The organism is Pseudomonas kielensis, assembly GCF_030505375.1.
Classification (GTDB): Bacteria; Pseudomonadota; Gammaproteobacteria; order Pseudomonadales; family Pseudomonadaceae; genus Aquipseudomonas; species Aquipseudomonas kielensis.
In genome coordinates this window covers 4,549,816-4,605,002 of sequence record NZ_CP130043.1, presented here as the reverse complement: position 1 = coordinate 4,605,002, position 55,187 = coordinate 4,549,816, and the positions used below count along the sequence as shown (strand labels likewise).

Sequence of the window (55,187 nt, the reverse complement as noted above, 5' to 3'; positions counted from 1 at the left end):
ACCGGGTTCACAGCATCATCATGTGCACCACTGCACCCCATGTGGGAGCTGGCCTGCCAGCGATGGCGGCCTGAGCCATGGCGCATAATCCAAAGGCCTCATCGCGCCCACAGGGGGATTGGTTGCAGATTGCGCGTGCCGTCGTCAGAAGGCGGGTTTTACGCTGGTTCCGAAGTAGTGTTGCGACAGGTCGTCATAGTCCTTGCTCGCCAGCAGGGTCTGGATCGCCTGGTCCAGGCGTGCCTTGAGTGCGGCGTCGTCCTTGCGCAGGCCGGCGCCGACGCCTTTGCCGAAGATCGGGTCGTACGGCACGGTACTCAGGTAGGCGAGGTCCTTGGCATCGGCCGTCTTGACGAACTCAGTCATGGCGGTGCCGTCGGCCATCATCAGGTCAAGACGCCCGGCGATCAGGTCGGCGTTGGCCGAGTCCTGGGTGTCGTAGTACTTCACGTCGGCGATTTTTTCGTATTTGGCCTTCAGGTAGCTGGCGCTGACGGTGGAGTTCTGCACGCCGATGATCTTGCCCTTGAGGTCATCCGGGTACTTGCTCACCGTGCTGCCCTTGGGCCCGACCACGGCGATCGCCGAGTCGTAGTAGGCCTTGCTGAAGGCGATCTGTTTCTCGCGTTCGCTGGTGACTGACATCGAGGAAAAAATCACGTCGATCTTCTTCGCCAGCAGCGAGGGGATGATGCCGTCCCACGCCACTTCCTTGATCTCGCACTCGGCCTTCATTTCGCTGCACAGCTTGTGGATCAGGTCGACCTCAAAACCTTTCCACTCACCGTTGGCCTGCTTCTCGGTGTACGGCGGATAGGGTTCGGCCGCCACCGCGAACCTGATCGGCTGTGCCTGCGCGGCGTTCATGCCGGCCAGCATCACGCAGGCCACGCCCGTCAACCAGTTTGCCAAACGTCGATTTACCATGATGTTTCCCGTCTTGTTATTGTGCTTTAGCGAGTCTGATGAGCGTTGACGAACTGCCGGCAACGCTCGCTGCGTGGGTGTACAAACACTTGGTCCGGCGTACCGCTTTCCTCGATCAGCCCCTGGTGCAGAAAAGCGACGTTGGATGAGACATCGCGGGCGAAGGCCATTTCATGGGTCACCAGGATCATGGTCCGGCCTTCTTCGGCGAGTGAGCGGATCACCCGCAGCACCTCGCCCACCAGTTCCGGGTCGAGGGCCGAGGTGGGTTCATCGAACAGCATGACTTTGGGACGCATGGCCAGGGCCCGGGCGATAGCCACCCGCTGCTGTTGGCCGCCGGAAAGAAATGCCGGGTATTCATTGCGCTTGGCGGCCAGCCCCACTCGTTCGAGCAAGGCTTCAGCGCGTTCGGTGGCCTCGGCCCGGCTCTCGCGCAGGACCTGGGTCGGCGCCTCGATCAGGTTCTCCAGCACCGTGCGATGGGGCCAGAGGTTGAAGTTCTGGAACACCATGCCCAGGCTCGAACGAATCCGCACCAGTTGCCTGGCGTCGGACACCAGCGGCGCGCCGGGACGGGAATGGTTGAGGCGGATGCTTTCGCCGTCCACCAGGACGCGCCCCTGGTCCGGCACTTCGAGCATGTTGATGCAGCGCAGCAAGGTGCTTTTGCCCGAGCCACTGGCGCCGATCAGCGAAACCACTTCGCCTTCGCGGGCCGTCAGCGAGACGCCCTTGAGCACCTCGATATTGCCGAAACGTTTATGCAGGCGATCGACTTCGATCATCGTCCGGGCTGCCTGAGGAATCTCCCCGACGTCAGCATCCAGGCCTGGGATTCGCTCTACCAAGGGTGAAAACCGCATGCCAGTGCCTCGTTCGAAAAGAAGAAAGCCAAGCCCGCAACCAGCCGGGGAAAGAAGGTGCGCTCAACATAGTTCAAGCTGAACAGTCGTTCAACAGAAAACTCGGCGGGGTTCGCGTTCGATGCCAACAGGTCGTTTTCACGACAGTGCCGATGGCAGCGGCCGAGGATTGGGGGGGCACTGAATGCCACAGCCGATTCGGCTGTGGGGCTGGGGTTTTCGACCGCAACCGCTGCGCCATGGCCACGGATTGGCCGAGATTGTCCGACGATTGCTCCGACAATGGCGCTATGGCCAACCCCCTGCATCTCCCCCTCAAACACTAATAAAAAGGTACGCCCATGACCCGTTACGTTGACGTCAATGACCTGAGCCGCCTCGTCCAGGCCAAAGGCCTGACCTGCTGCCTGACTGAGATGGCCGAGTACATCCGCCAGGACTACCTGCGCTGGGAAGACTTCGAGAAATGCGCCCGCCTGGCCAATCATTCGCCCGAGGGCGTGATCGAGTTGATGCCGGTGTCGGATGCTGCGCTGTACGCCTTCAAGTACGTCAACGGCCACCCGAAGAACACCCACAACGGCCTGCTGACGGTCATGGCCTTTGGTGCGCTGGGGGATGTCGATACGGGCAAGCCAGTCCTGCTCAGCGAGATGACCCTGACCACCGCCATTCGCACCGCCGCCACTTCCGCCCTGGCCGCGCGCTACCTGGCCCGCCCGGACAGCCGACGCATGGCGCTGATCGGCAACGGCTCGCAAAGTGAATTCCAGGCCCTGGCGTTCCACACCCTGCTGGGCATCGACGAACTGAGCCTGTACGACATCGACCCGGCCGCCAGCGCCAAACTGCAGGCCAACCTGAGTGCCTACCCGGCCCTCAAGATCACGATTGCCGCCAGCGTCGCCGATGCGGTGCGCGGGGCCGATATCGTCACCACCGTGACCGCCGACAAGGCCTACGCGACCATTCTCACCCCGCACATGATCGAACCCGGCATGCACCTCAATGCCGTGGGTGGCGACTGCCCTGGCAAGACCGAGTTGCACCGCGAGATCGTCGAGCGGGCTCGGGTGATCGTCGAGTACGAACCGCAAAGCCGCATCGAGGGCGAGATCCAGCAGATGCCCGCGGATTCGCCGGTGGTCGAGTTCTGGAAAGTGGTCAACGGCCAGGAACAGGCCCGACGAACCCCCGAGGAAGTCACCCTGTTCGACTCCGTGGGTTTCGCCCTCGAGGACTACTCGGCCCTGCGCTACGTGCTGGACGTGGCCAAGGCCCTGGACATCGGCAGCGAGATTGAACTGGTGCCGACGCTACAGGACCCGAAAAACCTGTTCGCCCTGCTGCAGCCGCCCGTGGCCGCCGCGCACTTGCGCCGCGCCTGAGTAACCGCCCTCGGCTCAGGGATCGACCTGGCCCATCAGTTCGGCCACCGTCTCCGGGCGTTTGGCATACCGCTGGGCCAGTACCGCACAGACCATCAGTTGAATCTGGTGGAACAGCATCAGCGGCAGGATCAACAGGCCGATGGTGCTGCCGGCGAACAGCACCTGGGCCATCGGTACGCCGGTGGCCAGGCTTTTCTTCGAGCCGCAGAACAAGATGGTGATGCGGTCTTCCTGATTGAAGCCAAAGGCTTTGCCCAGCAGCGTCGCCGCGATCAGCACCAGCGCCAGGACGATGCAGCAGGCCAGCACCAGGCCCGCCAGTTCCCACAGCGGAATCTGCTGCCACAGCCCCTCGCTCACCGCCTCGCTGAAGGCGCCGTAGACCACCAGCAGAATCGAGCCCTGATCGACGAACTTCAGCCAATGCTTGTTGCGCCCCACCCAGGCGCCGATCCAGCGGCGCGCGATCTGCCCGGCCACAAACGGCAGCAGCAACTGCAGGCTGATCTTGAGGATGGCATCGAGGGTCGAGCCGCCATCGCCGTGCACATTCAGGAGCAAGGCCACCAGCAAGGGCGTGAGGAAGATCCCGAACAGGCTGGACGCCGCCGCACTGCAGATGGCCGCCGGAATGTTGCCGCGCGCCAGGGAGGTAAAGGCAATCGCCGACTGCACCGTTGCCGGTAACGCGCAGAGGTAGAGCATACCCATGTACAGCTCGTTGCCGACCATGGGTGAGAGCAGCGGCTTGAGCGCCAGACCCACCAGCGGGAACAGTACAAAAGTCAGGCCGAACACCAGCAGGTGCAGGCGCCAGTGGCCGGCGCCGGCAATGATCGACTCACGGGACAGTTTGGCCCCATGCAGGAAAAACAGCAGGGCAATCGCGGCATTGGTCAGCCAGCCAAAGCCGACCGCGACTTGGCCGCTGACGGGCAGCAGGCTGGCCAGGAGCACCACGCCGATCAGGGTCAGGGTGAAGTTGTCGGGCAGGAAACGGGGGCGGGTCATCGGGATCATCCGGGGGTTGCCAAGAACGTAGCGGCGACTCTAACGTGACTGCGTATTACCGACTAACGCCAAAGAGCCAGCAGATGCCGCCTAAAGGACATGACCAGAGCTACCGGCGCAGTGTGCCCGGGCTGCCCAGCCTGCCACGACCGGTCTACGGGCGCACCGAATCGCTGCCCAATCGCGCCCTGACCCGCCGCCACAGCCATCCCTGGGTGCAGTTGTCCTACGCCATTCAAGGGGTGCTTGAGGTGCAGACCAGCGCCGGACGCTTCGTCGCGCCGCCGCAACGGGGCGTGTGGATCCCCGCCGGCGTGCCACACCGGGTGTTCAGCTCGCCGCGCACGGAAATGCGCAGCCTGTACCTCGATTGCAGCGTCACCGCCTGGGCGCAGCCGCGATGCCACGTGCTGGGGGTCAGCGATCTGTTGCGCGAGCTGATCCGCCGCTTCAGCCAGATGCCGGTGGAGTACCAGGAGGACGGCGCCCAGGGGCGACTGGTGCAGGTCCTGCTCGACCAGTTGGCCGAGGCGCCGCAGATCGACCTGATGCTGCCGCTGCCCCAGGACAGTCGCCTGCAGAAAATCTACCAGAGCCTGCAACTGCACCCGGAGCAGGCCACCACCCTGGGCCACTGGAGCGAAAAGTTCGCGGTCACCGAGAAGACCCTCAGCCGGCTGTTCCTGCGCGATACCGGCCTGACCTTTCGTGCCTGGCGCCAGCGCTTGCGCCTGCTCGGCGCGCTGACCCCGCTGGAACAGGGCGAGCGCGTCACCGACGTGGCGCTGGCCTGCGGCTACGACTCGACCTCGGCTTTCATCGCCGCCTTCCGCCAGCAATTCGGCGCCACACCCGGGGAGTTCTTTCCCTGAGCGCACGACGAGCGTGCTGCGACCAATTGTCCCGAAGCCGGCACCCTACGCCGCGATTTTGATAGGATGCTGCCCTTTCACGGTGACCCCCCTGCCAGGTCAACTCGACTGCCAGGTGGCCAAAGGGCGTTGACGCATGAGTGTTTTGATGAATCGCCGCAAGGTGATTGCAGGTATGGGGCTGTTGGGCCTGGGGCTGCTGACCGGCTGCGACACTCGCGGCGAGCTGTCGTACAAATACGGCAAGGACCTGAGTGACAAGATCCTGGGGCGCACCTTCAAGTTGAAAGACACCAACGGTGATGTGCAAACCCTGTCGAGCTTTCGCGGCATGATGCCGATGGTGTTCTTCGGGTTTACCCAATGCCCGGCGATCTGCCCCACCACGCTTGCGCGTGCGGCGAAAATCAAGAAGCTGATGGGCAAGGATGGCGACCGCCTGCAGGTGATCTTCATCACCCTGGACCCGGAACGCGACACCCCGCAAGTGCTCGACGCCTACGTCAAAGCCTTCGACCCGTCGTTTGTCGCGCTGTACGGCAGCCTCGAAGAAACCGCCGCCACGGCCAAAGAGTTCGACGTGTTCTTCGAGAAGGTCCCCAGCGGCTCGACCTACACCCTGTCCCACACCGCCACCAGTTATGTTTATGACTCCCGGGGCACCCTGCGCCTTGGATTGTCCCAGTCACTTTCGGCACAAGAGTGTACGGAAGACCTGCTCACTGTCATGGAGGTCTGCTAATGACCGCAACGTTCAGCAAAAGCCGTATCAAACAGTTGGTCCTGGGTGTTTCCCTGCTGGGCCTGGCCTTGCAGGCCTCGGCCCAGACCCAAGTCGATGACGCCTGGGTTCGCGCCACCGTTGCCGGACAGCAGGCCACCGGGGCGTTCATGACCCTCACCGCCAGCACCGACAGCAAGCTGTTGGGCGTGCAATCGCCAGCGGCGAAAATCGTCCAGGTGCATCAGTCGACCATGAAGAACGACGTGATGAGCATGCAAGCGGTGGAGTCCGTCGTCCTGCCGGCCGGCAAGGCGGTGTCGTTCGACCCCCACGGCTACCACGTGATGCTGATCGACCTGGTGGCCCAGGTGAAGGAAGGCGACACCGTGCCGCTGACCTTGATCGTTGAAAACGCCAAGGGCGAAAAAGAGTCGATCGAGGTCAAGGCCCCGGTGCGGGCGCTGAACATGGCCGACCACAAGATGTAAACCAGTGTCGCGGCGCACCGGTTGGCGATTGCAGTGTTGATCCTCTCGAAGGTAGTATTGAGAACGATTCACACTAACATCTGGAAAGCCGACCGGTGCAACCCCCTTCGACCCGCAAGCTGGGCTTCTTCTTCAGCGACCATCACCGCTGGCTGTTGCAGCATATCCAGCGTCGCCTGCGCAATCACGCGGACGCCGAGGACACTGCCGCCGATACCTTCTGCCAGATGCTGGTGGCCCGGGTCGACCCCGACAGCATCGAACAACCGCGCGCCTTCCTGGCGACCATCGCCCGCCGCCTGATCTTTGACCGCCATCGTCGGCGCAAGCTGGAGCTGGCGTACCTGGAGCGCCTGTCGGCACTTCCCGAATTGCTCGCGCCCTCCCCCGAAGAACAATTGCAGCTGATTGAAGCCCTGGTGGCGATTGACCGGGCCCTCGACGGCTTGCCCCTGGTCGTCAAGGCCACCTTCCTCTACAGCCAACTGGACGGCCTGACGTACGTCGAGATCGCCCGCCGGCTGGACTTGTCCGAGCGCACCGTCAGCCGCTACATGAAACAGGCCCTGCGCCAGTGCTGCCTGAGCGAGATGAGCTCATGAGTGCGCCGCGCCTGGACCCTCTCAGCGAGCAGGCCATCGACTGGATGGTCAAGCTGCGCGCCGGCCAGCCCGACGCAGGACTGCAAGAACGCTTCGATGCCTGGCAGGCCATGGACACTGCCCACGCACAGGCCTGGGCCACGTTGCAGGAACGCCTCGGCGGCTCGTTTAATACCCTGCGCGCCCTTGATCGACGGGTTCCCGGCCAGGCCGCGCAAGCTCGACAGTTGCTCCTGCAACCCCAGGAATCGCGCCGCGATGCACTGCGGCTGATCGCCGGCCTCGGCCTGCTCGGTGGTGGTCTGTGGCTGGGGGCGCGCAGTCCACTGGGCGACAACCTGTTCGCCGACCTGCACACCGGGCGTGGGCAGCGCCGGGACTTCAACCTGGCCGATGGCAGCCGCCTGAGCCTGAACGCCGAGAGCGCGGTCGACTTGCAGTTCGATGGACAACAACGACTGGTGATCCTGCGCCACGGCGAACTGCTGATCCAGGTGGCCGCCGATCCCCGGCGTCCGTTGCGCGTACGCACCGCCCAAGGCGAAGTGCGCGCGCTGGGCACGCGTTTCCTGGTGGCCCAGGAGCGTGATGCCAGCCGGGTTCTGGTGCTTGAGCATGCGGTCCAGGCGAGCCTGTTCGACGGCAGCCAGGCGGTCCTGCAGGAAGGCCAGTCGGCTCTGCTCTACCGGCAACGGATAGTCCGTCTCGCCGGTGATCAACGGCATCGCGCCGACTGGCTGGACGGGCGCCTGAACGTGCTCGACGAACCTCTGGAACAGGTGGTGGATGCCCTGCGCCCCTACAGCCGTGGTTTTGTCCGGGTGGCCCCCGCGATTCGCGATCTGCGGGTGCAAGGGGTATTCCCCCTCAACGACCCGGACAAAACCCTGGCCGCCCTGGCGGAAACCCTGCCGATCCGGGTCCAGCGCTACAGCCCCTGGCTGACCCTGATTCAAGCGAAATGACAGCGGCCAGGATTATTTTTTGAAAATCGATCTTATTTGTGTCTGGTTTTCATTTCTTATCCCACCTATCTCCTGACACATCCACACGATCAGGAGAACGCTGTGTTTAACCCGTGGCCCAATGCCCTTTCCTTCGCCGTTGCCCTGGCAACCCTGGCCAGCCCTGCCCTGGTACAGGCGCAGAGCCTGTCCTTCAACCTCCCGGCCGGTCCGCTGGCCCGCACCCTGAATGCCATTGCCAGCCAGAGCGGGCAGATCATTTCCCTGGACCCTGCCCTGGTACGGGACAAGCTGGCACCCGCCGTGATCGGCCAGATGCCCACCGAGCAGGCCCTGCACACGGCCCTGGCCGGCAGCGGCCTGCAACTGCGCGTGACCGGGCAAGGCAACTACAGCGTCGAACCGACCACGGACAACCAGGACGCCCTGCAACTGGGGCTCACCAGCATTGTTGAACAAAGCACCGACGCCACCACCGAGGACTCGGGCTCCTACGCTGCCCGCGCGGTGACCATCGGCAAGGGCAACCACAGCCTCAAGGAAATTCCCCAGTCGGTCAGCGTGCTGACCCGCAAGCAAATGGATGACCAGGGCCTCACCGACCTCAAGGATGCGGCCAACCAGACCACCGGCCTGGTGGGCGTCCAGGGCGTCGGCAAAGGCATGATCCTGACTTCCCGCGGGTTCCAGATCGATGACTGGCAGTACGACGGCGTGCCCATCCCGCGCAATACCTACGCGCTCGGCAACTGGGCGACCCAGGACCTGATCTTCTTCGACCGCATGGAAGTACTGCGCGGTGCGTCCGGCCTGCTCCAGGGCGCGGGCAGCCCGGGCGGTGCGATCAACCTGGTACGCAAGCGCGGCCAGAACGCGCCGACCGTGGCCCTCACGGCCAAGGCCGGGACCTGGGATCACTACGGCCTGCAACTGGACGCCGGAGGTCCGCTGAACAGCAGCGCCACCGTGCGCGGCCGGGTGGTGGCAGACGAGGACCAGAGCCAGTCGTTCATCGACTATGAATGGAGCAAGACCCATTCGTTGTACGCGGCACTGGACTTCGACCTGCAGGACGACACCACCCTGGGCCTGGCCGTGAGCAATTCCGACGCCTCCGCCCGGCCCATGCTGCGGGGCCTGCCGCGCTACGCCAACGGCGATCCGGTGGACGTTCCGCGCTCGACCTACACCGGCTCCGGTTGGAACCGCTCGCACATCGACGTCACCACCGTCTATGCCGACCTCGAGCACCGTTTCAACGACGACTGGAGCGCCAAGGTCGGCGCGGTACGCATGAACGAAAACAACGACTCGACCCAACAGCGGGTGCAAAGCAGCGGGGATGGCCTCAACCTCGATGGCAGCGGTGTGCAATATGCCGACTGGGTGACCGACTTCGACTCCACCAAGGTCGGCCTGGACGCCAACCTGGTCGGCCGTTTCGAAGCCCTGTCGATGGCCCAGGAAATCATCGTCGGTGGCAACTACTCCAAGTTCACCTCCGATGACCGTATCGCCCGGACCTTCAACGACAGCAGCGACAGCATTTTTGCGATCAACCACCAGCGCCCCGCCATCAGCTACGACAGCCTGCTCAACACCCCGGGTGGGCGTGGTACCAGCAGCCGCTACGACATTCGGCAAAAAGGCCTGTACGGCACCTGGCGGGTCAAGCCGATCGAGCCCATGACCCTGATCTTTGGCAGCCGGGTCAGTTGGTACGACTACCGCTACAGCGCCTCCAACGAGGCTGCCATCAGCCACGTCGTTACGGTCAATGAGCCCAGTAGCATGAGTGAAACCGGCGAAGTCACGCCCTTCCTCGGCGCCATCTACGCGCTCAACCCGCAATGGTCGGTCTACACCAGCTACACCGACGTGTTCCAGCCGCAAAGCGAGCGCGACGCCAGCGGCTCGGTGCTCAAGCCGGTGATCGGCAGCAACTACGAAATCGGCCTCAAGGGGGAGTTGCTGGACGGGCGGGTCAACACCTCGCTGGCGCTGTTCCGCTATGACCAGGAAAACCGCGCGGTAAATGACGTCGCGGCGGGCTATGCGTGCGATGGCTGGTACTGCTCGACGGCCTCGGGCAAGGTCCGCAGCCAGGGGCTCGACGCCGAGATCAGCGGCGAACTACTGGACGGCCTGCAACTGTTTGCCGGCTACACCTACAACACCACCAAGTACCTCGACGACCCGGTCAACGAAGGGCGAGTCTTCAGCCAGTGGACGCCCAAGCACATGTTACGGGTGTGGAGCGACTACCAGTTCAGCGGCGACTGGCGCCAGGTCAGCACCGGCCTGGGCTTCACCAGCCAAAGCCACACCCTGGGTTACGAGCGCACCTATGACGTCCCGGGCTACACCCTCTGGAACGCGCGCCTGGGCTATCAACTGAGCCCGGAAATCGGCCTGGCGCTCAACGCCAACAACCTGTTCGACAAACACTACTACGCGGCGGGCTACAACCAGCTCGATGGCAACAACAACCTCGGCGACCCGCGCAACCTGATGTTCAGCGTCAAATACACGCCGAGCTTCTAAATCCGTACTGTCAGGCGAGCGTGCTCGCGATGGACCTTAACAATGACGCGCAATGCCTGAGTCAATGCGTTGTGGTTGAGTTCATCGCGAGCAAACGTAGCCCCATCCGGCTCTTTCCGACCTCTGCTGGCTCAGGGAATCGCCTGGGCGATGGCCCTGGCAATGCGCGGGTCACTGAGGTAGCCGAGGATCGAATGGGGGTCGTCATGGCCGTTGTCGATGTCGGGATAGTTCTCGATCCCCGGACCAAAATTGTCGTTGGTGAGCTCGGCCCGCAACGCGACAAAGTCTTCCGGGTCGGCACCGTTGACCCAACGCTGCACGTTGTCCGGCCGGGTCCGTGGCTTGGCGAATCCCTTGCGCACGCTGTCGATGCCCAGCGGCGAGCCGAGGGTCAGCAACAGCGAAGACTGGCGTGGCCGATCGTTTCTGGCGAATTCGCGCAGCAGGGAGTACGCCACAATCGTGCCCAGGGAATGGGACACCACGATGGCGGGTTCATCGTCCTCGAACAGCGGGCGCACCAGCTTGTTGACCTCATCGTGCACGTGCTGGTTGCGGATGTACGCGTGTGCCTGCCCCAGCACGCGCAGGGCCAGAGTGCCACGCAGCGGGGAAACGGTTTCGATGGCCCGGGCAATCGCCTTGACCCATTTCTTGTTTAAGCCGGCGCCTTGCGGCACCACGGTGAGCTGGTCCTGAGCCTGGATCTGCGCTTGGGTGACCCCCAGGCGCAGGGCGATTTCTTCCAGCGCCTCGACCGCGAAGTCATCGAAGTCATCGACCGTGGCCTCGACCCCGAGGGCAATGGCCTGGTCCGGCACCTTGACTGAGCTGAGCGCCTCCAGCGTATCGCCGTAGTACGCGGCCTCGATACGCGACAGCCGGGCCAACGGATCGGGCCCATGGACCGCATAGGTTTTGTGCAGTTGGCCAAGCCAGGCATCGAGGATCTTCTGCGAACTTTTACCTTGCTGGTTGATACCGTGGACCAGAATCATGCGCATGGTCGTGACCTCCGCGTCAGTGGCTCAAGAGAGTGGGACAGGTTCGAGTGGCTCCTGCGTAACCTGGATGTCAGCCAGTTGCGCCAGGGCCGCCTGGCCGGACGGCTGGATAACGCTGAACAGGCCCGGGCCCAGGTGCTCCACCACCTCCAGCGCCTGCTGGCGCCAGGTCGCCGCACTGACATCGCAGCGGGCGGTGGCGAGCGCGCTCCAGGCCTGGCGCATCCAGGGGATACGACCGGCAACCGGATGGTGGGCAAAGCCCGGCGTCGACTCGTAGGTGAAGCGTTGCTCGCGCTCTTGCGCGGTACGCGGTTCACGCGCCGCGACTGCGGGGATGTCGGCGTACAGCCGCCCCTCGACGGCGCTAAGCGTGCCGCCGCCGTAGAGAATGATATCCAGCGGCACCGGCTGCTGGTGCAGCCCATAGAACGCGGCCATCGAGCGCAGGCTGTCGACGTCACGCAGGCCGTCATAGAACTGCGCGGCGATGCAACCGAGGGTAATGATCCGGTGCTTGCCGTCGCGCAACAAGGCGGCGCTATCGATGATAGCCTGGCGGCTGAGCAGGCCGGCCTGGGCCTGGGCCAGCAACTCGATGGCTTCCCGGCCTTCGTATTCGCTGGCACCCAGCGGGCGGTGGAACAGGCTCAGCGAGTCGGCGTCGATGATGTGCAGCGCCGCGACAAAGCCGTTGAGCACACAGACCGGGACGATGCGCCCGTCGGCCAGGGTCACCAAGACGTCACTCCAACCCAGGCTATCGCCACTGCCGGAGGGCAACTCGATGCGCCACCAGTCTCGGTTGCCCGTCGATGGCGCTGACCTCCGCGCTCGACGCCTGGACACTGATGACCTCGGCACCACTGACGCAGAGCCCGCACCCGGTCTCGAAATGGTCACGCACCGGGGCGCTGTCGACCTCGCTGACGAAGGCTTTGCGCCGGGCCTCACGGCCTGCCTGCAAGGCCCGGGTCTGGCTGGCCAAGGCAGCCTTGGCCGATCGAGGGGCTTTCAACCTGGCCTTGTCCACTGCCCGCACGCGGGCCTGGAGCATTGGCGGTTCGAGTTCAATCCAGGGGGCGGCCCCCGCGGTGGGCAGATTGATCTCGGCATTGAAGTGGATGGAGGGTGGTTCAGGTAATACGGGCGGGCCCGGAATCTTCAGGTAGGTACGGTCGGTATAAAACCCCGGCCGGGGTCGCGCAACCATCCGCACCCCGTACTTGCCCGCCTGCTGGGCGAGCGTGCTGTCGAGGTAGCGCGCCAGGGACTGGCTGGTGACCAGTCTGTCCGCACCCTCGGCATCGAAGAAGTCACCCTGAGCATCGCCCTCCAGTGCATCCAGCAAGACTTCGGTGAACAGACAGAAATCCTTTTGCTCGCCCTGGGCCTTGATCATGAACGCCTGCTTGCCGACATCGACCGCAAAGAACTGGTCCAGCTCATAGGGTCGTTGCTCCTCATCAGGCTGGAAGAGCACCGCACTGCCGACCAGATTGATGAATTGCGCGGAAAATTCCTGGCAGGCGTCACCGATCACTGAAACCTGCCGCGGGCCGTAGTACTCGAGCATGCGCTGCAGTGCGGAGACCTTGATCGCCTGACTGGAGTCTTTCTTCCAGTGGGTCAGGATCCAGTACTGGTCACCGACCGCCAATGCCGCACCGTGGCCGGCGAAAAAGATCACCAGCCGTTTGAGCAGGGCGTGGTCCGTGACCTGGTTGATGGCCTGGCTGATCGCCTCGCGCAGCAGCTCAACGGTGATTTCCGGCAGGTTGCCATCGTGTAGCAGCACGGTGATGTAGCCCTGCCCCCGGGCCCAGGCCGCCATCCGCTCCGCCGCCGTGATGGCGCCCGGCAGCGGGTCGAGCCCGCCGCCGGGCCTGGAAACCGCAATGGCAACGAATATCCGCTCACTGGCACTTGGCATGACCGCGCTCCGTTCCGGTACTGGCAAGCCCGTTGGCCGGCGTACCGGGTAGCAACCCCACCTGCAATCCTAGCAGTCACTGCGAAGGTGCGACGTGTCACGCCGGCATCAATCGACCACGAACAGCTTTGCCCCCTGGGCAGTGGAGGAACGGTGCCCTTCAGCGTCGTTGCCCACCTGATAGCTCATGCCCGGCGTCAGGGTGAACTGGCGCCCGTCTTCAAGTTCGGTGAGCAACTCCCCTTCCAGGCACAACAGGATATGCCCGCGCCAGCACCAGTGATCGGCCAGGTAGCCCGGGCTGTACTCCACCATCCGCACCCGCGTCGACGCAAACTGGCAGGTCCGCCAATACGCCGTACCCGTTTGCCCCTCGTGCCGGGTGGGTTCGATGGTTGACCAATCGGTGGTGGCGAAGGGAATGTTTGTCAGATCCATGGGTGCCTCCTTGAGCACAGTTGATCGGCGCAAACTACCCATCCATCAGGACGGCCGATAGACACAGATGAGCTGCATTTGCGGGATACAGGCGCGCCGGGGCGATCGCGTTGCGGGCTCATGCCGACCTGGCCAGTACCTGTGCGGGTGATGAAATTGCTCATTGACGCAGGACCACCCGCCGCTTATTGATAGGCCCCGCCGATCACCTCACTATAAGGACGACTCAGTGACCAGCCTCAGACAGCGTGCCGCCCAGGGCCTGAAGGTGGGCGACAGCTTTACCCTCAGCCGCCTTTTCAGCGACGCCGACATCCAGGACTTCGCGAAGATTTCCCGTGACTACAACCCGGTGCATTGTGATGCCCGCTTTGCCGAGGCTCGGGGCTTTCGGGCGCCGGTGTCCCACGGCCTGCTGACGGCCAGCCTGCTCACTGAAATCGGTGGGCAGATTGGCTGGTTGGCGGCTGGCATGACGTTCGACTTCAAGAAACCGGTGTACGCAGGCGATCGCATCACCTGCCACTGGCTCATCACCGAAATCACCCACAACACCCGGGCCGCGGCGACGGTGACCATGACCAACGAGGACGGCGTTGTGGTGTTGCAGGCCCATACCCGCGGCATCCTGCCGAGGGCAGAAGAACGGGAAATCCTCAGCCGGATGCTGGCCGAAGGCGACCCCAGCAACGGCGCCCGTGAAGTCTGCGCCCTGGCGACGCCTGCTATGCTGCCCTGACACCGCAACAGCCCGCCCCTCCTGCGACCGGGGTCCGCCAACGATTTTCACGGGAGCGCCCAGATGAACCGTCTCACTGCGAAAGACTTTGCCCCTGAATTGCTGGAGCTCTACGACTACTACGCCCATGGGCGGATCAACCGCCGCCAGTTCCTCGATCGTGCGGCGTTGTTCACCTTCGCGGGCATGAACGCCAGTGCCCTGCTCGCCGCCCTGAGCCCCAACTATGCGCTGGCCGAACAGGTGGCCTTTACCGATCCAGAGATTCTCGCCGAGTACGTCACCTACCCCTCGCCCAAGGGCCATGGCGACGTTCGCGGGTACCTGGTGCGTCCGGCCAAGGCCAGCGGCAAGCTGCCGAGCGTGGTGGTGGTGCATGAGAATCGCGGGCTCAACCCCTATATCGAGGATGTCGCCCGGCGCCTGGGCAAAGCCGGCTTCCTTGCCCTGGCGCCCGATGGCCTGAGTTCGGTGGGCGGCTATCCGGGCAACGATGACAAGGGGCGCGAGCTGCAGGCGAAGGTCGATCCGGCGAAGCTGATGAACGATTTTTTCGCCGCGATCGAGTGGCTGATGAAACACGACGCCAGCAACGGCAAAGTCGGGATGACCGGCTTCTGTTATGGCGGCGGGGTGTCCAATGCTGCGGCGGTGGCCTACCCGGAACTGGCGGCGGCCGTGCCCTTTTATGGCCGCCAGCCGGACGCCAAGGATGTACCACGGATCAAGGCGCCGCTGCTGTTGCACTACGGCGAACTGGACAAGGCGATCAACGAAGGCTGGCCAGCCTATGAACAGGCCCTGAAGGCCAATGGCAAGACCTATGAAGCCTACATCTACCCCGGCGCCAACCACGGCTTCCACAACGACTCGACCCCGCGCTACGACAAGGAAGCCGCCGAACTGGCCTGGAGCAGGACCCTGGCGTGGTTCAAGCGATACCTGGTCTAGCGGCTGCCCTGACAAGGGACCAAGTTGTTCGCAGATTTTGCATGTACCCACTCAACCTGTAGGAGCGAGCCCTGCTCGCGAAAAACCCGAGGGCGCTGCTGGGTGTCAGACTGTACGCGTCATCGTTGACGACCATCGCGGGCAAGCCCGCTCCCACCGTTATTTGCGGTGCTTGCAGATCCTGCATGCGCCCACTGAACCTGTAGGAGCGAGCCCTGCTCGCGAAAAACCCGAGGGCGCTGCTGGGTGTCAGACTGTACGCGTCATCGTTGACGACCATCGCGAGCAAGCCCGCTCCCACCGTTATTTGCGGTGCTTGCAGATCCTGCATGCGCCCACTGAACCTGTAGGAGCGAGCCCTGCTCGCGAAAAACCCGAGGGCGCTGCTGGGTGTCAGACTGTACGCGTCATCGTTGACGACCATCGCGGGCAAGCCCGCTCCCACCGTTATTTGCGGTGCTTGCAGATCCTGCATGCGCCCACTGAACCTGTAGGAGCGAGCCCTGCTCGCGAAAAACCCGAGGGCGCTGCTGGGTGTCAGACTGTACGCGTCATCGTTGACGACCATCGCGGGCAAGCCCGCTCCCACCGTTATTTGCGGTGCTTGCAGATCCTGCATGCGCCCACTGAACCTGTAGGAGCGAGCCCTGCTCGCGAAAAGCCTGAGGGCGCTGCTGGGTGTCAGACTGTACGCGTCATCGTTGACGACCATCGCGAGCAGACGGAGCGCCGCCAGACTCGCTCCCACCAAAAAGAGAGGGTAGTCCGTTCAGCTGGATTTTTTCAGTTTCTTCAAACGTAGCGTTGCCCGTTGCACCGCCGCCATCTTTTCCGGGCGCTTCATGCGTTTCCATTGGCGGATGTCGTCCTTGGTCCGGCCACAGCTGACACACAGCTCGCCGCTCAACTGGCAGACGGCGATGCACGGATTCTCGATGTCCTTGGCCATGGCTCAGCCCCGCAGCGCTTCGCAGGCGAACTGCACGTGAGTCGCGATCTGCTGGAACGCCACCTCGGCCTCTCGCAAGGCCACTGCCGTCAGCTCGAGCATGCGCTCGCCCTCACCGCTGGCCAGTGCCCGATCCAGTTGGGCCTGGTCCTGGAACACCCAGGTCACCCGCAGGCTGGCGGGGAACCGTTGATAATCAACCTCGTGGGTCAACCAGCAGAAGCCGACGATCTCGGCCTTGGCTGTTTCGCAGGCCTCGGTCAGGGTAGCGATCAGGCGGCGCTCGATGTGCGCCTGTTCGCGTTTACTCAGTGCCATGGGGGTTCCTTGAATGACGGGCAGCTAAAGCGCCCATCATACGTGAGCGGCGCCACACCACAAAAAAGCCCAGCACTAGGCTGGGCTTCTTCACATCGATTCAAAACCTGCGCGCCCCTCAAACCTGTTGAGGGGCGCTCAAGGTCTTACAGCGCCATGTCGGCCGCCGGGTTGCTCGGCAGCGGCTTGGCCGGGGCTGCCGGGGTTGCAGTCGGCACCAGGGCCGGGTTGATCGCCGGCGGCGGGGTCAGTTGCAGGACCTCGCTGGTGTAAGCCCATTCCTGGGCTACACGGGCTGGATCATCGTTGAGCTTGGTGCCGTAGCTTGGCACGATCTGGTGCAGTTTTTCCTGCCAGGCCGGGGTCGCGACCTTGTCCTTGAAGACCTTCTCCAGCACGCTGAGCATGATCGGTGCCGCAGTCGATGCGCCTGGCGATGCGCCCAGCAAACCGGCGATGCTGCCGTCTTGCGAAGCCACGATCTCGGTACCCAACTTCAGCACGCCGCCCTTCTCTTCGTCGCGCTTGATGATCTGCACGCGCTGACCGGCCTGCCACAGACGCCAGTCTTCAGCCTTGGCGTTCGGGAAGTATTCCTTCAGGGCGTCCATGCGGTCGGCGTCCGACAGCATCAACTGACCGGCCAGGTATTCAACCAGTGGGTACTGCTCGATGCCCACCTTGGTCATTGGCCAGAAGTTGTGAGTGGTGGTGCTGGTCAGCAGGTCGAAGTACGAGCCTTCCTTGAGGAACTTGGTGGAGAAGGTCGCGAATGGGCCAAACAGGATCACGCGCTTGCCGTCCAGCACGCGGGTGTCCAGGTGCGGGACCGACATCGGCGGTGCGCCAACCGACGCCTTGCCGTAGGCCTTGGCCAGGTGTTGTTGGGCAATGGTCGGGTTCTCGGTGACCAGGAACGAACCACCCACCGGGAAACCGGCATATTCCTTGGCTTCCGGGATACCGGACTTCTGCAGCAGGTGCAGGGCACCGCCGCCAGCGCCAATGAACACGAACTTGGCGTCGGTCTGGGTTTCGCTACCGTCTTTGAGGTTCTTGTAGGACACACGCCAGGTGCCGTCCTCGTTGCGCGCGATGTCTTCGACTTCGCTCGACACTTTCAGCGAGAAGTTCGGCTTGGTCTGCAGGTAACCGGCGAACTGGCGGGTGATCTCGCCGAAGTTCACGTCGGTGCCCAGGGGCGACCAGGTGGCGGCGATCTTCTGGTTCGGATCACGGCCTTCCATCATCAGCGGCACCCATTGCTTGATCTGGGCCGGGTCTTCGGAGTACTGCATGCCAGCGAACAGCGGGCTGGCCTGCAGGGCTTCGTAGCGCTTCTTGAGGAACTTGATGTTGTCCTCACCCCACACAAAGCTCATGTGCGGCGTGGAGTTGATGAACGAACGCGGGTCCTTCAGGACACCGTTCTTGACCTGCCAGGCCCAGAACTGACGGGAAATCTGGAAGGCTTCATTGATTTCAATGGCCTTGGGGATTTCAACCTTGCCGTTCTTGTCTTCCGGCGTGTAGTTCAGCTCAGCCAGGGCGGAGTGGCCGGTACCGGCGTTGTTCCAGCCGTTGGAGCTTTCCAGGGCGACGCCGTCGAGACGCTCGACCATCTCCATCGACAGGCCTGGCTCGAGTTCATTGAGCCAGACACCCAGGGTGGAACTCATGATGCCGCCACCGATCAGCAGCACATCGACTTTTTTGGTTTCAGCTGCATGCACAGGCATCAGGGCCATCGACATGGCCAGGCCAAGTAGCCCCTTGTTCATTTTTTTTAACATTCGGTAATACCTAGGATAGAACGCCATTCACCCCCACTCATGATCATGAGGCGCCCTGGCTGGCAACATGCGCTGGCGCATGCCATCGAACCCCGCACTCAGGAAGACCGGTGGGTGAACATATAAGGCCGACAAACACTGTCGACTTCACGTTTAGGCCCCTCCCGCGCTGACTTTTTTGTAAGTCATTGGCTTCAGCTACATGGGTGACACTAATTTCGGATACAACATCAAGCGCAATGATTAAACAGAGTAGACCCGCTCGCTCAACTACGCCCGTCAACCGCTTCGCGGCACTCACACCCAACGCCTGAAGACGCCGGATGCCCATGATCCCCGAGGCCGCGAGCCTCCGTGCCGCGGCATTCTACCTCAGGTGCGCCGTTCAACGAACCCGCAAAGCCGGTTGATTGCAGCCTGCCACGGGCATGGGGGAAAACCGTTTACATTGCCCCCTTACTGCGCCGTGCCATTACGCGGTTTATAGAACAGAAACTGACTGGTCTCGGCCGTCTTGATGTAGGTGCGCGACCAGTCGGGTTTCACATTGCGATCATGGAAATACAAGGCGCCCAGGGTACGGTCCTTGAGTTGCTGGTTGAGTGCCTTGCGCGCGATCTCCTTGGCTTCGGTGTATTCGCCCTCCTCCCGGACCTGATCCGAGCGCCCGTCACACCACCAGGAAAACTGACAGGCACGGGTCTCGACGCCCTGCTTGACCACGCCACACACGGTATCGGAAAAACCTGCATGGCCCAGGCGGTTCATCACCACGCTGGCCACCGCTTCCATGTCCGCCGTGGAGATACCTTTCGCCTCCCAGTAGATCGTGCGGGACAGGCAGGTGATGGCATCGTCCAGCGGCGCCTTGCCCGCCGGATCGACCACCTGCACCTCGCCGGGGGTGATGGCCTGGGCCTTGGGTACCGGGGCCTTGTCGGCGCCTTTCTGTTCGAGGACCTCGGCCTTGTCCTCCACCACCGCCGCCGGCTTTTCCGCCGTTTCGGCCACGATCGCCTGGCTGCCCAGGAGCGCGAGTACAAGACCACTGAACATCCAGATGCAACGCATGAGCGCACCCTGCTGATAGATTGGCGACAGGCCCAAACAGTCGACACTGCGGCCGATTGACAGGCTTAAGCGTAGCTGCCAAGTAAAAACCCGTTGCGCGACCCGGGGCAAGATCGCGCATCATGTGCCCAGTCAGTTCAAGGGAGACCTCCATGCGCGTCCTGTCATCCGTTTTGCGTCTTGCCACGTTGTCGCTGGCCTTAGGCTTTGCCAGCAGCGCGACGGCCACCGAGGAAAGCCAACTGGTGGAGTCGATCAACGCCTATCGCAGTCAGATCCAGCGCTGCGCGGGCCAGCCGGCCGGCGAACTGCCGCCACTGGCTGCCGACCCGCGCCTGGTGCTGTCGCCCGACAGCAACATCGGCGACCTGCAACAGGCCATGGCCCGCGCGGCCTACCCGATGGTCAACGTCCAGGCGATCACCCTCAAGGGCCCAGTCAATGCCCAGGCGGCGATGAAAGCGGTGCAGGAAAGCTTTTGCCAGGTGGTGCTCGATCCGCAGTTCGTCGATATCGGGGTCAGCCGCGCAGGCCCGGCATGGCGCATCGTCCTGGCGCGACCGCTATTGAGCGGGCGCCTGGGGGATTGGCAGGCCGAAGGCCAGAAGCTCCTGGAATTGATCAACAGCGCCCGTGCCCAACCGCGCCAGTGTGGCACCCAGGCGTTCAGCGCCACCACGCCTCTGGCCTGGAACGCCACGCTCGCCAGCGCCGCCCTGGACCACACCCGGTCCATGGCCAACAACAACTTCTTCGATCACAAGGACCGCGACGGCCGCACACCCGGCGACCGCGCGGAATTGGCCGGCTACAGCGGCCAACTGGTGGGCGAGAACATCGCCGCCGGCCAGGACACGCCGCGTAAAGTGCTCGACGGCTGGCTGACCAGCCCCGGGCACTGCGCCAACCTGATGAACCCGCAATTCAGCGAACTGGGCGCGGCCTATGCGGTCGACCCGAAAAGTGACGCAGGCATCTACTGGACCAGCCTGTTCGGCGCGCCATAACCCCGCGCCCTGCCCCGTGCCTAGCGCCGGTCATCCGACAACGGCGATGGCTCGTTAGGCCTGGGTACCTGGGGAATGGCGCCGGGCGCCTCCGGGTCCATCGGGCGCTCGACATCAGTGCCCTTATCCTGGCGATCGGCATCGCCATTGACGTTGGGGTCGGTTACCGGGTCGTGTTGCCGGGCGGGATCCGGTGGATCGCTGGGGCTGGGTTGGTTAGGGCTAAACATGGCCATCGTCGTACACCTCATTAAAGACGCCTGAGGGGGCATCCGGCCCCGCCAGGCGCGCCATTCAAATGGCAATCAGTCATTGGGCAGCGGCATATCCTTGTCACTGGGAATGCCATCGCCCTCGCTGGGTTCGTTCCAGTCCTCAGAGCGTTTGCGGGGCGCCACATCCGGACGCGCCAGCGGATCGGACACCCGTGGGTCGTCCTCCGGTGCCGGGTCGACAGTGGATGGATCATCTTCCAGGGGCTCGTCCTGGAAACTCGAGTCAGTAGACATAGTCACCTCACCGATTGAGGTCCAGAAAGCCTGGGCCGTAATGGTTGGAAGGCGGCCGCGCGCCTCGGTGCGGGCGAGATGACGAACGGTTTGCCGGTGCCAGGCCAGGCGGCAAATCCCGACTAGGCTGAGTCAGGCTGCACCTCACCCCACGACACAAGGAGACTCCCATGGCATTGCGCATCAACGACCTCGTCCCCGATTTCAGCGCCGACACGGACCAAGGCCCGATCCAGTTCCATGACTGGATCGGCTCGGGCTGGGCGATTCTGTTTTCTCATCCCAAGGACTTCACCCCGGTCTGCACCACCGAATTCGGTGCAGTGGCGCAACTGGCCGCCGAGTGGGCCAAGCGTGGCACCCAGGTGATCGGCGTGTCCGTGGACAGCGCCGAGTCGCACACGAAATGGAAGACCGACATCGAAGGTTTCTGCCGCGCCAAGGCCGACTTCCCGATCATTGCCGACGAAGGCCTGGCCGTGTCCAAGGCCTTCGACATGCTGCCGGCTGAGGCCTATCTGCCCGATGGCCGGACGGCTGCCGACACCGCCACGGTGCGCTCGGTGTTCATCATCGGCCCAGACAAGAAGCTCAAGTTGTCGATGACTTACCCGATGTCCGTCGGGCGCAACTTTGCCGAGGTGCTGCGCGCCCTGGATGCCTTGCAGCTGACTTACAACGTCCCGCTGGCGACGCCGGCCAACTGGCAGGCGGGCCAGGACGTGATCGTCGCCCTGGCACTCAACGATGAACAGGCCCGGGACCAGTACGGCAGCCTGGACATCCACCTGCCGTATCTGCGCACCACGCCAGCGCCGAGGTAAGCGCAACCGACAAACGCCCGGGCCGTGGCAACGGCACGGGCAGTTGCCCTACACCAGGCGTTCGATCTTCTGATGGCGCCACACCAGCCGGTAGTAGGCCGTCTGCAGGGCCAGCATGCTCAGGTAAGCCACTGGAAAAGCCATCCACACCCCGGGCAGACCGAAATGTGCATTGAGCAGGTAGGCCACCGGCAACTCGACACCGAGGATGCAAAACAGCGAGATCGCCACCGGCACCAGCACCGTACCGCTGGCCCGCATGATCCCGCCAATCACCGACTGGAAGCCGAACACCAGCATGCTCCAGAGCATGATGTGCAACAGGTGCTGGGCCTGTGTCTGAGTCGCCGGCTCCGTGATGAACAACCCCAGCAGCCAGTGCGACAACAGGTAGCCCAGCAGCACCAGGCCGCCAGTCAACCAGACGTTGATCAACAGACCCGTGCGCAGGATCGGGCCAATGCGCTCGACGCGTCCGGCGCCAATGGCCTGGGCCCCGAGAATCGAGGCGGTGATGGCGATCGACAGCGCGGGAAACTGCACGTAGTTGACGATCTGCGTGACCGCGCCGTACGCCGCCGTGGCCTGGGAACCGTGCTGGTTGACCAGCGCCAGGATCACCAGTTCGGACAGCGAAATCACCACCATCTGCAGCCCCGTGGGCAAGCCGATCCGCAGCACCTTGGCCAGGATCGCCCGGTCCAGGCGCATCGCCGCCAGCAGCGCGCGATCCGGCGCCAGCACATGGGCCTTGCGGTTCAGGCGCCAGACCAACAACAGCATCGCCGCCAGGTTACCCGCCAGGCCCGCCCACGCCGCACTCTGGATGCCCATCTGGGGCAAGCCGAACCAGCCGCGAATCAACGCCGGCGTCAGCAACAGGCCAATGCAGGTCGACACCACCAGCGCCAACAAAGGCGACAGCGTATCGCTGACCCCGCGCAACAACTGGGTGAACAGCACAAACACCAACAGCAGCGGCATGGTCCACATCATCACCCGGGCATAGGCGACCGCATCCTCCAGCACGTCCGCCGGGGTGCCCAAGCCCTGCAATGCCTGCCGGGCGAACACACTGCCCAGCAACGCCGCCACCAGGCCGATCAGCGCTCCCAGCAGCAGCGTGGTGCCGGCGATGGCCTTGACCACCGCCGGCTCCCGCGCGCCCCAGGCCTGCCCAATCAATACCCCGGCGCCAGCGCCCAGGCCGATCACCAGGGCAATGAAGAAAAACACGATGGGGAACATCCCGGACACCGCCGCCAACGCCTGGGTGCCGAGCATCTGACCGATGTAGATACTGTTGACCGTCCCCGACATCGACTGCAGGAAATTCGACAGCACCATCGGGGCGAGGAACAGCAGGTAGATTTTCCAGAGGGGATGTTGCGGAGCCGGGTTGTGCATGGAGGATCCATCTCGGACGAGCAAGAGAATGTGCTCGCCGCAGTCTACGGCAAATCACTCCGCACCTTATAGGCACTGGCGTGCCCGCCAAGATCCGCCGGGTGCCGCATGCCTCCAGGCAGTACCCGTCATCGTTGACGTCCATCGCGAGCAAGCTCGCTCCTACACGGGCGTCGACCCAGGTTATTTCAGGTCCAGGCAATAGGTGTAGTAGCCGGGGTCGCGGACGTAGCCCAGTGACTCATACAGGCGTTGCGCGGTGTGGTTGTCCGTGGCGGTTTCCAGGACCAAGCCCTTGGCCCCGGTGGCCAGGGCAAAGTCCCGGGCGGCGTTCATCAACAAGGTCCCTACCCCGCGTCCGCGGGCCTGGGAGGCGGTGAACAGGTCGCTGAGCAGCCAGGTGCGATGGGCATCGATCGAGGAAAAACTGGGGTACAACTGCACGAAACCCAGCGCCTGGCCGGACTCATCCTGCGCATAGAAGATCACCGATTCGTCGCGGGCCAGGCGCTCGGCCAGGAACTGCCGTGACTGAGGCAGGTTCGCCGGCTGGCCATAGAAACCTCGGTAGGCGTCGAACAGACCGGCGACTTGATCAAGGCTGGAGGCATCGGCACGTAGCAGTTTGAGGGTCATAGGCAACTCGGCTCAGGTCAGGGCTCGACCCTGGAGTCTAGCCAAGCCCGCCAATCGAGCACGGGCTTTTCTGAGTGCAAGACTTGGCGATCAAACAATCGGCGCAAACCCGGCCGGGGTGTCCGGCCAGGGGCTCAGCACCTCGAAGCCATCGGCGGTCACCGCCACCATGTGCTCCCACTGCGCCGAGAGCGAGTGATCCTTGGTCACCACCGTCCAGCGGTCACCCAGGGTCCGGGTGTGGGGCTTACCGGCGTTGAGCATCGGTTCGATGGTGAAGATCATCCCCGGCTTGAGGATCAGGCCCTGGCCAGGATGGCCGTAGTGCAGCACCTGCGGCTCGTCGTGATAGACCTTGCCGATGCCGTGACCGCAGTACTCGCGCACCACGCTGTAGCCCTCGCGGTGGGCCACGGTCTGGATCGCATGGCCGATATCGCCCAGGGTCGAGCCCGGGCGCACGGTGCGGATCCCGGCACACATTGCTTCATAGGTGGTCTCGACCAGGCGCCGGGCGTCTGCGCTTGGTTCGCCGACGTAGTACATGCGGCTGGTGTCGCCGTACCAGCCATCCTTGACCACCGCGATATCGATGTTGAGGATATCGCCGTCGCGCAGGGCCTTGCCCGAAGGGATGCCATGGCAGACCACCTGATTGACCGAGGCGCACACGGTTTTCGGGAAGCCGTGATAACCGACGTTGCCGGGAATGGCTTTCTGCACGTTGACGATGTAGTCGTGGCAGATTTTATCCAACTGGTCGGTGGTGACCCCCGCCTTGACGTGCGGGGTGATCATCGCCAGCACTTCAGCGGCGAGCATTCCGGCTGTACGGGACTGGGCGATCTGTGCCGGGGTATTGAGCGGGACTTTCGCACTCATCGCGTGCCCCCCCGACCGCCCGCACTGCCGGACTCAAGGCCTGGTCCGCTGGCGCGCACAGCTGGTTCAAGTCCAGGCCACCCGCCTGTTCGGCACGAATCAGCAAGCGGCAGATATCGCTGTGGTCGAGGTTGGGATGCAACTCGCTCAACATGCCAATGCGCATCCAGTGCTCGGCCTGGGCGTTGATCGAGCGGCTGAGCGCATCGCTGGCGACACGCAGGTTCTCATGCATGCCTTCGGAAATTTTTACGATACCCATGGGGTCACTCAATATGAAATATATACGTTTCGTATATTACGCCAGTCCCGGGCGCAATCGCAATTGGCGGTTTACCGGGGTCGGTGAAGGCGTCCTTCCCCTGGGGTGATGGCCCGCGAAAATCCCCTGGGCTGATTCTTTTAACCGCGCCTTGGTGTTAAATAGCCCGCTCAGGGCGCAAGCCCGGACCCTGGCGGGTAATACAGTGCAACGAGAGCCGATATGAAACAGCAGTTTGAGGTCACCGAGGTATCCATTGCGCAGCTGCGGGCTGCGCTCGAATCCGGTCAGACAACTTCGGTTGAGCTGGTCCAGGCCTACCTTGCGCGAATCGCCGCCTACGATGGCGCCGACACCCCCACCGCGCTGAATGCCGTGGTGGTGGCCAACCCGGATGCGCTGCAGGAAGCCCAGGCCAGCGATGACCGGCGTGCCAAGGGCCAGGTCCTCGGGCCGCTGGATGGCATCCCCTACACCGCCAAGGACAGCTATCTGGTCAAGGGCCTCACCGCCGCCTCCGGCAGCCCGGCCTTCGTCAACCTGATCGCCTACCGCGATGCGTTCACCATCGAACGGCTGCGTGGCGCCGGGGCGATCTGCCTGGGCAAGACCAACATGCCCCCGATGGCCAACGGCGGCATGCAGCGTGGGGTCTACGGCCGTGCCGAAAGCCCCTACAACGCCGCCTACCTCACCGCGCCCTTCGCCTCCGGCTCCTCCAATGGGGCCGGCACGGCAACCGCAGCCAGTTTTGCCGCCTTCGGCCTGGCCGAGGAAACCTGGTCGAGCGGTCGTGGGCCAGCGTCGAACAATGGCCTGTGCGCCTACACGCCGTCGCGCGGGGTGATCTCGGTGCGCGGCAACTGGCCGTTGACCCCGACCATGGACGTGGTGGTGCCCTTTGCCCGCACCATGGCCGACCTGCTGGAAGTCCTCGACATCGTGGTCGCCGAGGATCCCGATACCCGTGGCGACCTGTGGCGCCTGCAACCCTGGGTGCCCATCCCCAGCGTGACCTCGGTGCGTCCGGCGTCCTACCCGGCGCTGGCCGCCAACGCCCAGGCCCTCGCCGGCAAACGCTTCGGCGTGCCCCGCATGTTCATCAACGCCGACCCGGATGCCGGTGCCAGCGCCGCGCCAGGAATCGGTGGCCCGACCGGGCAACGCATCCACACCCGAGCGTCGGTGATCGGCCTCTGGCAAGACGCGCGCAAGGCCCTGGAAGCGGCTGGAGCCGAAGTCCTCGAAGTTGACTTCCCGCTGGTCTCCAACTGCGAAGGCGATCGCCCCGGTGCGCCGACCGTGTTTACCCGTGGCCTGGTCTCCAAGGAGTTCCTCCATCACGAACTGTGGGACCTGACGGCCTGGGCCTTCGACGATTTCCTGCAGGCCAACGGCGATCCACAGTTGCACCGCCTGGTGGACGTCGACGGCGCGCTGATTTTCCCCCACGACCCTGGCACCCTGCCCAACCGCGAAGGCGACCTGGTCGCCGGCATGGACGAATACGTGCGCATGGCCGAACGCGGCATCACCCCCTGGGACCAGATCAGCACGGTGCCTGACGGCCTGCGTGGCCTGGAACAGACCCGGCGCATCGACCTCGAAGAGTGGATGGACCGCCTGGGGCTCGACGCCGTGCTGTTCCCGACCGTCGCCGACGTGGCGCCGGCCAATGCCGATGTCGACCCGGCGGCCGCGGATATCGCCTGGAGCAACGGCGTGTGGGTGGCCAACGGCAACCTCGCGATCCGCCACCTGGGCGTGCCAACCGTCACCGTGCCCATGGGCATCATGCCGGACATCGGCATGCCCGTAGGGCTGACCTTCGCCGGTCGTGCCTATGACGATTCGGCCCTGCTGCGGTTTGCCTCGGCGTTCGAGTCCACCGGTTCCAAGCGCCTGATCCCGCCACGCACCCCGCCACTGTGACCCACAGGGGATTGGCGCCTCCCTGGCGCCAATCCCCTGCCCCCCACCTCACTTGATCCGATAATGGAAGGTATTGCGCACCGCCGGCACGGCCACCGCGCGGCCGCCCACCAGCCGTGGCTGGTAGCGAAAGGTGTTGGCCGCCGCCAGTGACGGACGCATGAACAACGGATGGCAGCCGTCGAGCACCCTCGGGTTTTCCACCTTGCCCTGGGGGTTGACGGTGTACTCCACCGAGCAGTCGCCCTCGATGTTCTTGTCCAGGGCCCGCTGCGGATAATCCGGCGCCTCCTTGCTCAACGGCAGGTACTGACGACTGTCGGCCGCCGCCTGCTGGCGCGCGCGTTCGGCTGCCTGGCGCGCCTGCTCGGCACGCTGCGCCTGGTCTGCCTGCTGCTGGGCCAGGCGTTGCTGCTCGGCCTCGCGTGTGCGCTGTTGATCCTGGGCCACGCGCTGACGTTGTTGCTCGGCCTCCCGCGTGCGCTGCTCTTCGACCCGCTTGCGAGCGAGGGTCGCCTGTTCCAGTTTACGGGCCTGGATCTGCGGGTCGACCGTCGGCTTGACCGGAGCCGGGAGCACCGGCGTGGCCACTGTCGGCGCAGGCGGTGCTGGCTCGACCACCGCTGGCAGCGGTTCCGCGGCGGGAGCTGGCGGTGCCGGGGGCAACATCACCAACTGGGTCCGCAACACGGCTTGCGGCGCAGGCGCTGGCATCTGCACCGACCAGGTATGCACCAGCAAGGCCAGGACCAGCACATGCAGCGCCACCGCCAGACCCGCCGCCAGGCCATTGCGCCAGAAGCCCGAGTGATCGGCGCGTGGCCCCCCCAGCTCTGGATGGGCCATGCTCATGCTGGTCATTGCGGCGCCTCGGTAACCAGTCCGAGGTTGCTCACCCCGCCCTGCTGCAACGCCGCCATGGCCGCCACCACCGTGCCGTAGCCGGCGTCTTTGTCGGCGCGGATGTAGACCTGGGTCTGGCTGTTGGCCGCAACGATGTCCGTGACCTTGGCACGCATTTCGTCCAGGGTCAGTGCGCTGTCGGTCTGCCGCCGAGTGTCGAGTTCACCCCCCAGGTTCCAGTAATAACCGCCCTCGGCCTTCACCGACAGCGTCAGGATCTGTTGGCGACTGTCGGTGGCCAAGGCTTCACTGGCGACCTTGGGCAGCTCGATCTTCACCCCCTGGGTGAGCATCGGCGCGGTGACCATGAAAATCACCAACAGCACCAGCATCACGTCGATATAGGGCACGACGTTCATTTCGGCCTTGGGCCCGTGTTTGCGTTGCGGCCTGACTAACATCGGCTCTCTCCTGCTCAGGCGGCTACGGCCAGGTTGATGGAGCCGCCGTGCAACGTGCGGTGCAGGCGTACCTGCAGCTCATTGCCGAAGGCGTAGTAACGGGTCAGCAGGGTCTGGCTGCGGGCGGAAAAACGGTTGTAGGCAATCACCGCCGGAATCGCCGCGAACAGGCCGATGGCCGTGGCGATCAGCGCTTCGGCGATGCCCGGTGCCACCGTGGACAAGCTTGCCTGTTGCACTTGGGACAGGCCGAGGAAGGCGTTCATGATCCCCCATACGGTGCCGAACAGGCCGATGTAAGGGCTGACCGAACCGACCGTGGCGAGAAACTGCAGACCCTTTTCCAGCTTGATCTCCTGCTCGCTGAGGGCCACGAACATCGCGCGCTCCACACCTTCGAGCACCACCTCGGGGGTGTTGCCGGGGTGCTGGCGCAATTGGCTGAAGGCCTGCAAGCCGCTATGGAAAACCGGTTCGATGCCAGCCTCGGGATCGCTGCCCTGCGCGGTCTCGCGGTACAGCGGCTGCAAGTCCGGGGCGCTGCGAAAGCGCTGGATGAATGCGTTGGCCTGGCGCTCGCGCTGACGCAGCACACGGCTGCGGGCAATAATCAGGTACCAGCTGAGCACGGATGCCAGTAACAGCGTGAGCATGACGGCTTTGACCAACAGACTGGCGTCGCTGATCAGCCCCCAGACGGTCATGTGTTCCAGTGTGGCCTGCATGGTGAAGCTCCTTGGTTGGCGCCCGGTGGCGGTTGCCGTGCAACGGCCGCCAGGCTATTCGATGAAAAACCGATGACAGGTTGATGACGGCGCGCTCAGGGCAACTGCAGCGCCTGGGTGACTTCGGCCCAGGGCACGAACTTGAAGTTCTGGGTCTGTTCGGGCATGCGCTTGCGCCCGTCCTGCACCACCAGCATGCCCTTGCTCCAGGCACCGCCGAGGTTGACCGCGGTGACTTCCAGGCCGTCGGTTTCCGAAGCACCGTCGATGCCGGCCGCCGCATTCAAGCCGACCCGGAAGGCGCCACGGGAGGCAAATGGCGGCTCGGCGTCCAGCACCAGATAGCTGTCATTGCCTTGGCTGGAGATCACCAGGTAGTCACGGCTCGGGCTTTGATACAGCGCCAGGCCCTCGACATCGGCGTGCAGTTGCGGGCCGACCTTGATCACGCTGGTCAACTGCGCCGGCTGATCGGCGCGGGCATCCACCGCCCAGACCCCAACGTCCTCCTCGCCCAGGAACAAGCGCTGGCGCTGATCGTCGGCCACACAGCCTTCAGGCTGGCTGTCGACCTTGAACTGACGCACCAGCTCACCCTGCACCACACCACTGGGGGCACTCAGGCGGTATTGCAGGAAGGTGCCATCCTTGCCGTTGGCAATCGCATACAGCTCGCCACTGGCAGGCTGGAACAGGCAGATGCCATAGATCTCCTTGAGCGGCGTGGCGATCTCGCCGGCCTCGCGCAACTCACCGCTGCTGCGGTCGATGCTGAACAGGCTGAGGCTGTTGTGATCGCGGTTGCTCGCCACCGCAAGGTCGACCGTCTGCTGGCCCAGCTTGAAGTTGGGCCGCACGTCGACATTGTTCAGGCGCCCCACCGACAGCTCCTGAAGCAGCTTGCCTTGCAGGTCATAAGCCAGCAGCCCCTGCTTTTTGTTGGTGCCCAGGACCCGGCTCAAGGCCGGTTGTTGCGGGTGAATCCAGATCGCCGGATCGTCCGCCGCATCACCCTGGCGCCCGACCGGCTCGCTCTGGGCCAACGCGCCGACGCTGGGCAACACTGGCGCCAGGGGCACAGGCTTGGCCTGCCAGTCCAGCTCGCCCTGGTACAAGCGCCCGTCATCGTCGTCACGCAGCAACAGTTGCAGGCCCTTGGCGGTGGCCCGCAGGGCGAGGTTTTCCGGTTCTTTCAAGCCACTCACTGCCAGCGTTGCCGCGCCAGTCCAGGCGGCGCCCTGCTGCTGGTACAGATGCAGCTGTGCCGCCTTGGGGTCGAGTGCGACCACGCCGCCCGGCACCAGCGCCATGGCCCCGGCCACCTGGCTGACATCGCCAAAGGGCGCGCGCAGGGCCACCGGCACCCGCACCACCTCGGCCTCAGGGTGGGCCGGATAGGCCCACCAGCCGACGTTCTCCTCGTTGACCAGTAACTGATTGGCGCCATCGTCGACCTGGCAGAACTGGGCCGAAGGCGGCAGCGGCACACCTCGAACTCGCTGCGGTTGCGGGTTCAACTGTGCACCGTGGCCCACCAGCCACTGCTCACCCTTGCCCTCCTCGCCCACCAGGAACAGGAACAGGTTGCTGGCGTCGTCGCGGTACAGGCACAGCCCGCTGACCGGGAAGTCCCGCGTTGGCAGATACACCGGTTGGCCAAAACGCCGCTGGCGCGGGTCGAGGCTGACCAGCAGTGCCTGTTGCCGACGGTTGTCGAGACTGGCCAGCAACACCTGCTGGCCGGCCGCCCGGCGGTCCAGGCCACTGAAGGTGCCAGGCAGGCTGGCCAGTGGCGCACCTTGTTCGTCGAGCAACAGCAAGCCATCACGCTCACTGGCCGCCAGGCGCTGCGGGCCGAGGTCGGCTGGCAGGAAAGCCAGTGCCTCAACAGTGAGACCGGGGGCCCAGGGGCTGAGGGTCAACTTCGGCCCGGCGGCCAGTGCCTGGCCCGTGCCCAGGCAGATCAAGGCGGCCAACAGGCAGCGCGTGGGGGAAAACGAAATAGTCATGGAAGTCCTTGGTGTGCAATGCCCGAATCTGTGGCAAGCAGGGAATCAAAAATGGGTAAAGGTCAGGCCAAGCTTGAAGGTCGGGCCGTACTCTTCGTATTGGGCGTTGTAGGCGCCGTGGCCGGCGTAGACGTAGTACGACTCGTCCGTGAGGTTCTGCGCCTCGAAGTTGAGCTGCAGGTTCTTGGTCAGCGAGTAACGCGCACTGAAGTCGACGAAAGTCTGGGCATCCACGTGCAGGTCGTGGGCCTTGTCGTTGATTGCGGCCAGCTCATAGAGGTAGTCGGACTTGTAGTTGGCCGACAGGCGCAGGCTGAGGGTGTCGTCTTCCCAGCCGAGCATCAGGTTGCCGACGGTGTCCGACTGGCTCGGCAGGTCGATGCTGCGTTTGCGGTTACCCCCGCTGGCGGCGTCGAAGCCTTCGATCTGCGCGTCCGAACGGCTGAAGGTGGCGTTGGCCCCCAGCAGCAGGCCGTTCCATGGGGCGGGCAGCCAGTCGTATTTCTGCGAGTAGGCCAGTTCCAGGCCGTAGAGCTTGGCGCTGTCACCGTTGGTGAAGGTGTGGGCCTCGGAGAAATCGACCCAGGCACCGCTGCCGGCGACGTCGGTGTTGTAGACGAAATTCTGGATGTCCTTGTAGAACACGAACGCCGAGATCGTGCCCGCGCGGCCCATGTAGTGCTCGATGCCCAGGTCCAGGTTGCTCGATTCCAGGGGCTTGAGGTTGGGGTTGCCAAAGGTTGCCTCGTCATCGTCGATGACAAACCCCGGCGCCAGTTGCCCGAAGGTCGGCCGCACCACGGACTTGGTCCAGGCCGCGCGCACCTGGGTGTTCTTGTCCAGTTGGTAGCGCGCGTGCAGGCCGGGTAACCAGTGGTGGTAGCTGCGCTTGCTGTCGTTGGCCTCGAACTCGCCGTCGTTGACCCCGGTGCCCTTGGCTGCGAATTCGGTGCCTTCGTAGCGCATACCGGCAATGAAGCGCCAGTCGTCGATGTCCAGGGTGTTCATCAGGTAGCCGGCGTTGATGTCCTCGCTCATCTTGAAGTCGTTGACCCGCGACTCGGTCTCGTCATAGAAGTCCGCCCGGTCGAGGCCGCCAATCAGGTTCTTGATCGCGCTGGAACTGATACCCGGGCCGAACTCGCCAAGGCGGTAGTGGACCTTGCCCTTCTGGAACTGGCTGAGGTTGAGTTGTTCATCGCTCATGCCCAGGTCGTCGAAGTCCTCATAAACCCAGGCGTCAAGGTTGTTGTCTTTGTTGCGCCGGCTGACCTTGCCGCCGAACTTGACCTGGGACGCATAACCGCTGAGGTCGTAGTCGCGGGCCAGGTCCAGGCGCAGGTTTTTCTCGGTGTCGGTGGTTTTCTGCTTTTCCCAGTCGACCTTGTCGAGGCTGAAGTTGTCGGGGTTGTAGAAGTCCTGGCCAATGATCAGCCGCGGCTTCTCGGTGTCGTAGAAACCGCTGCCGGCAAAGTCGTCGGCGCCACTGAAGGCGGCATTGGCGATGTGCCCCGGGCTGTCTTCGCTGGAGCGGCTGTAGCCGGCCTGGCCGCTGAGGGTCCACAGGCCCAACAGGCGCTCGCCACCCAGCACGTAGGACTGGATCTCCTGGGTTTCCTCGCGCTGTTTGAGCTTGCGCTTGCCGTCGGCGTCCCCCCGTTCTGCGGCGGCCTGGGGCTCGGCGAATTCGATGCTGGTGGAGTTGCGCGTCTCGCTGTCCTTGTAGCGGCTGTAGAGGGTGCGCAGGTAATAGCTGCTCAGGTCATCGGGCTTGTAGTCGAAGTTCAGGCCGCCACCGGCGCGTTCCCGGCTGATGTCGTAGTCACGCTGCTCGAACTCCTCAAGCCTTGCACCGTGCTCGAAGTCCCAGGCGCCGCCGGTCTCGACGTTGTCCGAACCGAAGTCACGCTTCTGCCAGCTCAGCGCCGCGGCCACGCCGAAATTGTCGATGCCGTCGCCCAGGCTGAAGCGGTCGCTGATCGCCCCGGAAAATTTCGGGCTGGTCTGGTGGCTGTTCTGGTCGTAGCTGGCCTCGCTGCTGCCGGTGTAGAACAGGCCCGGGTGGTCGAAGGCCGACAGGCTCTGCACATCCACGGTGCCACCGAGGGAGTTGGCGTCCATGTCCGGGGTCAGGGTCTTGATCACCGACAGCGATTGCACCAGCTCCGCCGGCAGTACATCGAGGGCCACGGCGCGGCGCTCGCTTTCCGGCGAAGGCACCAGGGTACCGTTGATGGTCACGCTGTTGAGGTCCGGACCCAGGCCCCGCACGCTGACAAACCGGCCTTCGCCCTGGTCGCGCTCGACACTGACGCCCGGCATGCGTTGCGCTGCCTCGGCCACGTTCTCGTCCGGCAACTGCGCCACGCCGTCGGCATGCACCACGCTCTTGATACTGTCGGAGCGGCGCTGTTCCTTGAGCGCCTGATCGATACTGGCGGCCTGGCCGACCACTTCGATGTGCTCGGTCTGGCCGGCGGTTTCGGCGGCGTGCAAGCGTTCGCTGGCAATCGCCAGGGCCAGGGCGGTCAGTGTGAAACTGACGAGCCCGGCGGTGCCGCTGCGCGGGTGGCTGCTGCGCTGGTACATGGTGGTCCCCCCAAGAGTCCGATGACGCCAGGCAAGAGGCCCGGCAACTGGGAGGGCACGCTAGGGGTGGGGAATGACGGTTCTGTGACAGCCTGAGCCAGGTAGCCCGGTAAACAGGGGGTTTAGCGCGGTTTTGCCGCGACAGTGAGCTGATTTGACCTCTGATACGAGGGGGCCGATCAGCATTTTGCCCTGACTTGAGAGCATCGCGAGCAAGCTCGCACCCACAGGTTTAGTGGCCGTACGCAAGATTTGCAGGCAACCAGACTGTGGGAGAGGTCGGGCGGCGCTCCGTTTGCTCGCGATGGCGATTTTCCAGGCACCATTCGCTGGGTGGCGAAAAAATCGCGTGTTCCAGGCTGAGCTGATTCGACCTCCCCGCCCCGTCACCCAACTGTCACAGACATCTGCTGTGCTGGCGCGCACTGCTCGTTCGCCAAAGGATCACGGCCATGTTCTCGGTACTCAAACCCCACCGCTGGAAACTGCTCCTGCTGCTGTTGGCCGCCAACCTGGGGCTGATCCTGCACCTGGCCTGCGGCGAGTTGAAAAGCGTCAGCGAATGGGTCTGGCTGGACATCGTCGGTGAAGGCGGCTCGGCCCTGCTGGCCCTGGTGTGGCTGGGCCTGGTGCTCAAAAGCCGGCCTGCCGGGCGGGTCACCAATTACCTGGCGCTGGGCCTGGGCTGCATCTTTTTCTCCTGGTGGATCGACAGCCTCGACGAGTTTATTCGCCTGCCCGACAGCATCATCTGGGATCACTGGCTGGAGTCGGGGCCGATGCCGGTGGGCATGCTCCTGCTGACCCTGGGCATCTATCACTGGCACCGCGAACAACTGGCGATCAGCGCGCAGATGGAAAAGCGCGAGCGGCTGTTTCGCGAACACCGGCTGTTCGACAAACTCACCCCCTTGGGCGGCGCTGACTATCTCAAGCGCCAACTGGCCAGCAGCCTCGACGAAAGCCTGGCGCAGCAGCAACCGCTGTCGCTGCTGGCCCTGGACCTGGACAACTTCGCCGCCATCAACCAGGCCTGTGGCCACGCCGAAGGCGACGCCGTGCTGCAGGCCGTGAGTCACTTGCTGCTGCTCAACCTGCGGCGTCAGGACCTGCTCTGCCGCCTGGCCGGCGATCGCTTCGTGGTGCTGCTGGCCAACACCGGCGAAAGCCAGGCACGGTTGCTGGCGCTGGAGCTGCAACAGGCGGTGCACGGCCTGGCCCACAAAACCCGCCAGCACGGCGAGCGCCTGCACCTGTCGGCAAGCACCGCAGTGGTGATGGCCATGGACGAATCCCCCGAGCAGGTGCTCAAACGCCTGAACCTGGCGCTGGCCCGGGCCAAGCAGCCGCTGGCCAAGACGGCCTGAGGCGCGCCCATGACCGGCAAATCCCTGTGGTACGAAAACGACAGTCGCTTCATTCCCGGGCATTACCAGCCGGCGACCCTGATCGACCTGGCCCTGTCGCGGGAGATCGACAGCCATCGCCTGCTGCGCGGCACCGGGCTGTTTCATGAAGACATCCTGGCCGGCCAGACCCGCCTCAGTCCCCAGCAGTTTGTTGCCTTGATCGGCAACAGCAAGCGTCTGCTCGACGCCGACGACAGCAGCTTCCTGTTTGGCCAGCGCCTGTTGCCCGGGCATTACGGCGCCGCCAGCCATGCCCTGCGCCACGCGCAGAACCTGCACCAGGCCCTCGACACCCTGGTCCTGCAGCAGGCGTTGCTCAGCCCCTTGGTGACGCCGCAACTGGTGCTGGATGAGCAGTACGCCTACGTCTACTGGTTCGACAGCTGCGGCGCTGGCGAGCAGTGGCGCTTCCTGCTGGAGGCGAGCATGACCTCGCTGGTCGCCATGAGCCAATGGCTCAGCGGCCAGCGCCTGCCGTGGCAATGCAGTTTCAGCTACGACGAGCCCCGTTATGTCGAACAGTACTGGGTACACCTGGGCGAGCAGACCCAGTTCCAGCGCCCGCTGGACATGATGCGCATTCCCCGCCAGTACCTGACGCAAGCCTGGCCCGGCGCCTCCGCCACGGCCGGCCAGGTCGCCCGCCAAGAGGCCCAGCAGCAGTTGGAGCAGTTGGGCCATGCCAGCAGCTTTCTCGGCTGCCTGTACCGTTACCTGCAAAGCCATGTCCGCCAGGCGCCGAGCCTGGAGCAGGCGGCCCAGGCCTTCGGCATGAGCCCGGCCACCCTCAAGCGCAAGCTGCACAAGCACGACACCGGTTTCCAGCAGCAGGTCGACCTGGTGCGCAAACACGTGGCGCTCTACCTGTACCAGGTCAAGGGCTTGAGCAACGAGGAAGTGGCCGCCTACCTGAACTTCAACGACCCGGCGAACTTTCGTCGCTCGTTCAAGCGCTGGACCGGCAGCACCCCCAAGCTGATCCGCCAGCTATTCAGTGGGGCTTGAAACGCCGCAGGCTATCGAAAGCGCAGCCGCGCGTTGTTATGCTCGTTGCCCGCCCCACCGCCTTTTACGTAGAGCCTTGCATGTCCCCACCCCCGAGCGCAGACCATAGTCCCTGGCAGGTATTTTTGCTGTTCCTGCGCCTGGGCCTGACCTCCTTCGGCGGCCCGATTGCCCATCTGGGCTACTTTCGCGAGGAGTTCGTGGTGCGTCGGCGCTGGTTGAGTGAGCGCAGCTATGCCGAATTGGTCACGCTCTGCCAGTTCCTGCCCGGCCCGGCCAGCAGCCAGGTCGGCATGGCCCTGGGCCTGTCACGGGCCGGCTACCGTGGCGCGCTGGCTGCCTGGTGCGGGTTCACTCTGCCCTCGGCCCTGGTGCTGATCCTGTTTGCCCTGGGGCTGCACGACTACGGCGACGCCGTGCCCGGGGGCATCGTGCATGGTTTGAAAGTGCTGGCGGTGGCGGTCGTCGCCCAAGCCGTGTGGGGAATGGCGCGGTTGTTGTGCCCGGACTTGCCGCGCATCCTGCTGATGATCGGCGCCGCGTGCCTGGTGCTGATGCTGCCTGTTGCCGGGGCCCAGGTCGGGGTGATTGCGGCAGCCGGTGTCGCCGGGCTGTTGCTGTTCAACCCGGCGCCCACCCTGGCGCACGAGCCATTGCCGATCACCATCAGCCCCCGTGCCGGGCTGTTATGGCTGGCGTTGTTTGCGGTGCTGCTGGTGGGCCTGCCGATCCTTGCCCAACTGCTGGCCAGCCCGACCCTGAGCATGATCGATGCCTTCTACCGCACCGGCTCGCTGGTGTTCGGTGGCGGCCACGTGATGCTGCCGTTGCTGCAGGCCGACGTGGTGCCCAACGGCTGGGTGAGCAATCAGACCTTTCTCGCCGGCTATGGCGCGACCCAGGCGGTACCTGGGCCGTTGTTCACTTTCGCCGCGTTTCTCGGCGCCTCGATGCAGGGCCCGCAGTCGGGCTGGCTCGGTGGCCTGTTGGGGCTGCTGGCGATCTTTGCGCCGTCGTTCCTGCTGGTGTTCGGCGCACTGCCATTCTGGGAGCGGCTGCGGCGCAACCTGCGCATGCAGGCGGCGCTGCTGGGGATCAACGCCGCGGTGGTCGGCCTGCTGCTGGCCGCGCTGTATCAGCCGGTGTGGACCAGCGCCATCCTCACCCCGGCAGACTTTGCCCTGGCCCTGGTGGCGTTGGTGGCGCTGATGTTCGGCAAGGTCGCGCCGTGGAAGGTGGTGCTGGGGTGCGGCTTGGCGGGCTGGGGCCTGGATGTCATCCTGTGAGCCACTCAACGACTAGGCGCAAACTCGGAACATGGATCAGTCACTCCACGGCAGTTGCCTGTGCGGCGCCGTCAGCTACCAACTGAGCAGTGCGCTCAAGGCCTTCACCCATTGCCATTGCCGCAAATGCCAGAAAGCCCACGGTGCGGCGTTCGCCACCTATGCCAGTGCGCCCAGATCGGCACTGGCGATTACAGCCGACGCCTCGGCGCTCAAGGCCTACCCCTCTTCCCCTGGGGTCACCCGTCAGTTCTGCGGGCACTGCGGATCATCGCTGTTCTGGTCGGATGCCCGGGGCGCGTTCCCGGACTGGATCTCGATTGCCGTCGCAACCCTGGACACCCCCTTCCAGCCCGCCAAGCAACGCCACAGCTGCATCGAGGACAAAGCCTGCTGGTATCAGCTCGACGACGCGCGGCGACCCAGATAGCGAAAGACTGATTGCAGCGCGGCCTCGGGCGTGCGCGGGGCAAAACCCAGTTGCTGCCTGGCCTTGTCGATGCAGTAGTGCTGGCGCACCTGGTGGAACATCCGCACCTGACTTTGCAACAACTGCGCCGGCCGCCCGGTCATTCGCGCGCGCGCCTCCTCGACCCAGGCCAGCGCCAGCAACAGCCAGCGCGGCGCCGGCGCGGGCAGCCGATAGCCCGGAGTAACCGCATTGGCCGCATCGATGATCTGCGCCAGGGACGAACACCGTTCGTTGGCCAGAATGTACCGCTGCCCAGGCTGGCCCTTGTGCGCGGCCAGGATCATGCCCGCGGCCACGTCCCGCACATCGACAAAATTGAAATGAAAGCCCGGGTCCAGCGGCAGTTTGCGCTGCCTGACGGACTCGATGAACCCCATGGTGTCGGTCAGGCGCGTCGCATTCGGGCCGATCATGGCCGAAGGCAAGACCGCGACCATCCACAGGTCAAGGGCTCGCGCCGTGTCCCAGGCAACTTGCTCGGCGAGGATCTTCGAGCGGTAATAGGCGTTGTCCTGCTCGACGTTCCACTGCTGCTCATCCAGTGCCTGCCCGTTGTGCCCGATGGCCGCCACGGAGCTGACGTAGACCACCCGCTTGACCCCGGCCCGCTTCGCTGCCCGCAGGACCCGGCGAGTCCCCTCGACGTTCGGCTGGACAATCTCGGCCTGGGGATCTCGGGCCCAGTGCTTGAACACCGCCGCCACCTGGAACAACACCTCGACCCCCTGCAACGCCTTGAACAGCGCCTCCTCGTCGAGCAATTCGGCGTACACCAACTCGCAATCCAGGCCCTGGAACGCTGCGCGGTCGTCGATATCGCGAACCCCGGCCCGCACCCGATAGCCCTGCTCGAGCAAGGCCCTGACCAGGGTATTGCCCAGGTGCCCATTGGCCCCGGTGACCAGACATGACTGACTCATAGCGCCTCGTTGATCCCTGTCGTGGCGGCCAGCATGGACTCTGCCCCTGGGGGGAGAGTCAAGGGCGCAGGGCCTGGCCGGTGATGGGCCTGCCCCTGGCGTTCGAGAGACCGATCGAACGCATCGGTGACGATCAGGCCCCCCTCAGTCGTGAGCCACCCGGGCGCGCTTGAGCAGTTTCTTGCAGCGCTCGGACAGGTGCAGCACGCGCAGGTGCTTGCCGGCCTTGGCGTAGCGCTCGCGCAGGGTGTCCAGGGCGGCGATGGCCGAGTAGTCGACGAAGCTCAGGTGCCGGCAGTCGAGGGTCACCTGGGGTGGGTCGCCGGCGCTGTCGAACTGGTTGAGAAAGGGCGTGGTCGAGGCGAAGAACAGCGTGCCATGGACCCGGTAGAGCTTGCTGCCGTCGGCCTCCAGGTGGCTGTCGGCATACAACTGGCGGGCTTGCTGCCAGGCAAAGTTGAGCGCGGCAATGATGATCCCGCACAACACGGCGGTGGCCAGGTCGGTGAAGACCGTGACCAGGGTCACCGCGACAATCACCAGCACATCGTTCAGCGGCACCTTGTTCAGGACCCGCAGGGAGGCCCAGGCGAAGGTCTGCTGCGAAACCACGAACATCACCCCGACCAGGGCCGCCAGGGGAATGCGCTCGATCAGCGGTGACAGGAACAGCACGAACAACAGAATCATCACCCCGGCCACCACGCCACTGAGCCGCCCGCGCCCGCCGGAGCTGAGGTTGATCACGGTCTGGCCAATCATCGCGCAGCCACCCATGCCCCCGAACACCCCCGAGACCATGTTGGCCGCGCCCAGCGCCACACACTCACGGTCCGGGTAACCACGGCTCTCGGTGATCTCATCGGTCAGGTTCAGGGTCAACAGGGTTTCCAGCAGTCCCACCAGTGCCATCAACACCGCGTAGGGGGCAATGATGCGCAGGGTCTCGAGGGTCCACGGCAAGTCGGGGAATGCCAGCACCGGCAAGCCGCCGGCAATGTGTGCCATGTCCCCCAGGGTCCGGGTCGGTAGGCCCAGCAGGTAGACCGCCGCACCCACCCCCAGAATCGCCACCAGGGCCGGCGGCACTGCACGGGCCAGGCGCGGCAGCAGGTAGACAATGGCCATGGTCGCGGCCACCAGGCCGAGCATCAGGTACAACGGTGTTCCGCTGAGCCAGGCCTCCCCGCTCTTGAAATGCTCCAGTTGCGCCAGGGCGATGATGATCGCCAGGCCGTTGACGAACCCCAGCATCACCGAATGCGGCACCATGCGCACCAGCTTGCCCAGGCGCAACAGGCCGAACGCAAGCATGATCAGCCCGCCCAGCAGCACGGTGGCGAGCAAGTACTGCACGCCGTGCTGGACCACCAGCGCGACGATCACCACCGCCATCGAACCGGCCGCACCGGAGACCATGCCCGGCCGGCCGCCGAACAGTGCGGTCAGGGTGCAAATGATGAAGGCGCCGTAGAGCCCCATCAACGGATTGAGGTGGGCCACCAGGGCGAAGGCGATGCACTCGGGCAACAGGGCAAAAGACGTGGTGAGTCCGGCCAGGACATCGGCGCGCAGACGTTGAGGTTTCATGGCTTACCTGAAGTGGCGACCGGAGCAACCGGCCGTGGACGATGACGGGAAAAGGCGGTGAATGTTACGCAATTGCCAGCGGGCGGACCAGTCGTGGCGGGCTCCAATCGTCAATGGGGATTTTGTAACAACTGGCGACCTGTCCATTTCCAGACTGCGTGCTACACCTTGGTGAGCGTCCTTTCCCACGAGTCGACCGACCATGACCGCAACGCCACTGCTGACCGCGTTCCTGCCCATTGCCCTGGGCATCATCATGCTGGGCCTGGGCCTCTCACTGACCCTGGCCGACTTCACCCGCGTGGTGAAATACCCCAGGCCCGTGCTGATCGGCCTGGTCTGCCAGTTGCTGGTACTGCCATTCCTGTGCTTCCTGATCGTCCAGGGTTTTCGCCTGGAGCCGGCGCTGGCCGTGGGCCTGATGCTGCTGGCCGCCTCACCCGGCGGCACCACCGCCAACCTCTACAGCCACCTGGCCCACGGCGACGTGGCGTTGAACGTGACGCTGACGGCGGTCAACTCGATGATCGCGATCCTCAGCATGCCGCTGCTGGTGAACCTGTCGCTGCTGTATTTCATGTCCGCCGACCAGGCCATCCCGCTGCAATTTGCCAAGGTGCTGCAGGTGTTCGCGATTGTCCTGCTGCCGGTCGGCCTGGGCATGCTGGTGCGCCGCTTCTGGCCACGCTTTGCCAGCCGCATGGAAAAACCAATGAAAATCGTCTCCGCCCTGTTCCTCGTCGGCACAGTCACCATCGCCTTCATCAAGGACTGGCAGACCGTGGTCGACTACGCGCCGGTCGTGGGCCTGGCCGCGCTGCTGTTCAACCTGCTCAGCCTGGCCATCGGCTACGGCGTCCCCCGCCTGCTACGCCTGCCACAACGCCAGGCCGTGGCCATCGGCATGGAAATCGGCATCCACAACGGCACCCTGGCCATCGCCCTGGCACTCAGCCCGAGCCTGCTGAACAACGCCACCATGGCCATTCCGGCCGCGATCTACAGCTTCATCATGTTCTTCACCGCCGCAGGATTCGGCTGGTGGGTCAACCGCGTACACGGTAAGCAGTTGGCGTTGGAGGAGCGGGAATTGGCAGGGTGAGTGGGGCAAACGCGGCGAGAACTGCGTTCTTGAACGCAGCCTCGCGGGCTCGGCAGCAGTGACAGGGGATGGGCGGACTTCCAGATTCTATGGCGCACCATCCCCCCGCTCCACCACCGAACTATCACTGCAAATACCATTGACCCCATGCTTGCCCGTGTACGACAGACTGAAACTCTGATCGGGATTACGGGAAATCGAGATTGTCACTCCCTCCCCCGTCGCTTCGTAGTAATTGTCATTGAAGCGCTTGAGCCTGGCTTGCTTGCCATTGATATAGACCGGCCCTCCCTCATCGGCATGCACCTCGATACCACCGGGACAGGTGTAATTGAGCAGCGGGATCGCCGCCTGGACAAGCGAGCTGCTCAACAGCAACAGGGGCACAAGGAATAATCGGTTCATGGGACAACGCCTTATCCGTGAGTGGCAAGTTCGACACCGGACAGTGTAGCCAAACAAACTGCCCCGCGGTCAGCGAGGCTCCTACCGTCACTCACCAGCACCACGTCGAAGCCCTCTACGTGGGCCAGGCTGGCTATACGCCTGGCTGCAGCGAAGACTGGGAACCGAGTGGAGCGACAATTGGAGCCTGGAGGCCGATGACGGCAATGAAGGCAAGACCTCCAGCGCCATCCCCCCCAAAAACAACGTCAATACCTGACGCTGACCCTGCGCGCACAGTATTGAGGGTGATGCACCGCGCTTGACGGAACAGGCGGCGGTGCGTAGCCTTTCTGGAATGATCATTCCAGAAAGGCATCAACGATGCGCACCAAGGCTTTCAACCACGACGAGATAGTCGACGCCGCGATGCAGGTGTTCTGGCAACTGGGCTATAGCGCCACTTCGATCCAGGACCTGGTGGACGCTACCGGACTGTCTCGCAGCAGCCTGTACAACGCCTTCGAGAACAAGCATGGGCTTTACGCGCAGGCGCTACGTCGTTATCACGAGCTGACCGCCCGCAACATCACGCTGCTGCAGGAGCCGGGTCCGGTCAAGGAACTGGTCCGGCGCCTGCTGATGCGCATCGTCAACGACGAACTCGATGGCAGTGCCCAGCGTGGTTGCCTCGCGGCCAATGCCGCACTGGAGTTGGCCGGTCCGGACGACCGCATCACCGAGCTGCTGGCAGGCAACTTCCTGCGCCTGGAAAAGGCCCTGGAGCAGGCGCTGCTGCGCGGCCAGGCCGAAGGGGAAATCGCCTCGCAGAAAAACCCCCGGGCATTGGCACGGTTTATCGTCAACACCATTCAAGGCCTACGGGTCTTGAGCAAAGGCAGCGCCCGGCACCAACGCCGGCAACGCTTGCTGGATGTGCTCGACATCACGCTGGACGCCTTGTAACCCCAACATAACCCTGTAGAAACCCAACACAGATTGCGTCGCGCCAGCGCTTCAAAGACTGGCGCAGGGCTTGTGGCTGCTTTTTATTTGCCTGTTTCTGGAATGATCATTCCAGAATAAATCATGGATTTTTCCTCAAGGACTTGCCGATGAACCTACCCAGCACCCCTCCCTCGCTCTGCGCAAAGGTCGATGCCAGCCACACATCACGACTGCCCCTGTGGCAATTGCTGGCCTTTACCCTGGCCGGCTTCATCACGATCATGACCGAAACCATGCCCGCCGGCCTGCTACCGCTGATCAGCCAGGGGCTGGGGGTGTCCCAGGCCATGGCTGGACAGTTGGTGACCCTCTACGCCCTGGGTTCGGTGCTGGCCGCCATTCCGCTGGTGGCGGCGACCCGGACATGGCGCCGACGCCCCTTGTTCCTCCTGGCGATCGGCGGTTTGCTGCTGTTCAACAGCGTCACCGCACTGTCCAGCCACTACGGCCTGACCCTGGTCGCGCGGTTCCTTGCCGGTATGGCGGCGGGCGTGATCTGGGGGCTACTGGCCGGTTATGCCCGGCGCCTGGTGCCCCATGAACTGCAGGGCCGGGCCCTGGCGGTGGTCGGTGTCGGCCAACCCATTGCCCTGTGCCTCGGTGTGCCTCTGGGCACCTGGCTGGGCAGCCTGTTCGACTGGCGTGGGGTGTTCTGGATCATGTCGGCCCTGGCCCTGCTGCTGTTGGCCTGGGTGCGGTTGGCGGTGCCGGACTTTGCCGGGCAAGCCCACCGTCAGCGCCAGCCGATCCGCAGTATTGTGCGGCTGCCGGGCCTGCGTCCGATCCTGCTGGTGATTTTCCTGTGGATCCTGGCGCACAACATTCTCTACACCTACATCGCCCCTTTCCTGGCGTCCGTAGGGCTGGGCCAACGGACCGACCTGGTGCTGCTGCTGTTCGGCGTCGCCTCCATCGTGGGCCTCAGCGTTACCGGTTTGTGGGTGGATCGCAGCCTGCGCGTGCTGGCGTTGCTGAGCCTGGCGCTGTTCGCCCTGGCGGCGCTTGGGTTGGCCATCGTCAACGCCGACGCCGACTGGGTGTTGATCAGTGTGGTGGTCTGGGGCCTGACGTTTGGCGGGGCGCCCACCTTGCTGCAAACGGCGATAGCCGATACCGCCGGTGACGAAGCCGATGTCGCCCAGTCGATGCTGGTCACTCTGTTCAACCTGGCCGTGGCCACAGGCGGAATCGTCGGTGGCCTGTTGCTGGAACAGATCGGCGCCCAGGCGTTTGCTCCGACGGTGCTGGTCCTCGCGCTGCTGGCTCTGGCCGTGGTGTGGCGAGCCAGGGCCCGTGGTTTCACGCCCGGTCGCCGCGTTATCATGCCCTAGGACTTGGTGCTATCTCGGGCATCACCTGCAAAAGGACTTCAGCTCATGAAAACACCCCGCATCCGCGCGCTCGCGCTCTGCGTGTTCCATCACCAGGGCAGAATCCTGGTCCATCGCTTCGACGATCCCGTCACCGGACAGACCCTGTTCCGGCCGGTTGGCGGTGGCATCGAATTCGGTGAAACCAGTGCCCAGGCGATCGTGCGCGAAGTCCAGGAAGAGCTCGACCAGACGGTCGACCACCTGCGCCTGGTCGGCACGCTGGAAAGCCTGTTCACATACAACAACACGCCAGGGCATGAAATCGTCCAGGTCTACGATGGGCAATTTCGTGATCAGCGCCTGTACCAGATGGCCTGCCTCACCGGTCACGAAAGCGACGGCATGGCCTTTCAGGTCACCTGGCAAGACAGCTCGGCGTTCACCGACAGCGCCCCCCTGGTGCCCGAAGGCCTCTACCCGCTGCTGAAGAACGCCGGCCTGCTTGACTGAGCGAATTGCAAACCCTGCGGTTCCCCGCCCCGGCGCAGGCGAGTTCGGCATCTACTTCATTGGCTATGCGCAACTGGCAACAAAACCTGGGCGAGCTGAGGGCTTCAGCTCGAATGCACAATCGCCTCGTCCGGGATATCGTCCAACGACTCCGGTTGCCCCGGATCTTCGGTGATCACCGTGAAATCGCTGACCTCGATCGCCCCCACCCCGTACCCCAGCAGGTGGAAAGAAAAGGCCTTGCGTGACTCGGGGTTGTCGAAGCTGAAGTTCATTTCCAGCGGTTGATCGCCGGTCACCAGCATTTCTTCCGGCAGGCCCAGCGGCACGTCCTGTTCCAGCTCCTTGGCCTTGAGCAGGATGTAGACCTTCTCTTGCGGGTCCAGCGAGCGCACTGTCAGGCGCACGCGGGTCTGGGAGCCCTTGGGCATTTCCAGGTACTGCGCGCCGATCAGGTTGTCGGCCCAGTCGTCCTTGATCTGTGCCTGCAGCGGGATGATCGCCGGGCTGCCGAACTGGTAGCGCTGGTTCAGCGGGGTGCGCAGCAGTGTGCGGTCCAGGGCCTCGGCGCGGGCGCTGATCTGACGGGCCCGCAGGCCGCCGTACTGGCCGGCGAAGGTCGCACGGTCGGCAATGAACCCCGCGCTGCTGTAGTAGCGGCAGCGTTGCTGGAAATCGCACTCGGTGAGGGTGCCCTGGCCATCGTGGTAACGCAGCTTGCCGTTGGTGTACGACATGATTTCCCGGCCGCTGGCATAGTCGCGAAACAGCGAGCGGCCACTCAGGCTCGGTGGCACCGGCAAGGAGAAATAGTCGAGGATCGAGGTGCTCAGGTCGACGTGCCCATAGACCCCTTGCTTGACCCGTGGCAGTTGATCCTGCTCGGGGGCCAGTGTCAGGTTGAAGCCCCAGGACGAGGCCAGGCGCACGCCATCGATGCCGTGGGATTCGTCGGAAGTGATCACCACCAGGGTGTCCTTGAGAATGCCCTGGCGTTCCAGGCCATCGAGGAACTGCCCAAGGGCGTCGTCCAGGTAACCGACGGCGGCCTGCTTGGCCGTGTCGTAGCGCTGCAGGTACTCCTCCGGGGCCGAGTACGGCTGGTGCGTGCCCACGGTCAGCAGGGTCAGCATCCACGGCTGCTTCTGCTTTTTCAGTTGACCGACGTAATCCAGCGCGCCTTCGAAGAAGGCCTTGTCGTCCTTGCCCCAGGGGAATTCCAGGTAATTGCTGTTGCTGAACCACTCCAGGCCATGGGTCGCATCAAAGCCGATGTGCGGCATGATCTTGTCCTTGGCCATGAAGCGCAGGCCGGCACCCTGCAGGTAATGGGTGGCGAAACCATGCTGGCGCAGTTGGGCCGGCAGGCAGGCCTGGTTGCGTTCGGTCTGGGTGAGCATCTCCACGCCCTTGGGCGTGCCGTTGTCGAGTTTGTCGTAGTCACCGCAGAGCATGGCGTACAGACCACGAATGGTCTGGTGGCTGTGCAACACATAGTCCGGGGTGTTCATGCCGCGCTCGGCCCAGCGGCTGAGGTTGGGCATCAGGTTTTCCTGATAACTGCTGTGCAAGGCCTGACGATTGACCCCGACATAGGCCCCGGGAATGCCTTCCAGGGCGATGATCAGCACATTGCGCGCACGACCCGGTGCGCCCAGCAGTTGCTGCCCGTCCAGGTCCAGTTGAGTGAGGCCGGCCATCTGCGGCGGCACATCGACCACATCCCCTTCCAGCCATTCTTCGGCGCGCATCTGCACATCGCCAACACCGGCGGCCAGCAACTGGTGCGGCAGGTTGAACAGTTGCCATTGATCGGCATCCGTCGGGTGCAGGTACTGCGCCCCCCAGTGCGTGACCAGCAGCAACACCGGGGCGGCCCAGGCACTGTGAGGCAGGCGCGGCGCAGGCTGGCCGCGAGCTGCCCATTGGCACAGCAACCACACCAGCAGCCCCGACAGCAGGCTGGCGGCCAGCCACGGCTGGGCAAAACTGCCGCTGGTGGATTTGTCGAGAAACTGCGGGTCGATTAGGTAGTTAAGGTCAGCCGCATTGGGCAACCGGCCGACCGCGCTGACCAATTCGGCCGTCGCCACGGTAAACAGGCCCCAGACCAGCAGCACCGGCAGCGCCAGCCACCAGGGACGGCGATGCAGCAGCACCACCAGCAGGCTGCCGATGCCCAGGTCCGACAGGTAGCCCAGCGGGTCCGACCAGCCCATGGCCGCCCGCAGGCACAGGGGCGCCACCAGGACCAGGCCCATCAGGGCAATCAGACGCGCGCGCGGGTGCTGCAACCAGTGACGAATGATGTTCACAAAAATATGCTTCCAGACATTAAATCTTCATATAGATGTGCTCGATGGTACCAAGGGACGCGCAGGATGTGCCGCCATATTCCCAATCGACGCCGCGATTAAACAGTCGTCGGACTGCGACCACCGCGCCCAGACCCCGCGAGATGGGCCATAAACCCTGCACCAGAGCGCTGTGCCAGCTCGGTGAAACGGCGTCCTGGGGCCCCGCAACAAGTTGTTTCAGACTGTTTAATCGGGTCGCCGTTTATTTTTCCGGCGCCTGCATCCAAAACCCTCCCTGGCGGGTAGTACAGGTAGCAGCCCCTGCGCTGCCGAGCTGTTCAACCTGCTGGAGAGACCTCAATGAACACCCGTCAATTGCTCTGCCACCTCGGTACTGCGTTATCCGCGACCTGCCTGATGAGTGCGATGTCGCTCGCCCATGGGCAAACAAACCTGCCGGACCCGATCAAAGTGCCGTCGGGACACAAGCTGGTGCTGGAAAGCGTGGGGGTTGGCGAGATCACCTACGAGTGCCGCGACAAGGCCAACGCCCCCGGCCAGACCGAGTGGTTTTTTGTCGGCCCCAAAGCCACCCTCAATGACCGCGACGGGAAAATGCTGGGCAGCTACTTTGGCCCGCCCGCCACCTGGCAGGCCAAGGACGGTTCGACCATCACCGGCACCCAACTGGCGGTCGCGCCATCGTCCAGCGGCAACCTGCCCTATCAATTGGTCAAGGCCAATCCGGCGCAAGGCAAAGGTGCCATGACCGGTGTCAGCTACATCCAGCGCGTGGCAACTCGCGGCGGCGTCGCACCCAGCCTCGCCTGCACGGCCGCCAACAAGGGGCAGCGCGAGATCGTGAACTATCAGGCCGATTACCTGTTCTGGGCGGCCAACTGACGGCGCGGGGTAAAAACACGAGCCGTCGCGAAAACTCGTCTACCCTGCTGCAATGGCACCCCAGCCTTAGGGCTGGGGCGGTTTCACCTTGTCGATGGCGGATCCATTGTCCTTGCCCGAACCCTGTTTTGATTATGAAGCGTGCCTGACGGCGTGCGCGCAAGGCGACCACCAGGCCCTGCGCGCCCTGTATACGCAGGAGAGCGCCCGCCTGTTGGGAGTGGCCCGGCGCATCGCCGGGGACAATGCCCTGGCCGAAGACATCGTGCACGACGCGTTTATCCGGATCTGGACCAAGGCCGCCAGTTTCGATCCGGCGCTGGGGACCGCCCGCGGCTGGATCTTCAGCGTCACCCGGCATCTGGCCCTCAACTTCATGCGTAACAACGCCAGGCTGGTGCCGATCAACCAGGACCACGAAGACGCCTCGCACACTCCGTCCGGCTTCGACCTGCACGGCCATTCGGGACGGATTTACGACTGCCTGGAGCAACTGCAGCCGGCCCGCCGCGATTGCCTGCTGCATGCCTATGTCGATGGTTACTCCCATGGGCAGATTGCCGAAAAGCTGGGCACGCCCCTGGGCACCGTCAAAGCCTGGATCAAACGCAGCCTGGCGGCCTTACGCGAGTGCATGGGATGAACACGAGCCCCAACGACAATGACGATCTGGCCAGTGAATACGTGCTGGGCACCCTGGAGACCGAACAACGGCGCGAGGTCGAGCAACGCCTGGCCGTGGACGCGGACCTGCGCCTGGCAGTCGCCAGTTGGGAGCGGCGCCTGCTGGAGTTGACCGACCTGGCCCCTCCCCACGCACCAAGCACACACCTGTGGGGGCGCATCGAACGCAGCCTCGAGGCCCTCGATCGGCCTGTGGCAGCAGCGCCTGCCCCGGCCACAGCTCCGACCTGGTGGGACCGCCTGGCACTGTGGCGTGGCCTCGCCGGTGCAGGACTTGCCGCGACCCTGGTGCTGGGCAGCATGCTGCTGACCCGGACCACGCCCCTGCCCGTGACCTCCTATCTGGTGGTACTGGTGGCCCCGCAGAGCCAGGCCCCAGGCTGGGTCATCCAGGCCAGCAACCCCCGGGAGATTCAACTGATTCCGCTGGGCGTTGCCCAGATACCTGCCGACAAGGCCCTGCAGTTCTGGACCAAGGCCGAGGGTTGGCAGGCGCCGGTGTCCCTGGGCCTGGTCAAGCCCGGGCAGCGCCTGCAGGTGCCCCTGGACCAACTGCCGCCCCTGACCCCCGATCAGTTGTTCGAGCTGACCCTGGAAAACCCGGGTGGCTCGCCGACCGGCAAACCCACCGGGCCGATCCAGTTCATCGGCCGGGCGGTCAAGGTTCTGTGATCGCGCTCGCCGGTCAGCCTTTCGCCGATCGCCGCGGTGTGCGCAAAACCTTGTGCTAGGCTTTTTCTCAGCTAATGAGCGGCGATCCCCCCTTCCTGGATGTCGGAGTTGCGCAATGAAAAACACGGTTTCCTGGCTGACAATTACCCTGGTCAGCCTGCTACTCAGTGCTTGTGCCAGCATCGATGCCCAGACCACCGCCTACGTCGGCGCACCTCATCCCGGCCCGACCCTGGCGGCCAACGTCCAGGTACTGCGGGTCGAGCCGATGCGCCCCCACGTGCGCCTGGGTGAAATACTGGTCGATGCCAGCGTCGACCCGGCCCCGCCGATCACCGACGTCGAACAGAAGCTCAAGGATGAAGCGGCGAAAATCGGCGGAGACGCCGTGGTGGTGGTCTACGACCGTATCCAGCCGGTGGCCGCCTACGTCAGCGGACCGCTGTGGAGCCGCGATATCGAAACCATCCAGGGCCGCAAACTCAAAGGCATCGTGATCCAGTACCAGTAACTGTCCCGCTCACGCCGCCTGGCGCCTGAATCTGCAAGCCCTTCCTGATCGCCATGACCTTGCTGGTGTGTGCTTGAAGCACGCACCGGCAGCTCGCTCGGGCACTTAGGATGACGCCCGCCATATACAAATCCCAAGTAAATGAACCTGTTAGCGGCATTTGAGCCTGGGGCGAAGAAGTTTTACTGGATATTTCAGGACTGCCCCCTACGCTCCTTCCTGGGGAATACAACTTTCAGGGGCGGTGGGGCTCCTCTTCCGGCACTCAAGCATCCCGACAGGAGCTCCACCATGCACCAGCGATTTGTGTATACGGCACTGTTCGTCGCAGCGATGGCGTCTGCGACGATCGTGCCGCTCAACTCTCAGGCGGCGGACAGCAAACAACCGAACATTATCGTGATCATGGGCGACGATATCGGCTGGTCGAATATCGGCGTGTACAACCAGGGCATGATGGCTGGCCGGACACCGCACCTCGATACCCTGGCCAATGAAGGCATGCGCTTCACCGACTATTACGCCGAGGCCAGTTGCACCGCCGGGCGCGCCAACTTCATTACCGGTGAACTGCCGATCCGCACCGGCATGACCACAGTCGGCCAGGCAGGCTCGCCGATCGGCATTCCAGCCGAAGCGGTCACCATCGCCACCACGCTCAAGTCCATGGGGTATGCCACTGGCCAGTTCGGCAAGAACCACCTGGGCGACCTCAACCAATTCCTGCCGACCGTGCACGGCTTCGACGAGTTCTTCGGTTACCTCTACCACCTCGACGCCATGGAAGACCCGGCGCACCCCAACTATCCGCAGGAGCTTCTGGCAACCGTGGGGCCACGCAACATGGTCCATAGCTGGGCCACCAGCACCGATGACGCCACCGTGATGCCGCGCTGGGGCAAGGTCGGCAAGCAAAAGATCGAAGACGCCGGCACCCTCTATCCGGAACGGATGAAGACGGTCGACGACGAAATCCGCGACAAGGCCTTCACCTTCATCGACAAGGCCAAGCAGGACAACAAACCGTTTTTCCTGTGGCTCAACCCGACCCGCATGCACATCGTCACTCACCTCTCCGACAAGTACGAAGGCATGCGTAATGCGCAGAACGGCTGGTCGGAACAGGAAGCCGGCATGGCTCAGCTCGACGACATCGTCGGCGAAGTCATGGCCAAGCTGAAAAACGACGGCATGGACGACAACACCATCGTGGTCTTCACCACCGATAACGGCGCGGAAAACTTCACCTGGCCTGACGGCGGCACTACCCCGTTCGCGATGGGCAAGGGCACGGTGATGGAGGGTGGCTTTCGGGTCCCGGCAATCGTCCGTTGGCCCGGCAAGGTACCGGCGGGCAAGATCTCTGATGGCCTGATGTCCGGCATGGACTGGTTCCCGACCTTTGTTGCAGCCGCTGGCAATCCCAACATTGCCCAAGAGCTGCTCAAGGGCAAGCAGCTGGGCGATACCACCTACAAAGTGCACCTGGACGGTTATGACCAGACGCCGTTGATCACGGGTAAAGGGCCGTCGAACCGTCATGAGGTTTTCTACTTCGGCGAGAGTGCCTTGGGGGCTGTCCGGGTCGATGACTACAAATATCGCTTCATTGACCAGCCAGGCGGCTGGATGGGCGCCAAGGTAGCGGTTGACGTGCCGATCCTGACCAACCTGCGCCTGGATCCTTTCGAGCGTATGGGTTGGCCCGAAAACCAGGCGGCACAAGGTTCGCAACAGTACTTCGACTGGTTCAAGTACCAGTTCTGGCGCTTCGTGTTTGTCCAGCAGCAGGTCGCCAAACTGGCGGAAACGGCGATTGAATTCCCACCCATGCAAAAAGGCGCGAGCTTCAACCTTGATTCGGTCAAGGCGAAGATCGAGGCCGCTCGCGCCGCCATGGCCAAGTAAGCCAAACGATCACGGGTGGTCACGGGTGACCACCCGTTTGCTGCTGATTCTCGATAGATAAGGACTTTCCATGCAGTCAAACATCCCGGTCCTGTCGGCAATCACCTTGGCCCTGCTTACGTTGAGCGGTACCCAGCAGGCGAGCGCCGGCGGCATCATGCTCTATGAAATCGGCACCGATAACGTCGGCCTGGCCAACGCCGGCGCCGGCGCTCGCGCCCAGGGCCCCTCCACCATCGCCAGCAATCCGGCCGGCATGAGCTACTTGCAGGGTACCCAGATCACCGGTGGCCTGCAGGTGCTGTATGGCGACCTGAGCTTCAATCGCGACAGCGCCACCAATGTGTCGGGCACCGGCAGTGGCAATGCCCTGGACCCGATCCCCGGTGGCAGCTTTTTTATCAGCCAGCAACTCGATGACCACTGGAGCATCGGGTTTGGCGCCTACGGCGACTTCGGCCTGGCGGCCAACTACGACAATGACTGGGCCGGACGTTATTTCGCGCAGAACGCCAGCATTGCCGGTCTGTCGCTAGTGCCCAGTGTGGCCTATCGGTTTGATGAGCAGTGGTCGCTCGGGGTCGGCTTCAAGGCCATGTACGGCATGCTGCAATCCCAGACGGCCATTGATCGTTCGCCCCTGGGGTTGCTCGATCGCGGTGACGGCCAGTTCAAGTACCAGGACAACACCTGGGGTTATGGCGCCAACCTGGGGCTGATCTACGCACCCCAAGCCGGTACCCGGATCGGCCTGGCGTACACCAGCAAAGTCGACCTCGACTTTGAGGATCGGCTCAACGTCAAAGGCAACGGTCCGGCGCTGGAGCGCCTCAACGGCCTGAACACCGACCTGTCGATGCAGGTGCCGCAAACCGTGACCCTCAGCCTGTTCCAGCAACTCGATCCGCGCTGGGCGCTGCTGGCCTCGGTCAACTGGCAGGACTGGTCAGAGTTTGGCGAGATCGCCGTGCAGGTCGACACCTCCGCTGCCGGCGCCCGGTCAAGCACTATCGATGCCCATTACCAGGACACCTGGCAACTGGCGCTGGGCGCGCAATACCAGGCCACGCCGCAGCTGTTGTGGAACGTCGGGCTGGCCTACGACAGCAGCGCGGTCTCCGACAACCACCGCTCGGTGAGCGTACCGATGGCAGAATCCTGGCGCATTGCCACAGGAGCCACCTATGCTGTAAACGACAGCACCGATGTCAACCTCAGCTGGGCCCTGGTCTGGCTGGGGGACATGCCGGTGGATCAGAGCAAATCACTCTCAGGCGAGCGAATTTCGGGGCAATTCGATAACGCCTGGATACAAGCCGTGACTGGCAACATGACCTGGCGGTTTTGAGGCCCTGCAACCCGAACTTAAATACATGGAGTCACACCTTATGAGCTTGACGCGAAACATGATCTTCGGCGCCGCATTGGCCAGCCTGTTATTGGGTGGTTGCACCTCGAAAGTCACGGAGCGGGAGCAGTACTCCGGCTTCCTGTCCAACTACAACAACATGGAAGAAGTCACCACCACCAGCGGCGAGAAAGCCATGCGCTGGGTCAGCCCGTCCTGGAACGCCAACGCCTACGACACCGTGGCGTTCAACAAGCTGGAACTGTATCCGGCGCCCAAGCCTGATGAGCGAGTCAACCGCCAGACCCTGGATGAGTTGCAGCGCTACATGACCAGCGGGGCCAAAGCCAGCCTGGGCATGAAGTACCGCATTGTGCCGACCCCGCAAGCGGCGCTTGCCGGTTCCCGCGTGTTGATTCTGCGTGCGGCGATCACCGGCGTCAGCGCCTCCAACGAAGGCATGAAATGGTATGAAGTGGTGCCCATCGCCGCTGTCGTCGGCGGGGTCAGCGCGGCCACCGGCCACCGCGACCAGGACACCGAACTGTTCATCGAGGCCGAACTGGTAGACGCCCGCACCAACCAGACCGTGGCCAGGGTAGTGCGCAAACTCTTCGGCAAGACCCTGGAGAACTCCAGCCAGAAGATCACCACCAACGACTTCAAGGCGGCGATCGCCAAACTCAACAGCGACTTGCAAGCCTTCATCCGTTAATCCGCCAAGCCTGCCAGCGCCTGTCACAGGGCGCTGGCAGCAGCCCATCAGTGCCGCGCAGTAACCCGCGATGCTGGCGATGCCAGCAGAAACGGCAACAGAAGCGCGACAAACGCCTCGGGCGCCTCCTCCGTAATGAAGTGACCACAACCTGGCACCATCGCGCCGTGCAGATTCAAGGCGTTGCCTTGCATCGTCAGCAGCGGCGCATCGTTGGTTGCATGTTCGGCACCGATAGCCAACACCGGCATTTCCAGCGGCCTGGCGGCTCGCCGCTGGTTCTGTGCGAGGGTCTCAGGGATCGCCCGGTAGTAGCCGAACCCACCCCGTAGCCCTCCCGGTGCCGAATAGGCGTTGATGTAGCTCTGCACCGCGACTCGATCCTGGCGCACCGACCATTGTGCAAACATGTAGGCCAGGTACTGGGCTTCCCGCCCCGCGATCAACACCTCGGGCAAGTCGAGCAACTGGTTGAACATGAAATGCCAGAGAAAGATGTTCTGCCCCGCTGGCGCAAAAATCGACGGCGCCGGCGCCAATCCGGGTATCACGGCCTCTGTCAGTACCAGGCATTCAACCGCTTGCGGATAATCGCTCGCCAGGGCGTACGCCACCCACATGCCGACATCATGGCCCACCACCGCGTAATGCTCGTAGCCCAGGACCTGCATCAAGCCGTGCAAGCGGCTGGCCGTGGTCCCGGTGTCATAACCGTCTTGCGGTTTATCGGAGAGCCCGGTGCCCGGCAGATCCACCGCGATCGCCTGGAATCCATTCGCCGCCAGTGCCTGCATCACATGCCGCCAGGTCAACCAGGTTTGCGGCCAACCGGGAATCAACAGTACCGGCACCCCCTGCCCCTCGGTCACATAATGAATGCGGCTGCCGTCGACCTCGGCGTAGCCATGCTCGTGCGTGCGCCCGGCGAACGCCTGCTGTTCGAAGAGATCCATGCTCATGCCCGCCCTTGAAGTGAAGGTCGGGCCAGGCCGAGCATGGCGTCCAGTTGAGCCTGGTCGACAGCGGCGCCGGCAAAGTCGTCGAACACCTTGTCCGTGACCCGGATGATGTGTTCATTGATGAACGCCACGCCTTGCCTGGCGCCGTCATCCTGGTCCTTCAGGCAGCACTCCCACTCCAGCGTCGCCCAGCCGGCATAGTCATGGAGCGCCAGCTTGGAAAAGATCCCCTTGAAATCGACCTGGCCATCGCCCACGGAACGAAACCGCCCCGCGCGATCGGCCCATCCCTGATACCCACCGTAGAGACCCTGGCGCCCGGTCGGATTGAACTCAGCGTCCTTGACGTGAAACATGCGAATGAAATCGCGGTAGATGTCCAGATAGTCGAGGTAGTCGAGTTGCTGCAGCACGAAGTGGCTGGGGTCGAAGAGGATCCTGCAGCGCGGATGATTGTCCACCCGCTGCAAGAACATCTCGAATGTCACACCGTCGTGCAGGTCTTCGCCGGGGTGG

54 protein-coding genes and 1 pseudogene (1 of these 55 running past the window's edge) are annotated in these 55,187 nt (G+C 63.9%); 27 read left to right on the top strand and 28 right to left on the bottom strand.

Annotated features, from left to right (window positions below):
• Positions 1–144: 144 nt before the first annotated feature.
• Both Q1W70_RS21540 and Q1W70_RS21535 read right to left on the bottom strand, forming a co-directional pair.
• The gene (locus Q1W70_RS21540; protein ID WP_302097889.1) at positions 145–927 is read right to left on the bottom strand and encodes a transporter substrate-binding domain-containing protein; all 783 of its coding nucleotides are present in this window, start codon (positions 925–927) and stop codon (positions 145–147) included.
• A gap of 26 nt (positions 928–953) precedes the next feature.
• On the bottom strand, positions 954–1,715 hold the full coding sequence (locus Q1W70_RS21535; protein ID WP_166591787.1) for an ABC transporter ATP-binding protein: 762 nt from the start codon (positions 1,713–1,715) through the stop codon (positions 954–956).
• A 419-nt stretch (positions 1,716–2,134) separates the two neighbouring features.
• On the opposite strand from Q1W70_RS21535, the gene ocd reads away from it, so the two are divergent.
• The gene (gene ocd / locus Q1W70_RS21530; protein ID WP_182340696.1) at positions 2,135–3,181 is read left to right on the top strand and encodes an ornithine cyclodeaminase; all 1,047 of its coding nucleotides are present in this window, start codon (positions 2,135–2,137) and stop codon (positions 3,179–3,181) included.
• A 15-nt stretch (positions 3,182–3,196) separates the two neighbouring features.
• Here ocd and Q1W70_RS21525 read toward each other — a convergent pair whose 3' ends face one another.
• A complete protein-coding gene (locus tag Q1W70_RS21525) occupies positions 3,197–4,195 on the bottom strand; it encodes a bile acid:sodium symporter family protein (RefSeq protein ID WP_166591785.1) in 999 nt (332 codons plus the stop codon).
• Positions 4,196–4,278: 83 nt separating this feature from the next.
• Between Q1W70_RS21525 and Q1W70_RS21520 the strand changes: the two genes are divergently transcribed.
• The 6 genes from Q1W70_RS21520 (at position 4,279) to Q1W70_RS21495 (ending at position 10,390) form a co-directional block, all read left to right on the top strand.
• Complete coding sequence (locus tag Q1W70_RS21520) at positions 4,279–5,067, top strand: AraC family transcriptional regulator (protein WP_265537868.1); 789 nt, start codon at positions 4,279–4,281, stop codon at positions 5,065–5,067.
• Positions 5,068–5,203: 136 nt separating this feature from the next.
• Positions 5,204–5,809 carry an SCO family protein gene (locus Q1W70_RS21515; protein WP_159996503.1) on the top strand — a complete coding sequence of 202 codons (606 nt, stop codon included), beginning with the start codon at positions 5,204–5,206 and terminating at the stop codon, positions 5,807–5,809.
• The gene (locus Q1W70_RS21510) at positions 5,809–6,279 is read left to right on the top strand and encodes a copper chaperone PCu(A)C (protein ID WP_166591784.1); all 471 of its coding nucleotides are present in this window, start codon (positions 5,809–5,811) and stop codon (positions 6,277–6,279) included. The genes Q1W70_RS21515 and Q1W70_RS21510 overlap by 1 nt, the downstream gene beginning before the upstream one ends.
• A 95-nt stretch (positions 6,280–6,374) precedes the next feature.
• Positions 6,375–6,881 carry a sigma-70 family RNA polymerase sigma factor gene (locus tag Q1W70_RS21505; protein WP_095169074.1) on the top strand — a complete coding sequence of 169 codons (507 nt, stop codon included), beginning with the start codon at positions 6,375–6,377 and terminating at the stop codon, positions 6,879–6,881.
• Positions 6,878–7,846: a FecR family protein gene (locus Q1W70_RS21500; RefSeq protein WP_302097887.1), complete on the top strand. Its 969-nt coding sequence runs from the start codon at positions 6,878–6,880 to the stop codon at positions 7,844–7,846. The genes Q1W70_RS21505 and Q1W70_RS21500 overlap by 4 nt, the downstream gene beginning before the upstream one ends.
• A gap of 102 nt (positions 7,847–7,948) precedes the next feature.
• The gene (locus Q1W70_RS21495) at positions 7,949–10,390 is read left to right on the top strand and encodes a TonB-dependent siderophore receptor (protein ID WP_302097886.1); all 2,442 of its coding nucleotides are present in this window, start codon (positions 7,949–7,951) and stop codon (positions 10,388–10,390) included.
• A 131-nt stretch (positions 10,391–10,521) separates the two neighbouring features.
• Here the strand turns inward: Q1W70_RS21495 and Q1W70_RS21490 are convergent, their stop codons facing one another.
• The 4 genes from Q1W70_RS21490 to Q1W70_RS21475 all read right to left on the bottom strand — a co-directional run bounded on the left by Q1W70_RS21490 (position 10,522) and on the right by Q1W70_RS21475 (position 13,768).
• Positions 10,522–11,397, bottom strand: coding sequence for a hypothetical protein (locus Q1W70_RS21490; protein ID WP_302097884.1), 876 nt, complete (start codon positions 11,395–11,397; stop codon positions 10,522–10,524).
• A 24-nt stretch (positions 11,398–11,421) separates the two neighbouring features.
• Positions 11,422–12,180 carry a hypothetical protein gene (locus Q1W70_RS21485; protein WP_302097883.1) on the bottom strand — a complete coding sequence of 253 codons (759 nt, stop codon included), beginning with the start codon at positions 12,178–12,180 and terminating at the stop codon, positions 11,422–11,424.
• Complete coding sequence (locus Q1W70_RS21480) at positions 12,158–13,330, bottom strand: hypothetical protein (RefSeq protein ID WP_302097882.1); 1,173 nt, start codon at positions 13,328–13,330, stop codon at positions 12,158–12,160. The genes Q1W70_RS21485 and Q1W70_RS21480 overlap by 23 nt, the downstream gene beginning before the upstream one ends.
• Before the next feature lie 108 nt (positions 13,331–13,438).
• Positions 13,439–13,768 carry a DHCW motif cupin fold protein gene (locus Q1W70_RS21475; protein ID WP_166590613.1) on the bottom strand — a complete coding sequence of 110 codons (330 nt, stop codon included), beginning with the start codon at positions 13,766–13,768 and terminating at the stop codon, positions 13,439–13,441.
• Positions 13,769–13,997: 229 nt separating this feature from the next.
• On the opposite strand from Q1W70_RS21475, the gene Q1W70_RS21470 reads away from it, so the two are divergent.
• Together Q1W70_RS21470 and yghX are read left to right on the top strand one after the other, a co-directional pair.
• The gene (locus tag Q1W70_RS21470; protein WP_166590614.1) at positions 13,998–14,507 is read left to right on the top strand and encodes a MaoC family dehydratase; all 510 of its coding nucleotides are present in this window, start codon (positions 13,998–14,000) and stop codon (positions 14,505–14,507) included.
• Between the two features lie 63 nt (positions 14,508–14,570).
• The gene (yghX, locus tag Q1W70_RS21465; RefSeq protein ID WP_166590615.1) at positions 14,571–15,458 is read left to right on the top strand and encodes a YghX family hydrolase; all 888 of its coding nucleotides are present in this window, start codon (positions 14,571–14,573) and stop codon (positions 15,456–15,458) included.
• A 769-nt stretch (positions 15,459–16,227) separates the two neighbouring features.
• Here the strand turns inward: yghX and Q1W70_RS21460 are convergent.
• The 4 genes from Q1W70_RS21460 to Q1W70_RS21445 all read right to left on the bottom strand — a co-directional run bounded on the left by Q1W70_RS21460 (position 16,228) and on the right by Q1W70_RS21445 (position 19,589).
• Positions 16,228–16,407, bottom strand: coding sequence for a DUF1289 domain-containing protein (locus Q1W70_RS21460; RefSeq protein WP_095169917.1), 180 nt, complete (start codon positions 16,405–16,407; stop codon positions 16,228–16,230).
• Between the two features lie 3 nt (positions 16,408–16,410).
• A complete protein-coding gene (locus Q1W70_RS21455; protein WP_166590616.1) occupies positions 16,411–16,725 on the bottom strand; it encodes a hypothetical protein in 315 nt (104 codons plus the stop codon).
• Between the two features lie 146 nt (positions 16,726–16,871).
• Positions 16,872–18,518: a malate dehydrogenase (quinone) gene (gene mqo, locus Q1W70_RS21450; protein WP_166590617.1), complete on the bottom strand. Its 1,647-nt coding sequence runs from the start codon at positions 18,516–18,518 to the stop codon at positions 16,872–16,874.
• 456 nt (positions 18,519–18,974) lie between these two features.
• The gene (locus tag Q1W70_RS21445; RefSeq protein ID WP_302097881.1) at positions 18,975–19,589 is read right to left on the bottom strand and encodes a cell wall hydrolase; all 615 of its coding nucleotides are present in this window, start codon (positions 19,587–19,589) and stop codon (positions 18,975–18,977) included.
• Positions 19,590–19,741: 152 nt separating this feature from the next.
• Between Q1W70_RS21445 and Q1W70_RS21440 the strand changes: the two genes are divergently transcribed.
• Positions 19,742–20,596 (top strand): CAP domain-containing protein, encoded by an 855-nt coding sequence (locus tag Q1W70_RS21440; protein WP_166590619.1) that lies wholly within the window; start codon positions 19,742–19,744, stop codon positions 20,594–20,596.
• Positions 20,597–20,616: 20 nt separating this feature from the next.
• Here the strand turns inward: Q1W70_RS21440 and Q1W70_RS21435 are convergent, their stop codons facing one another.
• Together Q1W70_RS21435 and Q1W70_RS21430 are read right to left on the bottom strand one after the other, a co-directional pair.
• Complete coding sequence (locus Q1W70_RS21435; protein WP_302097880.1) at positions 20,617–20,832, bottom strand: hypothetical protein; 216 nt, start codon at positions 20,830–20,832, stop codon at positions 20,617–20,619.
• A gap of 69 nt (positions 20,833–20,901) precedes the next feature.
• A complete protein-coding gene (locus Q1W70_RS21430; RefSeq protein ID WP_166590621.1) occupies positions 20,902–21,105 on the bottom strand; it encodes a hypothetical protein in 204 nt (67 codons plus the stop codon).
• A 170-nt stretch (positions 21,106–21,275) separates the two neighbouring features.
• Here Q1W70_RS21430 and Q1W70_RS21425 point away from each other — a divergent pair, with 170 nt between their 5' ends.
• Complete coding sequence (locus tag Q1W70_RS21425) at positions 21,276–21,929, top strand: peroxiredoxin (protein ID WP_265537879.1); 654 nt, start codon at positions 21,276–21,278, stop codon at positions 21,927–21,929.
• A gap of 48 nt (positions 21,930–21,977) precedes the next feature.
• Here the strand turns inward: Q1W70_RS21425 and Q1W70_RS21420 are convergent, their stop codons facing one another.
• The 4 genes and pseudogenes from Q1W70_RS21420 to Q1W70_RS21405 all read right to left on the bottom strand — a co-directional run.
• The gene (locus tag Q1W70_RS21420; protein ID WP_265537880.1) at positions 21,978–23,336 is read right to left on the bottom strand and encodes an MATE family efflux transporter; all 1,359 of its coding nucleotides are present in this window, start codon (positions 23,334–23,336) and stop codon (positions 21,978–21,980) included.
• Between the two features lie 183 nt (positions 23,337–23,519).
• Positions 23,520–23,972: a GNAT family N-acetyltransferase gene (locus Q1W70_RS21415; protein WP_166590624.1), complete on the bottom strand. Its 453-nt coding sequence runs from the start codon at positions 23,970–23,972 to the stop codon at positions 23,520–23,522.
• A gap of 90 nt (positions 23,973–24,062) precedes the next feature.
• Positions 24,063–24,854 (bottom strand): type I methionyl aminopeptidase, encoded by a 792-nt coding sequence (gene map, locus Q1W70_RS21410; RefSeq protein WP_166590625.1) that lies wholly within the window; start codon positions 24,852–24,854, stop codon positions 24,063–24,065.
• A gap of 46 nt (positions 24,855–24,900) precedes the next feature.
• Positions 24,901–25,116, bottom strand: a pseudogene (locus Q1W70_RS21405) (ParD-like family protein); the annotation flags it as partial.
• A 222-nt stretch (positions 25,117–25,338) separates the two neighbouring features.
• Between Q1W70_RS21405 and Q1W70_RS21400 the strand changes: the two are divergent.
• Positions 25,339–27,048 (top strand): amidase, encoded by a 1,710-nt coding sequence (locus Q1W70_RS21400; protein WP_302097879.1) that lies wholly within the window; start codon positions 25,339–25,341, stop codon positions 27,046–27,048.
• A 48-nt stretch (positions 27,049–27,096) separates the two neighbouring features.
• Here Q1W70_RS21400 and Q1W70_RS21395 read toward each other — a convergent pair whose 3' ends face one another.
• The 5 genes from Q1W70_RS21395 to Q1W70_RS21375 all read right to left on the bottom strand — a co-directional run bounded on the left by Q1W70_RS21395 (position 27,097) and on the right by Q1W70_RS21375 (position 33,675).
• A complete protein-coding gene (locus Q1W70_RS21395) occupies positions 27,097–27,909 on the bottom strand; it encodes an energy transducer TonB (RefSeq protein ID WP_265537882.1) in 813 nt (270 codons plus the stop codon).
• Positions 27,906–28,352 carry a protein TolR gene (gene tolR, locus Q1W70_RS21390; RefSeq protein ID WP_302097877.1) on the bottom strand — a complete coding sequence of 149 codons (447 nt, stop codon included), beginning with the start codon at positions 28,350–28,352 and terminating at the stop codon, positions 27,906–27,908. The genes Q1W70_RS21395 and tolR overlap by 4 nt, the downstream gene beginning before the upstream one ends.
• 14 nt (positions 28,353–28,366) lie before the next feature.
• Positions 28,367–29,077 (bottom strand): protein TolQ, encoded by a 711-nt coding sequence (gene tolQ / locus Q1W70_RS21385; RefSeq protein ID WP_166590630.1) that lies wholly within the window; start codon positions 29,075–29,077, stop codon positions 28,367–28,369.
• 95 nt (positions 29,078–29,172) lie between these two features.
• Positions 29,173–31,086 carry a phytase gene (locus Q1W70_RS21380; protein ID WP_302097876.1) on the bottom strand — a complete coding sequence of 638 codons (1,914 nt, stop codon included), beginning with the start codon at positions 31,084–31,086 and terminating at the stop codon, positions 29,173–29,175.
• 45 nt (positions 31,087–31,131) lie between these two features.
• The gene (locus tag Q1W70_RS21375; RefSeq protein ID WP_302097875.1) at positions 31,132–33,675 is read right to left on the bottom strand and encodes a TonB-dependent receptor; all 2,544 of its coding nucleotides are present in this window, start codon (positions 33,673–33,675) and stop codon (positions 31,132–31,134) included.
• A gap of 452 nt (positions 33,676–34,127) precedes the next feature.
• Here Q1W70_RS21375 and Q1W70_RS21370 point away from each other — a divergent pair, with 452 nt between their 5' ends.
• From Q1W70_RS21370 to Q1W70_RS21355, 4 genes are all read left to right on the top strand, one after another.
• Positions 34,128–35,042 carry a GGDEF domain-containing protein gene (locus tag Q1W70_RS21370; RefSeq protein WP_265537885.1) on the top strand — a complete coding sequence of 305 codons (915 nt, stop codon included), beginning with the start codon at positions 34,128–34,130 and terminating at the stop codon, positions 35,040–35,042.
• A 9-nt stretch (positions 35,043–35,051) separates the two neighbouring features.
• Positions 35,052–36,089 (top strand): AraC family transcriptional regulator, encoded by a 1,038-nt coding sequence (locus Q1W70_RS21365; protein ID WP_166590634.1) that lies wholly within the window; start codon positions 35,052–35,054, stop codon positions 36,087–36,089.
• Positions 36,090–36,169: 80 nt separating this feature from the next.
• Complete coding sequence (chrA, locus tag Q1W70_RS21360; protein WP_166590635.1) at positions 36,170–37,375, top strand: chromate efflux transporter; 1,206 nt, start codon at positions 36,170–36,172, stop codon at positions 37,373–37,375.
• Positions 37,376–37,406: 31 nt separating this feature from the next.
• Complete coding sequence (locus Q1W70_RS21355; protein ID WP_166590636.1) at positions 37,407–37,805, top strand: GFA family protein; 399 nt, start codon at positions 37,407–37,409, stop codon at positions 37,803–37,805.
• On the opposite strand, the gene Q1W70_RS21350 is transcribed toward Q1W70_RS21355, so the two are convergent.
• Positions 37,775–38,767: an NAD-dependent epimerase/dehydratase family protein gene (locus tag Q1W70_RS21350; protein ID WP_185818501.1), complete on the bottom strand. Its 993-nt coding sequence runs from the start codon at positions 38,765–38,767 to the stop codon at positions 37,775–37,777. The genes Q1W70_RS21355 and Q1W70_RS21350 overlap by 31 nt on opposite strands.
• A 144-nt stretch (positions 38,768–38,911) precedes the next feature.
• On the bottom strand, positions 38,912–40,357 hold the full coding sequence (locus Q1W70_RS21345; protein ID WP_302097874.1) for a SulP family inorganic anion transporter: 1,446 nt from the start codon (positions 40,355–40,357) through the stop codon (positions 38,912–38,914).
• Between the two features lie 202 nt (positions 40,358–40,559).
• On the opposite strand from Q1W70_RS21345, the gene Q1W70_RS21340 reads away from it, so the two are divergent.
• Positions 40,560–41,459: a bile acid:sodium symporter family protein gene (locus tag Q1W70_RS21340; RefSeq protein WP_166590638.1), complete on the top strand. Its 900-nt coding sequence runs from the start codon at positions 40,560–40,562 to the stop codon at positions 41,457–41,459.
• Between the two features lie 87 nt (positions 41,460–41,546).
• Here Q1W70_RS21340 and Q1W70_RS21335 read toward each other — a convergent pair whose 3' ends face one another.
• The gene (locus Q1W70_RS21335) at positions 41,547–41,864 is read right to left on the bottom strand and encodes a hypothetical protein (protein WP_166590639.1); all 318 of its coding nucleotides are present in this window, start codon (positions 41,862–41,864) and stop codon (positions 41,547–41,549) included.
• 363 nt (positions 41,865–42,227) lie between these two features.
• On the opposite strand from Q1W70_RS21335, the gene Q1W70_RS21330 reads away from it, so the two are divergent.
• The 3 genes from Q1W70_RS21330 to Q1W70_RS21320 all read left to right on the top strand — a co-directional run bounded on the left by Q1W70_RS21330 (position 42,228) and on the right by Q1W70_RS21320 (position 44,674).
• The gene (locus Q1W70_RS21330; protein ID WP_185818499.1) at positions 42,228–42,809 is read left to right on the top strand and encodes a TetR/AcrR family transcriptional regulator; all 582 of its coding nucleotides are present in this window, start codon (positions 42,228–42,230) and stop codon (positions 42,807–42,809) included.
• Between the two features lie 149 nt (positions 42,810–42,958).
• Entirely contained in the window at positions 42,959–44,182 is a 1,224-nt protein-coding gene (locus Q1W70_RS21325) for an MFS transporter (protein WP_302097873.1), read from the top strand.
• A 45-nt stretch (positions 44,183–44,227) separates the two neighbouring features.
• Positions 44,228–44,674, top strand: a complete 447-nt coding sequence (locus tag Q1W70_RS21320) for an NUDIX hydrolase (RefSeq protein WP_302097872.1) — start codon at positions 44,228–44,230, stop codon at positions 44,672–44,674.
• A 104-nt stretch (positions 44,675–44,778) separates the two neighbouring features.
• On the opposite strand, the gene Q1W70_RS21315 is transcribed toward Q1W70_RS21320, so the two are convergent.
• Entirely contained in the window at positions 44,779–46,935 is a 2,157-nt protein-coding gene (locus Q1W70_RS21315; RefSeq protein WP_436799887.1) for an LTA synthase family protein, read from the bottom strand.
• Between the two features lie 396 nt (positions 46,936–47,331).
• On the opposite strand from Q1W70_RS21315, the gene Q1W70_RS21310 reads away from it, so the two are divergent.
• The 7 genes from Q1W70_RS21310 to Q1W70_RS21280 all read left to right on the top strand — a co-directional run bounded on the left by Q1W70_RS21310 (position 47,332) and on the right by Q1W70_RS21280 (position 53,712).
• Positions 47,332–47,874, top strand: coding sequence for a DUF3455 domain-containing protein (locus Q1W70_RS21310; RefSeq protein WP_182340779.1), 543 nt, complete (start codon positions 47,332–47,334; stop codon positions 47,872–47,874).
• A gap of 112 nt (positions 47,875–47,986) precedes the next feature.
• Positions 47,987–48,517 (top strand): sigma-70 family RNA polymerase sigma factor, encoded by a 531-nt coding sequence (locus Q1W70_RS21305; RefSeq protein WP_166590645.1) that lies wholly within the window; start codon positions 47,987–47,989, stop codon positions 48,515–48,517.
• Positions 48,514–49,230 (top strand): anti-sigma factor, encoded by a 717-nt coding sequence (locus tag Q1W70_RS21300; protein ID WP_182340782.1) that lies wholly within the window; start codon positions 48,514–48,516, stop codon positions 49,228–49,230. The genes Q1W70_RS21305 and Q1W70_RS21300 overlap by 4 nt, the downstream gene beginning before the upstream one ends.
• Before the next feature lie 115 nt (positions 49,231–49,345).
• The gene (locus Q1W70_RS21295; RefSeq protein ID WP_166590647.1) at positions 49,346–49,741 is read left to right on the top strand and encodes a YajG family lipoprotein; all 396 of its coding nucleotides are present in this window, start codon (positions 49,346–49,348) and stop codon (positions 49,739–49,741) included.
• 333 nt (positions 49,742–50,074) lie between these two features.
• Positions 50,075–51,649: an arylsulfatase gene (locus tag Q1W70_RS21290; protein WP_232534639.1), complete on the top strand. Its 1,575-nt coding sequence runs from the start codon at positions 50,075–50,077 to the stop codon at positions 51,647–51,649.
• 70 nt (positions 51,650–51,719) lie between these two features.
• A complete protein-coding gene (locus tag Q1W70_RS21285) occupies positions 51,720–52,997 on the top strand; it encodes an OmpP1/FadL family transporter (RefSeq protein ID WP_302097870.1) in 1,278 nt (425 codons plus the stop codon).
• 40 nt (positions 52,998–53,037) lie between these two features.
• The gene (locus tag Q1W70_RS21280; protein WP_302097869.1) at positions 53,038–53,712 is read left to right on the top strand and encodes a DUF3313 domain-containing protein; all 675 of its coding nucleotides are present in this window, start codon (positions 53,038–53,040) and stop codon (positions 53,710–53,712) included.
• A 47-nt stretch (positions 53,713–53,759) separates the two neighbouring features.
• Here Q1W70_RS21280 and Q1W70_RS21275 read toward each other — a convergent pair whose 3' ends face one another.
• Positions 53,760–54,665, bottom strand: a complete 906-nt coding sequence (locus Q1W70_RS21275; protein ID WP_367186790.1) for an alpha/beta fold hydrolase — start codon at positions 54,663–54,665, stop codon at positions 53,760–53,762.
• Positions 54,666–54,667: 2 nt separating this feature from the next.
• A protein-coding gene (locus Q1W70_RS21270; RefSeq protein WP_166590651.1) for a sugar phosphate isomerase/epimerase family protein crosses the window boundary here: on the bottom strand, positions 54,668–55,187 show its 3' portion. Its footprint extends 560 nt past the window's final position; only the last 520 of its 1,080 coding nucleotides appear in the window; the start codon falls outside the window, past its right edge — the gene reads right to left on this strand; the stop codon is at positions 54,668–54,670.

Excerpts from the sequence above, each read along its gene's own strand:
- Q1W70_RS21540 (WP_302097889.1), bottom strand. The coding sequence starts at position 927 with ATGGTAAATCGACGTTTGGCAAACTGGTTGACGGGCGTGGCCTGCGTG.
- Q1W70_RS21535 (WP_166591787.1), bottom strand. The coding sequence starts at position 1,715 with ATGATCGAAGTCGATCGCCTGCATAAACGTTTCGGCAATATCGAGGTG.
- ocd (WP_182340696.1), top strand. The coding sequence starts at position 2,135 with ATGACCCGTTACGTTGACGTCAATGACCTGAGCCGCCTCGTCCAGGCC.
- Q1W70_RS21525 (WP_166591785.1), bottom strand. The coding sequence starts at position 4,195 with ATGACCCGCCCCCGTTTCCTGCCCGACAACTTCACCCTGACCCTGATC.
- Q1W70_RS21520 (WP_265537868.1), top strand. The coding sequence starts at position 4,279 with ATGCCGCCTAAAGGACATGACCAGAGCTACCGGCGCAGTGTGCCCGGG.
- Q1W70_RS21515 (WP_159996503.1), top strand. The coding sequence starts at position 5,204 with ATGAGTGTTTTGATGAATCGCCGCAAGGTGATTGCAGGTATGGGGCTG.
- Q1W70_RS21510 (WP_166591784.1), top strand. The coding sequence starts at position 5,809 with ATGACCGCAACGTTCAGCAAAAGCCGTATCAAACAGTTGGTCCTGGGT.
- Q1W70_RS21500 (WP_302097887.1), top strand. The coding sequence starts at position 6,878 with ATGAGTGCGCCGCGCCTGGACCCTCTCAGCGAGCAGGCCATCGACTGG.
- Q1W70_RS21490 (WP_302097884.1), bottom strand. The coding sequence starts at position 11,397 with ATGCGCATGATTCTGGTCCACGGTATCAACCAGCAAGGTAAAAGTTCG.
- Q1W70_RS21480 (WP_302097882.1), bottom strand. The coding sequence starts at position 13,330 with ATGCCAAGTGCCAGTGAGCGGATATTCGTTGCCATTGCGGTTTCCAGG.
- Q1W70_RS21475 (WP_166590613.1), bottom strand. The coding sequence starts at position 13,768 with ATGGATCTGACAAACATTCCCTTCGCCACCACCGATTGGTCAACCATC.
- yghX (WP_166590615.1), top strand. The coding sequence starts at position 14,571 with ATGAACCGTCTCACTGCGAAAGACTTTGCCCCTGAATTGCTGGAGCTC.
- Q1W70_RS21460 (WP_095169917.1), bottom strand. The coding sequence starts at position 16,407 with ATGGCCAAGGACATCGAGAATCCGTGCATCGCCGTCTGCCAGTTGAGC.
- Q1W70_RS21455 (WP_166590616.1), bottom strand. The coding sequence starts at position 16,725 with ATGGCACTGAGTAAACGCGAACAGGCGCACATCGAGCGCCGCCTGATC.
- mqo (WP_166590617.1), bottom strand. The coding sequence starts at position 18,518 with ATGTTAAAAAAAATGAACAAGGGGCTACTTGGCCTGGCCATGTCGATG.
- Q1W70_RS21445 (WP_302097881.1), bottom strand. The coding sequence starts at position 19,589 with ATGCGTTGCATCTGGATGTTCAGTGGTCTTGTACTCGCGCTCCTGGGC.
- Q1W70_RS21440 (WP_166590619.1), top strand. The coding sequence starts at position 19,742 with ATGCGCGTCCTGTCATCCGTTTTGCGTCTTGCCACGTTGTCGCTGGCC.
- Q1W70_RS21435 (WP_302097880.1), bottom strand. The coding sequence starts at position 20,832 with ATGGCCATGTTTAGCCCTAACCAACCCAGCCCCAGCGATCCACCGGAT.
- Q1W70_RS21430 (WP_166590621.1), bottom strand. The coding sequence starts at position 21,105 with ATGTCTACTGACTCGAGTTTCCAGGACGAGCCCCTGGAAGATGATCCA.
- Q1W70_RS21425 (WP_265537879.1), top strand. The coding sequence starts at position 21,276 with ATGGCATTGCGCATCAACGACCTCGTCCCCGATTTCAGCGCCGACACG.
- Q1W70_RS21420 (WP_265537880.1), bottom strand. The coding sequence starts at position 23,336 with ATGCACAACCCGGCTCCGCAACATCCCCTCTGGAAAATCTACCTGCTG.
- Q1W70_RS21415 (WP_166590624.1), bottom strand. The coding sequence starts at position 23,972 with ATGACCCTCAAACTGCTACGTGCCGATGCCTCCAGCCTTGATCAAGTC.
- map (WP_166590625.1), bottom strand. The coding sequence starts at position 24,854 with ATGAGTGCGAAAGTCCCGCTCAATACCCCGGCACAGATCGCCCAGTCC.
- Q1W70_RS21400 (WP_302097879.1), top strand. The coding sequence starts at position 25,339 with ATGAAACAGCAGTTTGAGGTCACCGAGGTATCCATTGCGCAGCTGCGG.
- Q1W70_RS21395 (WP_265537882.1), bottom strand. The coding sequence starts at position 27,909 with ATGACCAGCATGAGCATGGCCCATCCAGAGCTGGGGGGGCCACGCGCC.
- tolR (WP_302097877.1), bottom strand. The coding sequence starts at position 28,352 with ATGTTAGTCAGGCCGCAACGCAAACACGGGCCCAAGGCCGAAATGAAC.
- tolQ (WP_166590630.1), bottom strand. The coding sequence starts at position 29,077 with ATGCAGGCCACACTGGAACACATGACCGTCTGGGGGCTGATCAGCGAC.
- Q1W70_RS21380 (WP_302097876.1), bottom strand. The coding sequence starts at position 31,086 with ATGACTATTTCGTTTTCCCCCACGCGCTGCCTGTTGGCCGCCTTGATC.
- Q1W70_RS21375 (WP_302097875.1), bottom strand. The coding sequence starts at position 33,675 with ATGTACCAGCGCAGCAGCCACCCGCGCAGCGGCACCGCCGGGCTCGTC.
- Q1W70_RS21370 (WP_265537885.1), top strand. The coding sequence starts at position 34,128 with ATGTTCTCGGTACTCAAACCCCACCGCTGGAAACTGCTCCTGCTGCTG.
- Q1W70_RS21365 (WP_166590634.1), top strand. The coding sequence starts at position 35,052 with ATGACCGGCAAATCCCTGTGGTACGAAAACGACAGTCGCTTCATTCCC.
- chrA (WP_166590635.1), top strand. The coding sequence starts at position 36,170 with ATGTCCCCACCCCCGAGCGCAGACCATAGTCCCTGGCAGGTATTTTTG.
- Q1W70_RS21355 (WP_166590636.1), top strand. The coding sequence starts at position 37,407 with ATGGATCAGTCACTCCACGGCAGTTGCCTGTGCGGCGCCGTCAGCTAC.
- Q1W70_RS21350 (WP_185818501.1), bottom strand. The coding sequence starts at position 38,767 with ATGAGTCAGTCATGTCTGGTCACCGGGGCCAATGGGCACCTGGGCAAT.
- Q1W70_RS21345 (WP_302097874.1), bottom strand. The coding sequence starts at position 40,357 with ATGAAACCTCAACGTCTGCGCGCCGATGTCCTGGCCGGACTCACCACG.
- Q1W70_RS21340 (WP_166590638.1), top strand. The coding sequence starts at position 40,560 with ATGACCGCAACGCCACTGCTGACCGCGTTCCTGCCCATTGCCCTGGGC.
- Q1W70_RS21335 (WP_166590639.1), bottom strand. The coding sequence starts at position 41,864 with ATGAACCGATTATTCCTTGTGCCCCTGTTGCTGTTGAGCAGCTCGCTT.
- Q1W70_RS21330 (WP_185818499.1), top strand. The coding sequence starts at position 42,228 with ATGCGCACCAAGGCTTTCAACCACGACGAGATAGTCGACGCCGCGATG.
- Q1W70_RS21325 (WP_302097873.1), top strand. The coding sequence starts at position 42,959 with ATGAACCTACCCAGCACCCCTCCCTCGCTCTGCGCAAAGGTCGATGCC.
- Q1W70_RS21320 (WP_302097872.1), top strand. The coding sequence starts at position 44,228 with ATGAAAACACCCCGCATCCGCGCGCTCGCGCTCTGCGTGTTCCATCAC.
- Q1W70_RS21315 (WP_436799887.1), bottom strand. The coding sequence starts at position 46,935 with ATGGGCCTGGTCCTGGTGGCGCCCCTGTGCCTGCGGGCGGCCATGGGC.
- Q1W70_RS21310 (WP_182340779.1), top strand. The coding sequence starts at position 47,332 with ATGAACACCCGTCAATTGCTCTGCCACCTCGGTACTGCGTTATCCGCG.
- Q1W70_RS21300 (WP_182340782.1), top strand. The coding sequence starts at position 48,514 with ATGAACACGAGCCCCAACGACAATGACGATCTGGCCAGTGAATACGTG.
- Q1W70_RS21295 (WP_166590647.1), top strand. The coding sequence starts at position 49,346 with ATGAAAAACACGGTTTCCTGGCTGACAATTACCCTGGTCAGCCTGCTA.
- Q1W70_RS21290 (WP_232534639.1), top strand. The coding sequence starts at position 50,075 with ATGGCGTCTGCGACGATCGTGCCGCTCAACTCTCAGGCGGCGGACAGC.
- Q1W70_RS21285 (WP_302097870.1), top strand. The coding sequence starts at position 51,720 with ATGCAGTCAAACATCCCGGTCCTGTCGGCAATCACCTTGGCCCTGCTT.
- Q1W70_RS21280 (WP_302097869.1), top strand. The coding sequence starts at position 53,038 with ATGAGCTTGACGCGAAACATGATCTTCGGCGCCGCATTGGCCAGCCTG.
- Q1W70_RS21275 (WP_367186790.1), bottom strand. The coding sequence starts at position 54,665 with ATGGATCTCTTCGAACAGCAGGCGTTCGCCGGGCGCACGCACGAGCAT.